This window comes from Acinetobacter sp. 25-47-122 (assembly GCF_056779695.1).
The window spans coordinates 1-56357 of sequence record NZ_JBWYIJ010000017.1 but is presented as its reverse complement, the minus strand read 5'-3'; the positions used below and the strand labels follow the sequence as shown (position 1 = coordinate 56357).

Sequence of the window (56357 nt, the reverse complement as noted above, 5' to 3'; positions counted from 1 at the left end):
GATGGTAGTGTGGGGTTACCCATGTGAGAGTAAGTCATCGCCAGCTCATTATTCTAAACACCCCCTTCAATAGAAGGGGGTGTTTTTTTATATCAAAAAATTGAATTTCAAAATAATTAAATGCTTTTAATTAAATAAGAGGCTCCATTCAGTTAATTTATGCCAAAAGATTGATGATTCTTGCAATTAAAAAAACAACAATAAATGTCAGTATGCCTATGAGGATTTAAATAATTTCAGGGACATAGTTGATGCAATACAATCCGATTTATTACAAAGATGAACATTTTGCATTTGCAGATGCAGTAAAAAAATTTGTAGAAAAAGAAATTATTCCCTATGTAAATGAGTGGGATGAAGCTGAGACTTTTCCACGGGAACTCTACAAAAAAGCTGCAGAAGTTGGATTGATGGCATCAGGTTTTGATGAAAAATACGGTGGTATCCCAGATACAGATGCATTCTATACTTTATTAGGTTGTGTGGAGTTGGCAAAGGCGGCATCAGGTGGGTTAATCGCTTCATTACTTTCACATATGATCGGTGCACCACCAATTAATAGTTTTGCAAGTGAAGAAGTCAAAGCAGAGGTTTTGCCACAAATCTTATCAGGTGAGAAGATTTCTGCTTTAGCAATAACAGAACCGGGAGGAGGTTCTGATGTTGCAGCACTTAAAACAAAAGCAGTGAAAGAAGGCGATTACTATGTAGTCAGTGGTGAAAAAACATTTATTACTTCTGGTATTCGTGCTGATTACTATACTGTTGCCGTTCGAACTGATCCTGAAGGAAAAGGGCCCAATGGTATCTCAATGCTACTGATTGATGCCCATACGCCAGGTATTACAAAAACAAAGTTAGATAAAATGGGATGGTGGGCATCTGATACAGCTCATTTGCACTTCGATCAAGTTAAAGTGCCTGCAAAAAATTTGATTGGTCCTGAGAATATGGGCTTCTTTGTCATCATGAATAACTTCAATATGGAACGCTTCTTCTTGGCTGCGAGCAGTTATGGTTATGCAAAAGTTTGTTATGAAGAAGCTTTAGATTGGGCTCAACAGCGACGTACTTTTGGTAAGCGCTTGGTTGATCACCAAGTGGTTCGTCATAAATTGGTAGATATGGCAACACGTTTACAAACGACTCGTGCTTTACTTGAAGATACGGCATATAAAATGGGTCGTCCTGAACTTCAGGGGAATGAAATGATTGCACAAATTTGTATGCTCAAAAACGTAGCAACGCAAACTATGCAATTCTGTGCTGATGCAGCCGTTCAAACACTAGGTGGCATGGGCTTTATGCGTGGGATGAAATCTGAACGTATATATCGCGAAGTTAAAGTGAATATGATAGGCGGTGGAGCTGAGGAAATTATGAAAGATTTGGCAAGCCGACAGCTGGGCTTCTAAAAGAAATAAAAAGGTGGCTTAAGCCACCTTTTTTAATTGATCAGATATAAAGTTAAGCATTCATTGCCATATCCCAGACGATATTGGTTAACTCATCAAGTGACATTTTCCCTTCTGGATTGTACCAAGTTACGGTCCAAGCGATTGACCCACCAATCAGTCTTCGCCAGATAAAAGGATCGTGCTTAATTTTGCCTTTGTCATGTAATACCTTGATGACACTCAGCCATATCCCTTCATAATCATTTCTTAATTTTAATAGTTTCTTCTGATTTTCCTCAGAAAGTGAAAACCATTCATAGACCAATACAGCCATGGCGGAACCTGTATCCCCAGAGATCGCATCGAGTTCAGCTTTAATCAGAGCCTTGAGTTGTTGCTCTGGATGGTCTGAAGTGGATATGGCACTTTCAAGGCAAGCGTGATTGTAAATGATGGTTTGTTCCATCACATGCGCCAAAATATCGTCTTTGGTTTTGAAATGATGAAATAAACTTCCAGATTGGATACCAATAAACTGTGCGAGTTCACGAACAGTGGTTTTGGCATAACCTTGTTTATGGAATAAATAAGCTGCCCCCAAAAGTAAACGACCACGTGGTGTATCGTCAAAGCAGGCTATCGGTTGAATTTGGTCAATAGAGGTCGCGATCATCTTGTTATTTTATCCTATTTTGTTTTCTAAACGCGTTGCTTCCATGCAAATTTTAGCGCAATAAGCAGATTTGCAAATAATAATAACATTTTGCACTTTACAAACCAAGCGCTTGCTTGGTAGATTAAGCTTAAATTCTAAACAGAATAATGAGATGGTTATGACAAATATTCAGGATGAACAAAAAATTGTAAAAATTGGATGTGCTTCAGGTTTCTGGGGAGATACCAACACAGCTGCATTTCAATTAGTACATATGTCGGATATTAACTATTTAGTATTTGATTATCTTTCAGAAATCACCATGTCTATCATGGCAAAAGCCAAAATGAAAGATCCTTCTCATGGATATGCATTGGACTTTGTTAGTCGTGTCATGACACCACTCATCAAAAAAATTGCGGACAAGAAAATCAAAGTTGTAAGTAATGCTGGCGGTGTAAATCCATTGGCATGCCGTGATGCACTTCAACAAGTGATTGCCAATGCTGGATTAGATTTGAAAGTAGCGGTGGTACTTGGTGACGATTTAATGGATAAGCAAGGTGAATTGCAAAAGCAAGGCACCAAAGAAATGTTCACAGGTGAACCTTTGCCTGCACATGTTGCAAGTAGCAATGCTTATTTGGGTGCCGTAGGTATTCGTGATGCTTTAGATTTAGGTGCAGATATTGTAATTACAGGTCGTGTTGTGGATTCGGCTGTGGTGATTGGGCCTTTATTGCATGAATACAAATGGGATTTAAACGATTACGATAAATTGGCACAGGCGGCACTTGCAGGTCATGTGATTGAGTGTGGTGCACAATGTACTGGCGGTAACTTCACAGATTGGCGTTTGGTTGAAGGCTTTGACAATATGGGCTTCCCAATTGTTGAAGTGAAAGCAGATTCATCATTTGTGGTGACTAAGCCAAATGGCACAGGTGGTTTAGTTTCTACAGGTACTGTGGGCGAGCAAATTGTGTATGAAATTGGTCATCCACAAGCTTATTTATTGCCTGATGTAACTGCTGACTTTAGCCAAGTCAAACTTGAGCAAGTAGGCGAGCACCGTGTATTGGTGACAGGTGCAAAAGGTACAGCACCGACACAACATTACAAAGTAAGCACAACCTATCCTGATGGTAACCGTGTGTTAGTGAGTTTCTTACTTGCAGGCCAAGATGCAGAAGAAAAAGCTTATGCCGTTTCTAATGCAATTTTAAATAAAGTTGAGCGTGTGATGGCGCTTCGTTCGATTCCACCATTTACTGAAAAATCAATTGAGATTTTAGGTACAGAAACAACGTATGGCGCAAATCGTCGTGTGCAAAAACCTCGTGAAGTTGTGGTGAAAATTGCCGTTAAACATATGTTTAAAGAAGCATGTATGTTCTTTGCATCTGAGATTGCGCAAGCTTCAACAGGTATGGCACCTGCATTAACAGGGATTGTGGGTGGTCGTCCAAAACCATCTCCAGTGATTAAATTATTCTCGTTCTTGGTAGAGAAATCTCAACTCAATGTTGAAGTGGATATCAATGGTGAGCGTCATAAAGTTGATGTACAACAGGGTGAGCCGCTTGCAGAGATTCCAACGATTCCTACAGGTGAAGTGGCAACTTTAACAGGTAATGAAATCGAAGTGCCATTGGTTGAAGTTGCACATGCACGTAGTGGTGATAAAGGTAACTACAGCAACATCGGTGTACTTGCACGTAAACCAGAATTCTTACCTTGGATTCGTGCATCTTTAACTGAAGCCAATGTTGCTGAATATATGAAGCATGTATTTGAAGGCGGTGAGGGTGGCGAAGTTCTTCGCTATGAATTACCGGGTTTAAATGCCATGAACTTCTTATTGATTGATGCGCTTGGTGGTGGTGGTGTTGCGAGTTTACGTATTGACCCACAAGGTAAAGCCTTTGCACAACAATTGTTAGATATGCCAGTGAAAGTGCCTGCAAATTTATTGTAAGCACAGCTTTGGGCATCGCCATGATGCCCAATCCAGAAAAATTTACATCAAATAAAAATGGAAGTATGCGCAATGGGTTATCAATCAATTTTTAGAAATGATGCATTCGCTGGCAAAGTCGTGATTGTGACAGGTGGTGGTTCGGGGATTGGTCGTTGTACGGCACATGAGCTTGCATCACTTGGTGCGCAAGTGGTGATTACAGGTCGTAAGATCGAAAAACTTGAAAATGTGATTGCTGAAATCACTGAAGATGGTGGTCATGCACATGGCATCGTGTGTGATAACCGCGAAGAAGAACAAGTGAAAAACATGATTGCGGAGGTGATCGAAAAGTTCGGTCGCATCGATGGTTTAGTCAATAATGCAGGTGGTCAGTTCCCATCAACATTAGAAAGTATTTCTGCCAATGGTTTTGATGCGGTCATCCGTAATAACTTACATTCGACCTTCTATCTTATGCGTGAAGCCTATAACCAGTGGATGGCAAAAAATGGTGGTGCCATTGTCAATATGGCAGCAGATATGTGGGGCGGTATGCCGGGTATGGGGCACTCAGGTGCAGCACGTTCAGGTGTTGATAACCTGACCAAAACGGCTGCGGTGGAATGGGGTAAATCAGGTGTGCGGGTAAACTGTGTGGCACCGGGTTGGATTATCTCATCAGGTATGGATACCTATTCAGGCCCTGTCGCAGAATTCATTATCCCTAACCTTTCTAGCAATGTGCCTTTACAACGTATGGGAACAGAGTCGGAAGTATCTTCGGCGATTGTTTATCTATTATCTGATGCTGCTAACTTTGTTTCAGGGATGACAGTACGTATCGATGGTGCGGCTTCACAAGGTACACGCGTATTCCCATTATCATCTGCAGAAAATAGTGAGTCTTATAACGGCTTCCACCGTGCATTTATTCCAGATGTACTAAAGAAAAAAGACGAAAAGAATTAATCGAGATTATAAGGAACAAGGAGGAAACGGAATGGCAGTGATTCAGTCCGAAGTTGCAGTAGGAAGCGAAGTATTTGAACAGAATAAAGCGAAATTGCTCGAGCAAATTGAAGAGATTCGAGCGATTCAAAAAAGTGCACTAGATCGTTCTTATAAAGCTAAGCCTAAGTTTGATAAAAAAGGAAAGATTTTACCGCATGAGCGTGTACGTATGTTGCTCGATGCAGATTCTCCATTTGTAGAGTTGTGTGGTCTTGTGGGTTACAAGATGCATGATGATAAAGATGGTTCAGAAGCAGGTGGCGGGATCATTGCAGGGATTGGTTTTGTAAATGGTACACGTTGTATGGTGGCTGCCAATAACAGTGCTATCAAAGGCGGTACGATTGCCCCAATGGGTGTACACAAAAGCCTTCGTTTACACCAAATTGCGTTAGAGCAAAAATTACCAATCATTACTTTGGCAGAAAGTGGTGGTGCAAACTTAAACTACGCAGCAGAAGTATTTACTGCCGGTGGTACAACATTTGCCAACCAAGCACGTTTATCTGCGAAAGGGATTCCACAGGTTTCTGTGGTACATGGTAACGCAACTGCAGGTGGTGCATACCAACCGGGTTTATCTGATTATGTAATTACGGTACGTAAACAAACAGAAATGTTGCTTGCAGGGCCACCATTATTATTGGCTGCAACAGGTGAAGTCGCAACTGCTGAAGAATTGGGCGGTGCAGAAATGCATGCCCAAGTGGCAGGCACAGCAGAATACTTGGCAGAAAATGATGCGGATGGTATCCGTATCGCACGTGAAATCTTTAAGCATTTAAACTGGAAAGAACAAGTTAAGCTTGAAACGCCAGAATATAAAGAGCCACGTTACTCGGCAGAAGAATTACTTGGCATCATTCCTTCAGATCCAAAACAACCTTTGGATATGAAAGAAATCATTGCCCGTATTGTTGATGATTCTGATTTCTTCGAATTCAAAAATGAATATGACTCACATACAGTGTGTGGTTGGTCAAAAGTGGGTGGCTTGCATTTAGGCATCATCACCAATAATGGCCCAATTACCCCACAAGGTGCAGCAAAAGCAGCGCAGTTTATTCAGTTATGTGAACAAACACGTCGCCCAATTTTATTCTTGCATAACACCACAGGCTTTATGGTGGGTACAGATGCAGAACAAAACGGCATCATCAAACATGGTTCTAAATTAATTCAAGCGGTAGCGAATTGCACAGTGCCGAAGATTTCGATCATTGCACATGGTTCATATGGTGCAGGTAACTATGCGATGTGTGGTCGTCCACTTGGCCCACAATTTATTTTCTCATGGCCGAACTCTCGTGTTGCGGTGATGGGTGGTGCGCAAGCAGGTAAGGTACTTCGTATTGTTGCGGAAGCGAAACAACGTGAATCTGGCATGGAGCCAAATGAGCAAATGTTGGACTTCTTAGAGCAATCGACAGCAATGAAATTAGAGTCGCAATCGACTGCATTATTCAACACAGCGATGTTGCATGATGATGGCATTATCGACCCACGTGATACACGTAAATTGCTGATTTTCTTATTGCAAACCATTAATGAATCACAAGCACGTGAATTGAATCCAACACGTTTTGGTGTACCAAGATTCTAACTTTTATTACCTCACCCTAACCCTCTCCTAAGAGGAGAGGAAATAGCTTTCTTAAATGAAGTGAGAAAGCTCCTCCCTTTTTCAAAGGAAGGTTAGGAAGGATTAAAGATTAAAAACAAATATTGAAATTTTAAGGAAGACAAAAATGAAATTTACTGAAGAACATGAAGCGCTACGCCGTACAACACGTCAATTTGTAGAAAATGAAATCAACCCATATACAGCAGAATGGGAAAAAGCGGGTCGATTCCCAATCCATGAAGTATTCAAAAAAATGGGTGATTTGGGTTTATTAGGTATTTGTAAACCTGAAGAAAACGGTGGTTTAGCACTCGATTATTCTTATAACTTGGTGGTTGCAGAAGAGCTAGGTCGTATTAATGTCGGTGGTGTTGCACTGGCGATGGGTGTACAAACGGATATGGCAACACCTGCGATTGCTCGTTTTGGTTCTAAAGAATTACGTGATGAGTTTTTAACACCAGCAGTTGCAGGTGAAAAAGTTGCAGCGATTGCAGTATCTGAAGTTCAAGCAGGATCTGACGTTGCAGCACTTAAAACGACAGCAGTAAAAGATGGTGATGACTATATTATTAATGGTCATAAAATGTGGATTACGAACTCGCTTCAAGCAGACTTCTTCTGTTTGTTAGCGAATACTTCTGATGGTAAACCACACTTTAATAAGTCAATGATTGTGGTTCCTGCCAATACACCGGGGATTACTTTCTCTGAACCATTAGACAAATTAGGTATGCGTTCTAGTACCACTGCACAAGTGTTCTTTGACAACGTACGTGTGCCACAACGCAACTTAGTGGGTCAAGAAGGCATGGGCTTTATGATGCAAATGCTTCAGTTCCAAGAAGAACGTATGTGGGGTGCTGCAAACGCAATGGGCGGTATGTTGCAATGTATCGAAAAAACAATTCAATACACCAAAGAGCGTACCACGTTTGGCCAGCCGTTAATTGACAACCAATATATCCATTTCCGTTTTGCTGAGTTAATGACTGAGATCGAAGCGCTTAAAGCATTAACCTATCGTGCTTGTGAACTTCATATCGAAGGCGAAAACGTAACGCAAATGGCATCTATGGCAAAACTAAAAGCAGGTCGTTTAACGCGTGAAGTTGCAGATAGCTGCTTACAGTTCTGGGGTGGTAATGGCTTTATGGCAGACAACCCAGCCGCACAATTCTACCGTGATGGTCGTTTAGTTTCGATTGGCGGTGGTGCGGATGAAATCATGCTTGGCATTATCTGTAAGATGATGGACATCCTTCCTGGTAAGAAAAAATAAGCAGGAGATCTGATATGACATTATCAAGTTCAATTGCCAATTTAGAAGTTGATGGCAGCATCATCCTAGAGCAAGACGGTGGTATTTTAACTTTATGGTTAAACCATCCTGAAAGCCGTAATGCGATGAGCCTAAAAATGGTGCAATCGATGCAAGCAGTATTTGCTGCAATCAAAGATGATGTATCTGTACGTGCTGTGATTCTGCGTGGTAAAGGCGGTCACTTCTGTGCAGGTGGAAACATCAAAGATATGGCAGCGATCCGTGCTAAAGCAATGGAAGTGGGCAACAACACACCATATACCGACTTTAACCGTACGTTTGGTGCTCTGATTGAGCAAGTGGATCAAGCACCACAAACGGTTGTGGCTGTACTTGAAGGTGCTGTACTTGGTGGTGGTTTTGGTTTGGCATGTGTGTCTGATGTGGCAATTGCGCATGCAGAAGCACAATTTGGCTTACCTGAAACTGGTCTAGGGATTTTACCTGCACAAATTGCACCATTTGTAGTGACACGTGTGGGCTTAACGCAAGCACGTCGCTTAGCCTTATTAGGTATGCGCTTTAAAGGTCAAACCGCTTTAGAGGTGGGGATTGTGCATCAAGTGGTTGAAGATGAAGTGGAACTTGCATCAGCACTTGAAGAAACCATTACCCAAATTAAACGCTGTGCGCCATTGGCATCGCGTGCAACCAAAGCATTATTACATCGTACCACCAAGGAAGAATTGGGGCCGTTACTTGATGATGCAGCACGCCAATTTGCAGATGCAGTGGCAAGCGCAGAAGGGATGGAAGGCACAATGGCGTTTATTCAAAAACGCCAACCAAGCTGGGCAGAATAAACCACATTCCAACGCCTGTATGAATGTGAATTAAAAAGGATACGCTCCTCAAAACAAGAGGAGCCTAAAAAATTGGTGGAACTATGGCGTTTACAAAAGTATTAGTTGCAAACCGTGGTGAAATTGCTGCTCGTGTAATGCGTACAGCAAAAGCCTTAGGTTACGAAACCGTTGCTGTGTACTCTGATGCCGACAAAAATGCGCGTCATGTACAAGTGGCTGATGAAGCGGTTTATATTGGTCCTTCTAAAGTATCAGAATCTTATTTATCGATTCCAAATATCATCGAAGCATGTAAGAAAACTGGCGCAGATGCCGTGCATCCGGGTTATGGTTTCTTATCAGAAAATACAGATTTTGCCGCAGCATGTGCAGAAAATGGCATTACCTTTATTGGTCCACCAGCAGGTGCGATTGAGCTCATGGGTAGTAAGCGTTTGTCTAAAATCGCCATGATTGAAGCAGGCGTACCATGTGTACCGGGTTATGAAGGCGACCAACAAGACATCGACTTTTTAGCAGATCAAGCGAAAAAAGTAGGTTTCCCATTAATGGTAAAAGCATCGGCAGGTGGTGGTGGACGTGGTATGCGTCTAGTACATCAAGAAGCTGAATTATTAGAAGCCTTAAAAACAGCACGTTCTGAAGCAGAAAATGCTTTTGGTTCGGGCGAGTTAATTATTGAAAAAGCCGTCATTGCACCCCGCCACGTGGAAATCCAAGTCTTTGGTGATACACATGGAAACTATGTGTATTTATTTGAACGTGATTGCTCGATTCAACGTCGTCACCAAAAAGTGGTTGAAGAAGCACCATGTCCAGTATTGACACAAGAAACACGTCAAGCCATGGGGGATGCAGCAGTTGCCGCAGCTAAAGCATGTAACTACGTGGGTGCAGGTACAGTTGAATTCTTGCTAGATCAATCAGGTGAATTCTATTTCTTAGAAATGAACACACGTCTACAAGTAGAGCATCCTGTAACTGAGATGATTACAGGTCTTGATCTTGTTGAATGGCAGCTTCGTGTCGCAAACGGTGAAACATTACCGCTTAAGCAAGAAGAATTGACCATGAATGGTCATGCCATTGAAGTGCGTTTATATGCAGAAGATCCACGCCAAGATTTCTTACCACAAACAGGTAAAGTATTGCGCTGGCAACCTGCAGATTTAGAAGGCGTGCGTATCGACCACGGTATGATGCCAACTGATGAAGTGAGCCCATTCTATGATCCAATGGTGGCTAAAATCATCGTACATGGTAAAACACGTACCGATGCGATCCGTTTACTGGCACGTGCTGTAAATGATTCTGTACTGTTAGGTGTAAACAGTAATAAGGAGTTTTTAGTTAACTTATTACGTCATCCACTTGTGGTGGAAGGTGATGTTAATACTGGTTTTATTCAACAGCATTTCCAAAGTGATGTGAGTTTGAATAAGCAGAGTCTAAATTTAGAAAGCTTAGCATTGGTTGCAGCGTTGTTGACAAATGCATCTGCGCAAACAGATTGGAATACAGGGGTTTCTTCAGCATTGCCACTGAAACTTCGATATGATGATCAAAAGTTAGATCTCATTGTGCATCGTGATGGTCGTTCAGTGAGTGTTGAAACCTGTGGTGAAAGCCAGTCAATTGAGGTTGTAGCGCAAAATACACAGCAATTGATTTATAGCATTAATGGAATTCGACGTCGAATCGACTATGTTCTTGATGGTAATTTCGTTTATTTAGATCGCGCGAATGGCAACGTCATGGTGGAAAATATTACCTATTTACCACCTGAGACTGCCGATGTGGCAGGGGATGGTAAAATTCGTGCCCCAATGGATGGTGCAATTATAAATGTCATTGCTCAACCTGGAGAGCGTGTAACTAAAGGGCAAACATTATTGATTCTTGAAGCGATGAAAATCCAACAGCAAATTAAGTCAGATGTGGACGGTGTTGTGGGTGAAATCGTAGGACAAGTTGGCCAGCAAGTGAAAAAACGTCAAATCTTGATGAATATTGAGGTTGATGCTGAATAAGCAATAAAAAAAAAGCCATCGTTAGATGGCTTTTTTTATCACAGGATTTATGCAAATACTGTTTGTAGGGCACAGTAAAGCACCCAAAGAATTGCAATCGCAACTACAGGTTCTAAAACTTTTGCCCAAGTTGGTGTAGCCACTACTTCTGGCTCAGCAACATCGTGGTGATCATGTTGAACTTGATTGACCATATCATGAAACTCCTTCATCGTTTGGTCTAATGATATATCTTCTTGAATGACAGGTTGAGAACCAATCAACTCATTTAGGTTATTTGTTAGCCAAACCCAATCTTTTGCTTTACCAGAGAGATGTTCAACTTGACCCTGAAGTAATTCATTCATGCCTTGTAGTTGATAATGACCTGTTACATCAAGTTGTTTAAGTTCATTAAGCTGTAAGGTCAAAATCTCTGATGTCGCAGTTTCAAGTTCTTGATGAGACAGCGTAGACTGATTATGTTGAGATGTCGTCAAATGCCGTGCGACTTCTTGAATATAAAGTTGGTCAGCGGCATGAATTTCTTGGTATATTTTTTTTTTGTCTTTACGCCATAGGCTGATGAGTTTGCCTAAAGCTAAGATATTTAATTCATTGAGATATTCATGCCGTTGTTCAGCTGGATACTGTTTCAACAGCTGAGGCTTTTGAATTTTGGTCTGCTCAACAAAATATTGTACTAAATCAAAAGCCATTCAACTCTCCTGTAAGTTTTTAATCCAAAATTCTTAAACTTGGTTTTTTCTTTGGTGCTTCATTTTCTTGATTTTGTTGCTGTTTAGATTCTATCGGATTTTCATCCGTTTGTGCATTGGCATATTCATCAGGATCAAAGAATAATCCTTGACCATTTTCTTTTGCATATAACCCGAGTACAGCATTGATTGGCACATAAATATCTTTGGAGACACCACCAAAACGTGCAGAAAAAGTAATCGCTTCATTGCTCATGTGTAGTTGATGTACAGCATGTGGCACGATATTTAAAACAATCTGACCGTCTTGAACGAACTGTGTAGGTACATCGGTATAAGGTTGTGTGGCATCTACCAGTAGATATGGGGTGAGATTGTTATCGCAAATCCATTCATAAATCGCACGTGCTAAATACGGGCGAGTTGGACTTAATTTGATTTCTTGATCAGACATGTGACTCACTCTTTTGCTTTTTTAAGCGGATTTTAATTCAGGACTATAACGATTTTTTTCCTGAACCGTCATGGACTTAAGGAAGGCTGGACGACTGAAAACACGCTGGCAATATAAATAAAACGGGCGGCATTGTTGCTTTGGAAGCTCAATACCCATCGTTCTTAACCGTATAAAAATCGGTGCCAACATGCAATCTAAAATTGTAAATTGTTCAGACATGAAATAAGGATAGTGCTGAAACAAAGGTGTCAGCGAGATAAGAGTATCTTTTAACTTTTTTTGAGCTGCCTTTTGTGCGTCAACATCAAGGGTGTCTGGGTGGCGCAACATATCATCTGCAAGTTTTAACCAGTCATTTTCAAAACGCCATATATATTGGCGTTGTTCTGCACGTGGAGCAGGAGCATCTGCATATAATTTATTCTGACGATAGCGATCATCTAAATATTCAGAAATGATGGATGTATTGAAAAGTTTTAACTCATTTTCAACCATCATTGGGAGTTGATTGTATGGGTTTAAACTCGCAAGATCCTCGTTGTCTTCGTCGACAATAAATAAATTGTGTTTAATTTGTTTTTCTGCCAGTAAGAAGCGAATCCAATGCGATCGAAAGTCATCTGCATGACTATAAACGGTGATGCCTTGTAATGGGGTGGTTTCGACTGACATATTCCAATCAAAGTATTAATGAATAGATAAGGATACTAAAAATGCACGCTAAAATCATCGTTTAATGAGCGATGCATATTAAAACACTTGGATTTTATATTGATTCGTATTTATGTCTGGAACGTTTTTTATTAAATTCTATCCTTGCATTGTTGAAATTCAATCTTTAACTTTTTTATCCAAAGCGATGTAAAAAGCCGATCTTTGAATCGGCCTTGTGTACTAATGTATGATTCCACTCCACCATTGACGGACGTCGCGATTGTTAGTTAATGCACTTGTGTCGCCTGGTCTAAGTTTATAGCCACACTTGTAAACCACTGAGAATTTTTGACCTAAAGATCGATGTACCAGACTGTTATTTTGTACAGGGTATCCATCTGAGCATCCAACTAACTCTAATGCTTTATTTATGTTTTCATATGAAGACATTAATCTTTGTATGGGTCCATCACAAACATGCTTACCCGTATTGGATTGCCAGCACACGGCTAAAGCATCTATTGATTGTGAGTTATTTGCTTGTGCAATATTGGATGTACCTAATATTGTAGCGGCTACGGCGAATGATAAACATATTTCCCTATTTAACATTTTTATCCCCTTAATTTAAAAAACTGCATGAAAGTATTTTTTAATGAAGTTGTAAAAAGTTAACAATCCTCAAATTGGGATAGATGATTAAGCATATGTTTGTTTAAGTCAGTCAAAATAGAGCAATAAAAACTAGCGTCTTTTTATTGATATCAGCGTTTAATATTCATTTTAAAGCATCGTGTACGACTGATTTTCATGAGTAAGGGAAAATATAAAGATGAAAAAAAACCTTGGCATAAGCCAAGGTTTTTTTGTCCGAATTCGGAAAACGAATTAACGTTTAGAGAATTGTGGACGTTTACGAGCTTTACGTAAACCAAGTTTCTTACGTTCAACTTCACGAGCATCACGAGTAACGAAACCAGCTTGACGAAGAGCAGGTTTTAAAGTTTCGTCAGCAGCGATCAATGCACGAGTAATACCGTGACGGATTGCGCCAGCTTGACCACCGATACCACCACCAGCAACAGTGATGTAAAGGTCATATTTCTCAGTAGCATCTAAAAGCTCAAGTGGTTGACGTACAACCATACGAGCAGTTTCACGACCGAAGTATTGTTCTAAAGAACGGTTGTTAATAACGAGTTTACCAGTACCAGCAGATAGGAAAACACGTGCAGTTGCGGTCTTACGGCGACCTGTACCATAGTTAGTAGCCATGTGCTGTATCCCTTAGATGTCCAAAACTTGTGGCTGTTGAGCTGTGTGAGGATGCTCAGCACCAGCATACACTTTCATTTTCTTGATCATAGCATAACCAAGAGGACCTTTTGGCAACATGCCTTTTACAGCGCGTTGGAAGATTTCTTCTGGCTTGTGAGCAACTAATTTTTCAAAGTTAGTTTCACGGATACCACCAGGGAAACCAGTGTGGCGATAGTATTTCTTATCAAGTGACTTGTTACCAGTTACTTGAACTTGCTCAGCATTGATAATTACGATGTAATCACCAGTGTCAACGTGAGGAGTATAAGAAGTTTTGTGCTTACCGCGTAAACGACGTGCGATTTCAGTCGCAAGACGACCTAAAGTTTTGCCAGAAGCATCAACAACGTACCAGTCGTGTTGAACTTCAGCTGGCTTAGCGCTGAGAGTTTTCATTAACCACTACCTATTATAGTTGGTTTGGACGGTGGAATCTGTCCAAACAAAAAGGAGAGCGAATTCTAGCGGAAAAACACTAGAACCACAATCAAAATATTAAGATTTCGAGGGGCATATTCTATTTAATTTAGATTGAAAAGTATAGCGGTTTATTTAATCAATTTCTTTTAGAATGAGGAAATAATCATAATAATAGCTCGGAGTTTTGATGAGTTCACAAAATAATAATGATCGTTTCTCTCCTCCTGTTCATCATTCAGATTTATCTTCACGCCATGATCAAATCAAAGTGAGCAAGGTGACGAAATTTTTGACCGGATTTTTATTTATTTTTCTCGGAATATATTTAGCGTTAGGTGTGGTGTTTGGCGCTATTTATGGAATCGATGTTTTGAGTGTCATTCTTATATATTCAATGTATGCACATTTTATGATTTTCCCTTGGGTTATTTATTCAATCGGTGGCTTTGGTTTCTTGTGCATTAAAGATTCAGCGTTTTATTCAATGCGTTCAACGATTGGACGGATTCTTTTGTTGGGTTTGCTCCTCGTCATCGTGATTGTATGTGTATCCGAAGTCGCTCATGCTGTTGGTCTATTAGATACAAGATTTCGTATGGATTGGCGCTAAAAGACTCAAAAGAACGATTAAAAAATCAGAGGGCTAAGATTTTACCATTTTGGGATTGTTGAACATCGTACATTCGATCTGTATTAAAATAATAAAAATCCTTGAATGATGATCGTTATGCTTCCTTTGTATGTCACCAGCGGTGAGCCTGCTGGAATTGGTCCTGATATCTGTTTAAGCCTTGCGCAACGTTTGGATGAGCGTCCACTCGTCGTGCTTGCTGATATACAAATGCTCAAGCAACGTGCAGAAACACTTCATCTTGAAGTTGAAGTGATTGAGTATCAAGGGCAACAAACATCATCAAAAGTGGATCAGCTTTATGTGGAACATATTCCTTTAAATGAAAGTGTAGTACTGGGTGAGTTAAATGCTCAAAATGCGAGTTATGTCTTAGAGCAACTCCGCCGTTCTGCAGACTATGCGATGTCAGGTAAAAGCGTTGGCGTGGCGACAGCACCTGTACAAAAGTCAGTGATCAATGAGGCAGGTATTCATTTCAGTGGTCACACTGAGTTTTACCAAGAATTTGCTGGTGTATTACGCGTGGTCATGATGCTGGCAACCAAAACCTTACGTGTTGCACTTGCAACCACGCATTTACCCCTTCGTGCGGTTGCGGATGCGATTACAGCTGAGCGCTTGCATCAGGTCATCGACATTCTGATTCATGATTTAAAATCTAAATTTAAAATCGAATCTCCCAAAATTTTGGTGTGCGGTTTAAATCCTCATGCAGGTGAAGATGGTTATTTAGGGGTGGAGGAGATCGAAGTGATTAATCCTGTACTTGAACGCTATCGTGCGCAAGGGATAGACATGAGCTTATGTCTGCCTGCAGATACTTTATTTACGCCAGAAAATTTAAAAGATGCCGATGCAGTTTTAGCCATGTATCACGATCAGGGATTACCTGTGTTAAAATCTCAAGGATTTGGTGAAGCCATTAATATTACTTTGGGCTTGCCGTTTATTCGCACCTCTGTCGATCATGGCACAGCACTCTCCCTCGCAGGTACTGGACTTGCGAAAAGCTCGAGCTTACATGTGGCTGTGGACTTAGCGCTCGATTTAGCGCGTCAGTGATCTTGTCTTAATTACACGTTGGAAATCTTTATGTATCAGATTAATGCCTTAAACCCGAAAGATGAAGGGCATCACACGCGTAAGCGTTTTGGTCAAAACTTCTTACATGACCAACGTGTCATTGCCAAAATTGTACGTTCGGTGAACCCGCGTACTGGTGACAATATTGTTGAAATTGGTCCAGGTCTTGCTGCTTTAACATCCCCTTTAATTGGTGAATGTGATGCTTTGACTGTCATTGAATTAGACCGTGATTTAGCAGCTGGATTACCCGGCCGTGTACCGCATCCTGAACGTTTAACTATTGTGGAAACTGATGCTTTACGCTACGACTTCACTGAATTGTTTGATGGTCGTCCGTTGCGTGTTGTCGGTAACTTACCTTATAACATTTCTACACCTTTGTTATTTCATCTCTTAGAGTTTGGTGACAAAGTCAAAGACATGCACTTCATGTTGCAAAAAGAAGTGGTCGATCGTATTACGGCATCACCAAATACCAAAGAATATGGTCGTTTATCAGTCATGATTCAGTACTACTGTAAACCGACATTCTTGTTTGAAGTGCCACCAGGTTCGTTCAACCCACCACCCAAAGTAACTTCTGCGGTATTTCGCTTAGAGCCGTATGATGTAAAACCAATAGTGGCGAAGAATGAAAAAGCCTTGGCACGTTTAGTCTCCCATGTATTTACACAACGCCGCAAGACACTTCGCAACAGTTTAAAAGGCATGTTGCAAGAGGAAGGATTTGAAAAAGCTGGTGTTGATCCAATGGCTCGTCCAGAAACATTAACACTTGCTCAATTTGTTGCACTTGCAGATCAAATGGTAGATGCATAAATGTCTGGTGAAAACATTCGATATAATTACGTGATTGGTGATGTTCAGGGCTGTTTTGAAGCTTTGAAAATGTTACTTAAGGAAATCAAATTTGATCCTGATCAGGATTTTTTATGGTTTGTGGGTGATTTAGTCGCACGTGGTGAGAACTCGATTGGCGCTTTACGTTTTATCAAGAAACTGGTCGATCGTGGCGTTGCTGCGACAGTCTTGGGTAATCATGATCTGACCTTGTTAGCGGGCGCACGGGGCATTAAAGAGATTAAAGAGAAAGACAATACTCGTGATGTGATTGATGCGATTGACAGTGATGATTTAATCGACTGGTTACGCAAACAACCTTTATGTTTATGTCCAAATGAAAATATTGTCATTACACATGCGGGTATTCCACATATTTGGACAGTAGAGCAAGTGAAACAGTTTGCTCAAGAGGTTGAAGCGGTTATTGCACATGATGATTTTGATGTTCTGGATGCATTTTTGAAAGAAATGTATGGTAAAGAACCTACATTATGGTCAGATGATTTAACAGGATATGAGCGCTTACGATGTATCGTGAATTATCTAACCCGTATGCGTTTGACTGATCCAGAGGGTCGACTTGAATTTAGTTTTAAAGACGCTTTAGATGAGCCGATGCCAGCTGGCTATCAGCCATGGTTTGAATATAAGTCAAAAGCTGCTCAAACTCATCAAGTCATTTTTGGACATTGGGCTGCCTTACAGGGCAAAACAATATCTGCGCATATCCAGAATGTTGACGGTGGTTGTGTCTGGGGTAATCAATTAATGGCGTATCGTCTTGAAGATCAGCAAATGTTTGCTGTCGATAATCCTATGTTTGCATAGAATCTACTTTAGATCATTTCGTCTAATAAAAAAGCCACTCATCAGTGGCTTTTTTATTTTCAGTCGTGGGTATATCAAGAGGTCGCTTTTAAAAAGTGAATAAAAGTGGGAAGCCAAACGGCTGTAAACGTTGCATTTACCGCCATACCAAATGCAGCATAACGACCAGCTACACTACCTCGTTGCCAAGCTTGAGCTGTCCCAATCGCATGAGCCGCTAAGCCGAGTGCTAAGCCTGAGGCACGCTCATCATTAATATGACGTAGTATGAGTGGTGAAAAAGCTGCGCCGATAACACCAGATAAAATGACGATTAAAATGGCTAAGCTAATTGGTGCATGGAGTAAGGTCGCAATATTAATTGCGATTGGTGTCGTCACTGCACGTGTAGCGAAAGCCATAATGGTCGAATCCGCCATATGCAGTAAATAGGCTAAGCCCATAGGCAATGCGACTGCACTGACACTGGCAAACACTAATATTCCTAAAATGCCTTTTAGTGGTAAATCGTCATAACGCATTGCTGCAAGTGGGATCGCGAGAGCCACCGTGACGTATCCTAATAAATGATCAAAAATCGGATTGACATCTTTCATATAGTGATCATAAGGAATACCAACAATCAGTAAGATGACGATCACAAAGAACATCCCGAATACAATGACAGGAATCTGTGGTACGACACGGTTACAGGGTTTTGAAATTAAATAGGCGAATAACGTAATAGCAAAGCCGATTAAAATTGCGAGCATATTTCTCTCCTATAACCAGCGTTTTGCCATTTTGGCGTAAACCCAAAGTGGAATAAGTGTACTTAACGTGAGTACGAGTAAAAAAAGAGGAATTTCTTTACCCATATGAACCAACATAACCAATGCCCCAGCACTAATTGGTAAAAATGCGAAAGCACTTTCTTTCATGATTTTATTATTTACATCGACAACTCTGGTTGGAAGAGTGCCAAATCTACGCCAAGCAAACAGTACAAGTAGTAAGGAAAGCAACCCGACAAGATTGCCCAGTTCGGGATGATTCAATTGAGTCGTAAGCCAAACTGAACCTTCTCGGAAGCCAATAATAAGCACTAGGGTGCCAATCCATGCTGGCCAATCTATCGTTTTCATCCACTGCATCATGATTATACTTTTAACATTATTTATCACGTTTTAACTGATTTATGATTTGATTTCAAACTCTTCTAAAGGTCTTTTAAATTGTTGCGCCTTATCACCAAGAATTTGATCAATTGGTAAATGTGCTTGTTTTATAAGTTGCTCTAATTTATGTGGCGCAATTTGAATATTTAAAATCAAATGACCTAGATCATCATAATGTTCAGACTGAATCACATTTAATTCATACAGTTGATTGCGTAATTTGCCATATTCAGGTCTGAGTGTGAGTTCAAATTGTTGAATTTGCCCCATTAAACATTCTTGAACGGCTTGTCGCAGTAAATCTAAACCTTGATTTGAATGTGCTGAAACATAGACTCGATCGGGCAAATTGGGAGAAGCATAAATGATTTTAGGTTCTTCACCCGTTTGATCAATTTTATTGTATACGCGTAATATTGGCACTTGAGCCCCAATTTCTTTCAGGACTTTTTCAACAGCATCAATTTGCTCAAGCTTTTCTGGACTATTTGAATCGATAACATGCAAAAGCAAAGTCGCCTCAAGTGTTTCTTCAAGGGTTGCTTTGAATGACTCTACTAAGGAGTGTGCAAGATTGCGAACGAATCCCACTGTGTCAGCCAAGACCAATGTTCCAATGCCATCCCAATTTAATCTTCTTAAAGTTGGGTCAAGAGTTGCGAACAATTGATCTGCTGCATACACATCACTTTCGGCAAGAATATTAAATAGGGTAGATTTACCTGCGTTGGTATAACCCACTAGAGACACTGTTGGAATAGACGCTTTTTGACGCGCTGCACGACCTTGAATTCGTGTTTGGCGGACTTTTTCAAGTTTGTCTTTGAGCTGGGTTATGCGGAGGCGAAGTAAACGACGGTCTGTTTCTAATTGTGTTTCACCTGGACCACGTAAACCAATACCACCTTTTTGACCATCTAAGCCCATGCGACCACCCACTAAACGTGAAGCGAGATGGTCTAACTGAGCCAATTCAACTTGTAGTTTACCTTCATGTGTTCGTGCGCGTTGTGCAAAAATATCTAAGATAAGGCGAGTACGATCGATGACACGACATTGAATAACACGCTCGAGATTACGTTCTTGAGATGGTGTGAGGGAATGATCGAAAATGACAATATCAGCTTCTACCGCTGCAACAAATTCGGCGATTTCTTCAGCTTTACCCGAACCAATAAAAAATTTAGGATCCGGTTTAATACGTTGAGCTTGTATATGTTCAAGAATCTCTGCACCAGCAGATTTGGCCAATAAACGAAATTCTTCTTGATCAAGATCTTCTAATATTTGGACATTAACACTCACCAAGACCGCACGTTCATTTGCTTGATTTTGTCCAGTAACTTCCACTCAGCTAATACTCCACATCAAAACTCTAGTGTAGAGGAAATTGAACAATTGAGGGAAATAGATTTAAATTAACCTAAAGCAGTTTTGAACATAAGTATAAACGCCAGCATAAATAAAAAGACGCCACCGACAATTGATGCCAATGAGAAGAGTGCCGACCAGATGGGAATGACTTGATTTGATGGTGATTGAGTTGTAGTTTGCATAATTTTTCAATCTATAAATTCGATTTAAAAATTATATTTTATTGGGTGTTTGAATTGAAATTGAATTTTCAAATATGTGTATACGGTTTTTATAATCAATGCATCTCTGGTGAGCTCAGTATAGAATGGAGCTATAGTGGATAACGCCTGTTATTATTTAGTGAAATAATTTATGACAAAATTAACGCCTAAAAAACTCAATTTATTTTCAAAAACAGCGCTATATAGCCAAAAAATCATCTCAGGTACTGCTGCTGTCACTGAAGGGTTTTATTTAATTTTTAGGCATCAAATGTATAAAAATCCGAATAATCCAAACAATACTCGCTATGTACAACATTTTTGCCGTCGCTTATGCAAAGTTTTTAATATCGATTTACAAGTACATGGCAACATTCCTCGTGAACCCGCATTATGGGTGAGCAATCATATCTCTTGGTTAGATATTCCTGTATTAGGTTCGAGTGCGCGTGTATTTTTCTTAGCAAAAGCAGAAATTGAAAATTGGCCGATTTTTGGGAAACTTGCCAAGGGTGGTGGAACACTGTTCATTAAACGAGGTTCAGGAGATTCGGTCCGTATTAAAGAGCAAATCACAGAATTTTTGAAGCAAAATATTCCTGTCTTATTTTTTCCAGAAGCAACCACGACTGATGGAACTAAAGTCAAAAAAGTGCATGGAAGACTTTTAGCTGCAGCTATCGAGGCTCAAAAACCAGTGCAAGTTTGTTTAATCTGTTATGTCAATCAAGAGGGGGAGTTAGATCAGGTTGCTCCCTTTATTGGAAATATTGGATTTACAGCGCATCTCAAAGCAGTATTGGAAATGCCTCAAGTCGTTGCACATTTAACAGCTTTGCCCACGATTGATGTTACTGGACATACAGTTGAAAGCTTAACGAGAGAAGTGCAACTCAGAATGCAGGAAGGATTGGAAGTATTACATCAAAAAGTGCTCAAAGCTTAATCAGTAGAAGCAAAGCAGGGATCATGATGATCCCTGCTTTTTACATGAATCCTTCTATTGGCAACCACGAGATAACTTTCAAGCTTGCTTTTTGCCACCATTTCATTTTTGGTTCTTTGGTATAGATTTTAATACCTTCAGGTGTCGCTTGTTTCCAATTAATATTATTTTGTGAATCTAGAACTAATTTATAGGCATATTTTTTTAGGTTCTGATCCATGGTTTTATGCACAGCTTGCGCTAGGGGCTGGCTGTTTAAAATGACGCCAATTTCAGTATTTAAATTGGCTGAACGTGGATCAAAATTAAATGATCCGATAAATACTTGCTTATCATCCAAAGCCATCATTTTTGCATGCAGGCTTGAGCGACTCAGCCCTTTAAGGCTCACTTTGGACTGCTTAGAAATTTCAATATTATTTTTATTTTGGAATTCTTCTGGCAAAGCAGGGAGGAACTCATATAACTCTACGCCGTTTTGCAGTAAATCCTGACGATATTTCGCATAAAATGCATGTACAAGCGCAACATCATTGGCTTTAAAAGAGTTGGTCAGTACGCGAACTTTAACGCCATCTTGTGCGATCGCACTTAAGCGTTGCTCACCCTTGCGTTCAGGAACGAAGTAAGCGGAAATGATATCGACACTTTTTTCTGGTTTCTCTAAGCGTTCAACCAGTTGAAAGTTGAGATGTTCTTCTTTCTTAGCTTTCGCTTTGATTTTTTCAGGAGAATCTTTGATGACTTCTGCTTTCACCCAATCCAGCTTAATTTCTTGATTGAGCCAACGATCAAAATCATGAGATTCACGAGTAATTTCAACATAACTACGTACAGCACCATCATCAAAGTGCTCTTGCAGTTGCTGTTTTAAACCTTCATAGCGCAATGTATATTGTTGATGATTGACAATATTTTTAACTGGATAGGCATATTCATGATTCCAGTACTCATCAAACGAGTGTGTAATATCACTTACTGCATGACCGACAAGCATGACATCAACATCTGAAAATTGATATCGGTCACTGACATTGTAGTATTGATTACTCATATTTCGGCCGCCAATCAGGGTAATTTGATTGTCAGCTGTAAACGTTTTGTTGTGCATCCGTCGATTGATACGTTTCAGATCCAAAATCATATCAACGGGTCTAAGGCGTCGGAATTTATAAGGATTGAATAACTTTACGTCAATGTTTTGATGTTGATCCAGCGCGAGATAAATACTTTCCATCGTCTTAGCGTTGTTGTCATCCATTAACAATCTGACTTTTACACCACGATCAGCAGCTTGAATGATTTTATAAAGAGCCAATGCACCTACACGGTCGTTATCCCAAATGTAATATTGAAGGTCGAGTGTTTTCTCAGCTTTCTCAATTAATTGAAAACGTGCAGCTATCGCTTCGATTGGATCATATAAAACATGAAAACCTGTTAATTCAGGATTCTTAATTTTCAAAGGTTCGACAATTTGCGCCAATGAAGTGCCATGAGTGTCGATGTCGTACGCATATTGAGGTGCAATAGCTTGTTGAGTGGGTAAAGTTGAGCATGCGGGTAAAGCAAGAATCAAACATGAACTCATGATGAAGCGCATTTTAAAAGATGTTTTCTTTTGGCGATTCAATTGTTGAGATTGATTCTTTTCCATGTGATTTGCTTGCATAATCTATTCTTTGAACTCAATGTGCTAAAGTATAAAGAGCACCATTTAAAAGATAAATGAACCACTCAGATTATTCGTCTGATTTAATGAAAGAGATTGAATATGTGGACAACAAATAACATCCTTGCTGCGTTCTATATTATTTTCTCGCTCTTCGCTATTTGGGGAGTCACGCAAGCATGGATGAGCCAATCTCGAACTGAAACCATACATCCATTTAAAGCCTTTGTTCATCTCTTGGCATTTTATCTTTCTTATTTACTTGTTCCGTTGTGGTTTTTTAGTATTTTTGCTACTTGGCAAGGTATATTTTCATTGCATGAAGGTGTGTTTATTTTCTTGTTGAGCAGTGTATTGATTTATGCACGTTTCATTGAGCCACATCGTGTAGTAGTGAATAACCTGAGTTACAAGTTAAGTTCGGCGCAACCCTTTAAACATCCGATTAAAGTGGCATTAATTGCAGACTTACATATTGGATTGTTTTCTGGGCATGAAAGACAACTGAAAATTATCGTGAATAAGATTAATCAAGCTCAACCAGATTTAGTGGTTGTGGCAGGTGATTGGACCTATGAACCAGAAAATAAGCTGGCAGAAGAGCTCCGAGTATTAAGAGAAATTCAAGCGCCTGTCTATTCTGTGAATGGTAATCATGATGAGCAATATCCAGGTCCACCGATTCAGGCATTATTAAAAGATGCGCTAGCTTCAAATCAGGTGATGGATATTGAAGGTAAGATTGTTGAGTTTGATGAGTTTAGATTGATTGGTGTGGGGGATTTGTGGGCAGGTAAGGCTGACATGCGGGATATGCCTGATTTACCACAAGATAAGCCGTGGTTAATTCTGTCACATAATCCGGATACGGTGGATATGGTGCCAAAATTGCCAACTCATCCGTTGATGTTGTCAGGGCATACTCATGGGGGACAAGTGGAGCTTCCGTGGTTGACAGATTACATCATGAAAAAAGTGTCTATCTTGGGTCATAAACGTGGTCTATATAAGCATGAACATGCCAATGTTTATGTGTCCGTAGGTACTGGGATGGTAGGTGTCCCATTCAGATTCAGAGTACCACCGATGATTGATATCATTGAACTCAGCTAATAAAAAAACCGGCTAAAGCCGGTTTTTTAGATGAAAACATCAAATTTGATTATTCACATCATCATGTTTCGTTTCGCGAATCATGAGGAAAGCAATCAGTGAAAGGATTGATGCAGCCGTCAAATAATAGCCTACTGCAGACAAACCATATTCAGTTGCTAATTTCGTTGCAATCAAAGGTGCGAAAGATGCACCAAAAATACCAGCAAGGTTAAATGTTAACGCCGAACCAGTATAACGCACCGATGTCGGAAAGATTTCTGAAAGTACCGTACCAATTGGACCATAGGTTAAGCCCATAATCGCAAGACCAATACATAAGAATAAGAACACAATCAGTGTGCTTCCTGACTCCAACATATCCGCAAAGAAAATACCAAAAATAGCAGAAATTACACACACCGCGATCGAAGTGGTTTTACGACCGAACTTTTCCGCAAAAATTGCAGAAAGGGGAATAAATGCTGCAAAACAAAGCGTTGCAACCAACTGAAGTTGTAGGAACTCTTCACGAGAGTAACCTAATTGTTTTGTACCCCATTGCAATGCAAATACAGTGGTTAAGTAAAAAACTACGAAAGTACAAATGGCTGCAATCGTTCCGAGTACAAGCATTTTTGAATGCTTTTTAAAAACTTGTACAAAAGGAACATTCACTTCTTTTTGTTTATCAAGCACGTTTTGGAATGCTGGCGTTTCATGCAACTTTAAGCGAATCCACAAGCCTACAATCACCAATAAGGCACTTGAAATAAATGGAATACGCCATCCCCAGGACATGAATGCTTCTTCACTCATGAATGCCCCAAGCGTAAGGAAAGAGCCTGTGGCAAGGATGAAGCCGATAGGTGCACCAAGTTGAGGGAACATACCGTACCAAGCACGTTTGCCTTCTGGTGCATTCTCAGTTGCGAGTAGAACTGCACCTGACCATTCGCCACCTAAACCTAAGCCCTGACCTAATCGGCACAAAGCTAAAAGTAAGGGTGCCACAATGCCAATTTGCGCATAGGTTGGAAGTAAACCAATCGCAACGGTAGAAAGTCCCATGGTTAGCAAGGCTGCCACTAAGGTTGCTTTACGACCGATTCGATCTCCCAAATGACCGAATAGTGCGGCGCCGATAGGACGTGCGATGAATGCGATTGCAAAAGTTGCTAATGATTGAATCGTTGCTGTCATAGGATCTGTACTTGTTGGAAAGAACAAGTAGGGGAAAATAATGACTGCAGCTGTTGCGTAAATATAAAAATCGAAGAACTCGATGGTTGTACCAACGAGACTTGCAGTTAATACCCGAGTTTTAGAGTTTGCGGGTTGAGCTTGTTGTGATGCTGTATTAGACGCCATGAGAGACCTTACACTTACTAAAAATAAAAAACTTAGATTTAATAGCGTAATCTTTTTAAAAAAGGCGTAATTTCTTAAAAAAATACGAAATACCAACTCGCTCTACGGTGTTAGGGTTGCTAGACGATGTAGTTAAAGTGGTTATAGCACGTAAAGATAAATAGACAAGAAATGTGATCCTGCACCTATCAATACAAAAATATGCCAGATAGCGTGAGTGTATCTTACCTTTTTTAAAGCATAAAACAATGCGCCTATGGTGTAAGCAAGGCCACCAATTATAAGTAAGCTTAAACTTTGATCAGATAAATATGTACGCATATCATCGATCACAAGTAATGCTAACCATCCCATTGCAAGATAGGCAAAAAGCGATATTTTTTGAAAATGGTGAATAAATACTAATTTGAACAAAGTGCCAATCGCCGCAATTACCCAAAGCGCAATTAATAAATAGTGAGCTTTTTGCGTTGGTAAAGCTATAGATAGAAAAGGAGTGTATGTTCCTGCGATGAGATAATAAATAGCCGTGTGGTCCAATTTTTTAAACCAACCCCGACGGTCAGGTGTTTCCGCAAAATGATAAAGACTAGACGCCGTAAAGAGTAGAACTAAACTAAGTCCATAGACCCAAAGCCCGATCCATTGTGCCAAAGGATAAGCAGTACCTTTTATAATCAATAAAATGGCACCGATGACGGCCAAGACAGCACCAATGGCATGACTGATGAAATTAATTTTTTCTTCTAATGGATCATACGAAGCAGGAGATGCTTTCATTGTTCACTTACACATTTAATTATACATCTGTATCGTAATTGAATTTTGCTTTTCGCGTAAGACGCATTAAAATTTAATAGCATTTCTTTTTTTGGCACTGTTTATGACCGTTTCGGCATCTTCCACCCCGCAAGAGCAACAATTTCTTGAAGCATTTCATCAAGCATTAGCTTCTCAGCGTTTTGATCGTATGATTCTGAGTCAATATCAGGGCGAGATAGAAGCTTTAGAGAAGATGACTTTACGCATGATTCGATTACAAGATGAATGGATGCTGAATGTTCTGTATCGCTTTAAAACTCAAGATGTGACCAAAAATTTTCCAATTGATGAAGCTGATCCGTTGGTGAGTAAATTGGTCAGTGAATGCAAACAAGCCAATCTTTTTACATTGGACAGCGAGTTACAGCTCAAGAAAAATAAGAAAAAAGCGATCTTAACTCAAAGTAAAAAGGCTTCAGTCTCCAAGATCATTGAAAAATCACATGACCGTCAAAAACACCGTTTTGTTGAGCAAGAAAGTTATTTTCTTCAACCGTTGGGTATTACGGATCAAAAAGAACAAATTATTCCAAGCATGGCGCGTAAGTGGAAACAGATTAATAAATTTGTTGAGATTTGCTCAGGCGCATTAAACCAAATTCAAGTTGATCAGCAGCTCAACGTTGTCGATTTTGGCTCAGGTAAAGGTTATCTCACCTTTGCACTGTATGATTACTTACAAAAAAATGATTACAATCCTTATGTTACAGGTGTGGAACTGAACGAGAAAATGGTTCAATTCTGTCAAGATGTTGCCCGTAAATCAGATTTTAAGCATTTAGATTTTTTCCAAGGAGATGTACGAACTTACTCGCCTGAAAAACTCGATGTCATGATTGCGTTGCATGCCTGTGATGTAGCGACTGATTTTGCGATTCATACCGGTATTCGATTGAATGCGCAAATGATTATGTGCGCGCCGTGCTGCCACAAAGAGTTAAGACCTCAAATGCAAAGTCCCTCTGTACTAAAGCCAATGTTGCAGTTTGGTATTCATGAGGGGCAACAAGCTGAAATGCTGACAGATACAATTCGAGCGCTATTGTTAAAAGCCTATGGTTACGAGACAAAAGTTTTTGAATTTGTGGCTTTAGAGCATACCAGCAAAAATAAAATGATTTTAGCCACCAAGCGAAAAGATTTTAACGCACCAGATCAGCAAGTGTTAGATCAAATCATTGCATTAAAAAATATGTATGGCATTCAAAAGCACTCATTAGAGTTGCTTCTAAAAGGTGAGTGGGAGCAACAAAATATTGGTGAAAAGTGCTAACACCCCTTTGGGAATTAACACATGAGTAATGTCTTCGATGTTCAAGTAGGTTCATGGTCGCAATTAAAGTGCTACGCGATGCAGATACGAGAGCAAATATTTATTCTGGAACAACAAATTTCACCTGAAGACGAATGGGATATGGAAGATGAGACATCGATTCATTTCGTTGTTTTCCATAAAGGTGAGGCAATCGCCACGGCTCGACTACTTCAAAACCATAGTATTGGAAGGGTAGCAGTCATAAAGGCTTATCGAGGAAAAGGTGTTGGGTTTGAGCTCATGAAATTTATAATTGAGTCCGCTCAAAGGGAAAAGCGACCAACCTTGAATCTTTCTGCTCAAGTTCATGCATTACCATTTTATCAACGTTTAGGGTTTGAGCCCCAAGGTAAGGAATACTTAGATTGTGGTATTCCTCATGTTTATATGACGATGCAGCTTGAATAAAAAAACGGAGCCAATGCTCCGTTTTTTCATAACAAATATCAATGACTATGTGAACCTGATTCACCATCATGTTTATGACTGTGTTCGCCCATTGCTGCGTGTTCTTCTTCAGTCATATTGTGTTCAGTTGCACTAGCTTGAGCAGCTTTGTTGGCTTCGATTTTTGCTGCTGCTTCTTCAGACATCACAGGTGATGCTTTGAATGCATGATGTTCACTGGTTTCTGTTCGTTGTTTACTTGGCATATAGTCAGGTTCATTTTCAATGGCTACATAGAAAATCACCATAAATATAATACTTAAAATGATCGCGATAATTAGCGCTTTCCAACCCCAAGGAGATTTTTCTGGTGAAGAATGATCAGTCATAATGCTATACCAAGTTGGGTAAAATGAATCTGAGAATATGTTACTTTATAACACAGAATAGAAGTATAGAAATGTTCACAACAAAATATTGTTGTATTTATAAGCATATTTTAATGATCACTATGTAAAAGCTGAAATGTTCGAATAGATCAGGCTTAGTGATATAAATGCCATAATTGATGCTAATAATTTCATAATGATATCCATTTTTCTTTGAGAACATAAATATTTCATAATGATGATAGCCAAAGAAATATACAGTCCTCCAATCAAAACTAAGACGAACATTGTCGCGACATATACACTAAAGATCTGCTCTAAACTGAACATGGTATTGGAGGAAAGAAATGGGGGTAATAGTGCAATGTAAAACGTCATCGTTTTAGGATTGCTCATTGTGACAAGTAGGCCTTGTCCATAGGAGGTTTTGTAAATTTTTTTATTTGTCGGTGAAAAGTTGAAATGATTTTGTTTCATTTCACGGACATTGGATGCCCAAATTTGTATTGCTATGTATAGTAAATAAAATGCACCAATGATGATAATGATCTGAATAATTTTAGGATTTATAAATTGGTGAAGAAATTTAATAAAGATAAGAGATAAGGTTAAATATAAGAAATCACCTGTGATTAATCCAAATAGAGTAAACCAGCCATGCATTTTGGTATTTTTAATTGTATTAATCAGAATTGTGATCATACCTGGCCCGGGTACAGCGGCAGCAATAGTCAGAGCTAAAACATAAGTGCAAAAGTTTTGTTCTACAAACATGGATATCTTGTTATTTGTGAAGGTAAGAACATTTTCAATTAAATACAAAGCACAAAGTGATCGTTTTCGTTTGTCTTTTCTACTGATTGAGGTATATCCTTTCTATAAATAAAATAAAAAAGGTTAAAATTTTCATTATGAACTTAGATAGATTTGACAAAAAAATTTTAAGACTACTTCAGCAAGATTCAAGAGTGACCAATCAAATACTGGCGGAACAAGTCGGTATTTCTCCATCACCATGTTGGCGTCGTGTTAAACGATTAGAAGACGAAAAAATTATCAAAGGATATGGTGTTAACCTTGATAGAAGAAAAATTAATTTGGGTGTAATGGTCTTTATACGAGTGTCAATTGATAGACATAGTGAAGTTGAAGCCAAAAAATTTGAAGAAAAGGTTCTAGAGTTAGATAACGTAGTCGCTTGTTATAGTATTGGCGGAGATGCAGATTTTTTGCTTCAAGTTGTGTCTCGAGATCTCGATACTTATGCAGATTTTGCTATGAAAACAATTAGAAGACTCCCTGGTATCAAGGAAATGCAGAGCATGTTTACGCTCAAAGAGATTAAGACTTTTAAGGGATTTCCAGTTACTTTAGATTGAAAAAACCTCTCCGAAGAGAGGTTTTTAATTTATATCAATCAGATTGATTGACCAGACTGAACTTTGTCCTTAAGGAGTTGAGGTGCTTTAAAACGCTCACCATACTTCGCTTCAAGCTGATTCGCGCGCTCAAGCGCTTGTGCGAGTCCATATTGATTGAGGAACTGTAAAGCACCGCCAGTCCAAGGGGCGAATCCTATGCCAAAAATAGAACCGATATTTCCATCAATGACAGACTCTAAAACTCCCTCCTCCAAACAGCGCAGCGTATCCAAGGATTGAACAAATAGGAAGCGATCAATCATTTCTTGTTCAGAAATATCTGTTTCTTTCGTCCAATGGTTTAAACCATCCCAAAGGTATTTTTTACCACTTTCTGGATATTCATAAAAACCAGCACCAGCAGCTTTGCCTTTACGCCCAAATTCATGGATCATTTGCTTTAAGACATCTTCAGCAGGGGAGTGTGGTAAATCTTTGCCTTCAGCCTGAAGCGCTTTACGCGTTTCATTGGTCACATGCTCAGACAAGGTTAATGCGACTTCATCTTGGATTGCTAATGGACCGACTGGCATACCTGCTTTTAAAGCAGCCATTTCAATTTTGGCTGGATGTACTCCTTCAGCCAGTAGACGTAAACCTTCGTTGACAAAAGTACCAAATACGCGGCTCGTGAAGAAACCACGACTATCATTCACAACGATAGGTGTTTTTCCAATTTGTTGAACATAATCATAGGCTTTAGCTAGTGTCTCAGCTGAAGTCTCTTTACCTTTAATAATTTCAACCAACTGCATTTTATCAACAGGGCTAAAGAAATGCAGTCCAATAAAGTTTTTCGCATCTTTACTTGCTGTTGCGAGACCTGTGATCGGTAAGGTTGACGTATTAGAAGCCATCACACCGCCGTCAACCAAATATTGCTCAGCTTCTTGAGTTACTTTGGCTTTGAGTTCTTGATTTTCGAATACAGCTTCAATGATTAAATCACAGCCTTGTAAATCGGCTGCATTCGCTGTAGGGGTAATGAGAGATAAAATTTGTTCGCGCTTTTCAGCAGTCATTCGACCTTGTGAAACACGTTTATCTAACAGTTTTTGACTATATGCCTTACCTTTTTCCGCATTTTCAATCGATACATCTTTAAGGACGACTTGAATCCCCTTAATCGCTGTCGAGTAGGCAATGCCAGCCCCCATCATTCCAGCGCCTAAAACGCCTACTTTGGTCGCTTGCCACTTTGTAGGCTCTTTAGGGCGGCTTTCACCTGATTTGATTGCATTCAGTCCATGCCAGAAAGTTCCAATCATGTTTTTCGCAACTTGACCAGTTGCCAGATACGTAAAATAGCGAGACTCAATAGTTAATGCAGTATCAACATCTACCTGAGCACCTTCAACGGCAGCAGCCATAATGGCTTCAGGGGCTGGATAGCAACCTTTTGTTTTATCACGCAGCATCGCTGGTGCAATTGCAAGGACTTGAGCCACTTGAGGTGATGATGGCGTACCACCTGGAATTTTGTATCCTTTAACATCAAATGGTTGTTGAGATTTTGGATTTGCTTTAATCCAAGCAATCGCTTTATCCATGAGCTCTTGTTCAGAATCAGCCGTATCTTGAATTAAGCCTAGAGATTTTGCTTTTTCTACACCAAATTGTTTACCTTCCATCAGGAAAGGAAAAGCATTCTGTAAGCCGAGCAGTCGTACCATACGCACGATACCACCGCCACCTGGTAACAAACCTAAGGTAACTTCAGGCAGACCAAATTTCGCTTTAGGATCATTCAATGCAATACGAGCATGACAGCCTAATGCGATTTCCCAACCGCCACCGAGAGCTGTTCCATTTAATGCAGCGACAACAGGTACACCCAAGGTTTCAATATAGCGGAATTCCGCTTTCATTTTTTGGATCATGCCAAAGAATTCAGTGGCGTGTTCTGGCTGAGCTTGAATCAACTCATCCAAATCACCGCCTGCAAAAAAGGTTTTCTTTGCAGATTTAAAAATGATACCTGTAATGCCAGATTCGGCTTTCAGTTTTGCTACAGTCTCTTCCAAAGCAACTCGGAAATCTGCATTCATGGTATTGGCAGACTGATTAGGTGAGTCTAAGGTGAGAATAACAATGCCATCAGCATTTTTTTCAAATTGAATTGCACTCATTATTCTTCTCCTTATACCAATTCAATGATCGTTGCGATACCCATACCACCACCTACACACAGTGTAGCCAAGCCACGTTTTTTACCTTGACGCTCAAGTTCATCGAGCAACGTACCTAAAATCATGGCACCTGTCGCACCGAGTGGATGACCCATTGCAATTGCACCACCATTTACATTGACTTTTGCAGGATCGACATTCAGTTCATTAATAAAGCGCATTACTACAGCCGCAAACGCCTCGTTCACTTCAAATAAATCGATATCATCAATGGTTAAGCCAGCTTTTTCCAAAGCTTTGCGTGCCGCAGGTGCTGGACCAGTTAACATGATTGTTGGATCAGTTCCGACAAGCGCAGTTGCTAATACTTTGGCACGTGGTTTTAAGCCTTGTTCTTGAACCGCTTTTTCAGATGCAAGTAGAACAACAGCAGCGCCGTCTACAATGCCTGAAGAGTTTCCTGCATGGTGAACGTGATTAATCTTCTGAGCTTCTGGATATTTTTGTAATGCGACTGCATCAAATCCCATACCGCCCATCATTTCAAAGCTTGGATTTAATTTGGCTAAGCCTTCAACGGTAGTCGTTGGTTTGATGAATTCATCTTTATCTAAAACGACAACACCAGCTTTATCTTTTACTGGTACAACTGATTTATTGAAGTAACCATTCGCTTGAGCCGCTGCTGCTTTCTTTTGTGAATCTGCAGCAAAAGCATCTACATCAGCACGAGAGTATCCATCTAAAGTTGCGATTAAATCAGCACCAATCCCTTGTGGAACAAAGGTAGATTTCAGGTTTGTTTCTGGATCGAGTGCCCATGGCCCACCATCGGAGCCCATTGGAATACGCGACATTGACTCTACACCACCTGCAACGACAACATCTTCCCAGCCTGAACGAACTTTCTGTGCAGCAAGATTGACAGCTTCTAGTCCTGAAGCACAAAAACGGTTGATTTGAACGCCTGCTACATCATCATTCCAGCCTGCTGCAATTGCAGCAGTTTTAGCGATATCACCGCCTTGATCACCAATTGGAGTTACACAACCCAGTACGATGTCATCGACTTTAGAAGTATCGAGTTGATGGCGAGTTTGAAGTTCATTTAACAGCGTTGTGAGTAATGTGATTGGTTTTACTTCATGTAAAGAACCATCTTTTTTTCCTTTTCCGCGTGGTGTGCGAATGGCATCGATGATGTAAGCCTCGCTCATAATAGTTCCTTTTTTATAGGTTGAAATTGTTATGGTGTTTTGAGTGTAGATGATCTATGTGATTGTGCAATGACGAGAACGGATGAGTCGTTTGATATTTTTGGTCACTGAAAAATTAAATGTTTTAGATTGTGAAATGAAAGTTTTTGACGAATTAAAAAACAAATTTGTATTGCGAATGCTTTGATTATAATTTTGCTATATCAAATCTTTGGCGTTTGATATGGCAAGCTTTACACCATAAGAACCTTCATCATCTTCATCAACATACCAACCACCGTTAATTACAGCGGGCACTTTTTTATTGATAATCTGCCCTTTCAGTTTTTCAGCTTCTAATTTTCTTAAATAGGCAACTGTTAATCCGTTGATTTCAACTTTGATCGCATTTGAATCGTATTGGTTAAATGGTTCTGACAGAACATGAGCAGTACATTCATGAAATTTAGATACAGCTTTTTTTTGACCAGCTATTTTGAGTAAGTTTTATTGATATGCATTTTCTCCGACAATATTATAAGTGTACCGTATATCAACTTTAGGTCCATAACTGTGTGATTTTACACTTTAAAAATAAATTGTTATTCCAATCAAAATTGATTTCAGGATTGCAGTAAGTGTCATCTTATTATTCCTTTAAATATTCCGAATAGTTTAATTTCAACTTGAATATTTTTGCAAAATCAATAAGCACTTAAATCCATATGTAAAAAAAAGCCTGAACAATGTCAGACTTTTTTATGTTTGACTAAATTAATGATAACCATGTAATTGACGGTATAAGCCTGGTGTGACACCTGTCCACTTTTTAAATGCTCGGTGGAAGGTACTGGTTTCACTAAAGCCGACTTGTTGTGCCACATCTTCTAAAGTTAAAGATGGGTTTAACAGTAAGTGAATTGCGGCGTCTCGACGCAAAGCATCTTTCACACCTTGATAGCTCTTACCTTCAGCAGCTAAGCGACGGCGAAGCGTCTGTGGTGATAAATAAAGCATGGCTGCAACATCATTTAATGTTGGCATTTCTTCACCAATTTGGCTCTTCAATACTTCACGAATACGTGATGTGAGCGAATTGGTATTTTTGAATTTCACCAACAGTTTCGCTGGAGCACCTTTTAGAAATTCTTCCAAGGTGTTTTCATCTTGGCGAATTGGAAGATCTAAGTAGTCTGCAGCAAATGTGATTTCAGTACGAGCTGAATCAAATTGGATTACTGGCGCAAAAAATAACGCATCATATTCATCTGCATGTTGTGGGCGTGGATATGAAAAATGTACACGCTCTAAGGGGATGCGACGCTCAATGAGCCACGATGCCAAACCATGCCAGATCATGAGCATACTTTCAGTAATGAAATGGTCAGGATCCATTGTTTTTGGAATGAGTGGAACTAAGCGTGCTTCATGCTTATCGCGCTCTAAAGTCACAGACCACTCATCACCAAATAACTTGTAGAACTGTGATGATAACTCAAGCGCATCACCTAAAGTTTTGGCATGTATGATCAATTGACACATGATCGCAAAGGTCCCTAAGCGACGTGGCTGGATATCAAAACCAACGTGTTCATCTTGGGTGACCATCCACAGCATTTTAACAAAGCGTGTGTACTGCTCAGGAGAAATACGTGCTTTAGGTTGGCGGAGTAGTTCAGCTTCAATGCCGACATGTGAAAGTAAAGTGTCAACATCCATCCCTAGACGTTTTACCCCAGTCAGGGCTGCATTCACAAAATGGATACTTATCGTATCGCGACTCATGTTAAATCCTTCAGTCTCTTTGATGTTCACTGCTACTTGACCTAAATGACACAAAAAATAATTTAATTGGCAATTATCACTAGAGTAATTGCTCTTTTACATCATAAATTGCCGAAATGATCAAGGTAAATGGCTGAACATGACATTGTTAATCTTGTTTTATATTTCTATTATGGGTGAAAAATCAACATATTCTTGGTGAAAATAACAATGACAGCTGCATTAAAGGGATTGAAAGTTTTAGATTTTTCCACATTATTACCCGGACCTTTTGCGACTTTGTACTTAGCAGATCTAGGGGCAGAGGTAGTCCATATAGAGTCACCAAATCGACCAGACCTTGTCAGATTGTTGCCACCTTATGCAAATGGTCAAGCCACAGCGCACAGTTATTTGAATCGCAACAAGCAGTCGATTGCCCTAGATTTAAAAGATAGTCAGAGTATTGAACTCATTAAATCAAAAATTTCAGAATACGATATCGTCATTGAGCAGTTCCGTCCTGAAGTGATGCGACGTTTAGGACTCGACTATCAAACTTTATCTGAAATAAACCCACGTCTGATTTATTGTTCAATAACAGGATATGGGCAAACAGGTCCTTATAAAGATAAAGCGGGACATGACATTAATTATGTATCGCTCTCAGGGATTGCTGGGCATTCAGGTCGGCAGAAAAGTGGACCACCACCGATGGGGATTCAAATTGCTGATGTCGCAGGAGGTTCTTTACACGCAGTGATTGGCATTTTAACAGCCGTGATTGAAAGGCAACGGAGTGGTTTAGGTCAATATATTGATATCTCTATGACGGATTGTGCGGTGACCTTAAACAATATGGCTGCGGCAGCTGTACTTGCAGGTGGACAGAATCAGTACCCTGAAAATGAACATCTGAACGGGGGGACATTTTATGACTACTATCAAACGCAAGACGGGCGCTATATCTCAATTGGGAGTCTAGAGCCTCAATTTATGACAGGTCTGGCAACTATATTAGAACTGCCTATCTTATTGGAAAAAGGAACTTCATTTGATGTTGAAGATCGAAAAGCAGTCAAGGCTGCGATCGCTGATAAAATCAAGGAAAAAAGTTTTGATGTATGGCGTAAAACATTTTCTGAATTAGACGTATGTGTAGAACCTGTGTTAAATCTAGATGAAGCTCTGACGTCAGATTTGGCTCAACAACGTGCTTGGACAGTAGATGTACCTCTAAGGAAAGATGCAAATGAGGTAGAAAAACAGTTGGCTTGTCCAATTAAATTTTCAAGATCCAAGGCACAGTATCATTATATCGGCCAAACACTGGGTGAAGGGAACTGGTAGTCAAAGTATTGAATATATGAGAAAAAAGAACCGATCTTTATCGGTTCTTTAATTTATGCTGTCACACAGTAAATGAAATACTTTAGACTAAAGTCTATAATTGTCATGGAATGAAATTAGGCTGAGTCCCAATGGATTTAATTCAAGTAAATGGTCAACCGCGCTATGGGCGTTTTACAGAATTGCCAAGTGCAATTTCTGTTTCAAAATATATTTATAAAACGCCATATGGCAAAGTGCTCAAAGGGTGGAGAAAAAAACTTAAATATAAGAAATTTAAGTTTTGTAGTATCCAACATGAGCATTACAGCATTGGGATGGCTATCGTCGATATCGCTTGGGCGGGACATGGTTTCATCTATATTTATGACCATAACACCGGACAAGTCGTCGAGTGGAATGCGATTAATGTATTGGCACACAGTACGGTTCTAGATGAACAGCCACTATTTAATCATAGCCATTTTCAACATGGAAAAATCCAACTCGATATTCAACACGCCAATGGTGTTCGTTATATCAAAGTGATCAAACATGGTGAAGAAAAACTGTCTGCACGAATCTTTTGTGCTGGAACAGATCCTTTGTCGATGTGCAGTCCTACTGGGATTAATGGTTGGACCTATACTCAGAAACTAACTACATTGGCCGTTGAGGGGTATTTCATTAATAAACAAAAAGAAAGAATCGAATTTAACTCACGAACTTTTGCTTCGCTTGATGATACTTGCGGTTTTCTAAGACCTGAAACGGCTTGGTTTTGGCTATCTTCAAATTTTTGGGATGCGCAAGGAAACCGTGTGGGTTTGAATCTTGCCTCTGGTGTGAATGAAAGTTTTGGGAATGAAAATTGTTTGTGGATTAATGGGCGCCTTTATGCGTTGACGGATGTTCTTTTTGAAATGCAAAATGATCAGATGTGGACCATACGATCTATGGATGACAAATTACAATTGACCATTGAAACAGGTTGGCGCCGTTATGAAAATCTTAATCTTAGAATGGTAGGCAGCCAGTTCAGTCAGTGGCAATCTAAAATTACGGGTTTTATTATTTCAGATGATGGTCAGCATATTGAGCTTAATCAAGAGTATGGACTATTAGAGCAACATTACGCTAAATGGTAATGGCGTCATAACAACAAAAAAGTCCGATTGATCGGACTTTTTTTTACATTCTTTTTTATATCGCAGCTTGCCAAAAAGCTTCACCTGCTTGAATTGGATCTTGAGTTTCAGCGAGCGTATCAACCCAAACTTGGTATTGATGAATAATAGGGTGTTGGTTTGGGTGGAAATCAGGTTTAAACCAGTCTAAATATTCTCGTTTTTTTGCCGTTAAAATGCCATCTTTTCCAAGCAACCATTTCAAGCCTTGAGCAAACATTTTTAACCTTTCAATTCGAGTAAAGCCATCTTGTTTGAGAAGTCCATGTGTTCTTTGCATGGTAAATCCAAACATCATAAGCGTAACTAAAACCAAGGCGGTATAACGTGTAAGGTTTGAAGTCTGCGCTACCTCGATCATGACATCATAAGCTACATCGCGATGTTCCATTTCTTCAATACTATGCCATGCAAATAAACCACGGACAAAAGGATGTGCATGGGCCATCGTACTTTTATGACTGAAAAAGGTCGTTGCCATTAAAGCGGTTAAGTGTTCGCATGAAGCGGTGATCGCAATATTAAAACGATCAGGATACCTTTTTAACGCATGTTTGAAACGTTGATTGACTTGATGAATATATTTTTCAATTGGCATACCTTGCTCAATTAAAATTTTATTCATTTTGTCATGGGCAATACCGTGTTGCGCTTCTTGTTGAATAAAGTCTTTCGCACGTTTGGCTAAGACAGGATCTTGAATATGCGGTTGAAATAGTCGGACACACTGTATGAAATATCGTTCTCCATCTGGAAATGTCAAACTCAAAGCATCAAATACACGTGTTTTAAAAGGATCGTTGTTAAACCAAAATCGTGGTACTTCGTTAAGTCGGAAATCAAGGTGCTTACGAATCACTGGATGGTATGTGGTAATTGCATTCATTTTATTTTTATCACTTATGCAGAAAGAACAAGTATGTAAAAAAATCACATTGAGGTCATTATCTCTACAGGACAAAAGAAGAGAGAAGGAGATTAAAACTGTAAGTAATGTCGGCTAAATCATCCGAATAAAAATGATTTAGCCGGCGATAGGAATATTATCGAGCTGCTTGCCAGAATGCTTCACCAGCTTGAATTGGATCATTGGTCTCGGCTAATGTTTTTACCCAGACATCATATTGGGCAATCACAGGATGTTGGCTTGGATGAAAGTCTTTTTTAAACCAATCTAAGTATGGACCTTTCATTCTCGTTAACATGCCATTTCGACCGATAAACCATGGAAGTCCTTTGACGGTCATTTTGAAACGGTCTAAACGACTAAATCCGTCATACTTCAACATGATATTGGCACGATAAGTTGTAAATCCAAGCATCATAAAAGTTGTAAATGCCAAAGCAAATTGTCGAGTAAGTTCTGGAACATCACCGACTTGTTTCATGACATCAAAAGCCACATCACGATGCTCCATCTCTTCGATAGCATGCCATGCTAAAAGCGCGCGCACATAGGGGTGAGCATCTTCAAGGGTTGCTTTTTGACTATAAAAAGTATCAGCCATTAATGCAGTTAAGTGTTCGGCTGCAGCAGTCATGGCAATATTGTATTGAGGTGAACGACGTGTCAGTTCGAATTTAAAAATTTTGTTAAGAACCTTAATAAATTGATCGACAGGCATACCTTGATCTTTCATGACCTTATTCATCTTGTCATGCGCAATTCCATGCTGTGCTTCTTGTCGAATAAAATCTGCGACGCGTTTTTGTAATTCAGGGTCTTTGATTTTATCTCTAAATAATCGAACTGATTCAATGAAGTAGCGCTCTCCGTCTGGGAAAGTTAGACTCAATGCATCAAACATACGGGTTTTGAATGGATCTCCACCAAACCAAAAACGAGGAATTTCTGAGAGCTTGAAATTGAGATTCATGCGTACGACAGGATCGACCTGATATTTTACCAATGCGTTCATCTTATTTTCATTCATCCGCTTTAGATCGTTTAAGTATGTATGGCATTGGTCTGATTGTTTTGACAGTACTTGCCATTTTTTATACATTTTACGACAAATGAAAATGAATAAAGTCAAATTTGCCTAAAGGAATAGTGCATCGTGAAAGATATTCAAATACCCAATGGATATTTCCATTTATGGCAAACATTTATTCAAGTGAAACAGCTCGATAAAGAGATAAAGACTGCGTTAAATCAGGATGTTGATACGCTGAATAAGATTTTGGCAGCACCGATTGCCATGCAATCATCTTATTCTTTTTTCTTAAAACTTAACTCTCTCACACAGGTTTATTTGAATCGCGCCAATTATATTTTTGAAATGGCTCAATATGTGAAACCTGAGCATTTTGGTGTGCTTGGATATATGGCGACACGAAGTGAGACGGTGGCGGAAGCACTGAACTATATTTTAAGATTTAGCCGCTTGGTGATTGATGGTGAAGAGATTACTCCCATGCAGATTCACCAGAACGGTGAAATACTGATTTTAAGCTGGCCGTTTATTTGTGATGACTATAATTTTATCAATGAGTTGACGAATGCCATGATGGTTTCATTGGCAAAGCAAATATTAGTGCATGATACCTTTCCACTGTATAAAGTGATCATGGCGCATGAAGCTATCGCACCATTGTATGAATATCAAAAGTTCTATGGTTGTCAGGTAGAGTTCAGCCAAGTTGAATATCAGTTTCAAATTCGCACGCAGGGGTTGCAGCTAAAACCCCAACAAGCAGATCCTTCACTTATGCAATTGTTGGTTCAACAAGCGGAAGAGGCGATTGCATCAAAACCCGTGCAATCGAGTCTTGATCGGCAACTCCACTTAATTATTGCTGAGTATTTGCGTATTCGTCACGAAGCGCCAAAGATTGAAGATATTGCGACAGAATTATGTTTGTCGGTGAGGACTTTGCAACGACAATTAAAAGATCGTGGAACATCATTTAAACGCATACTTGAGCAAGAGCGGATGTCACAATGTGAGCGCCTATTAAATCAGGGGCTAGAGTTAACGGATATCGCAGTGCAACTCGGTTACTCAGATCAGTCTGCGCTTGCTAGAGCATTTAAAATGTATAATGGAATAACGCTGTTGCAGTTTAAAAAACAACTTAAACAACGTCCAATTCATCGTCATAATCTAAGTTAGAACATGAAAAATAAAAAAGGTAAGCATCTAGCTTACCTTTAAAGACTCTATTTTTATGCTAGTCTAAATTTGATTCATCTGTATTTTGGGATATCTAAAAGCAATGGAGAGTATAGCAATCACCGCTAAGATCCAACAGTAATAAACGTTTTGGATCATTTCCATTGGCGATAATTTTGCAATTGAACACGCCAATAATAATTGTGCGCCAAACGGAATTAAGCCTTGAACAACACAAGAAAAAATATCCAACAAAGCAGCCGAGCGTTTTGGGTCAACACCATATTCTTTAGCAACTTCACGTGCCATATCGCCAGATAGAATAATGGCAACAGTATTATTCGCCACAAAGAAATTAGACAAGATCACCAGAAGGCAAATTCCGATTTCACCAGCTCTTTGCGTCCCCACTTTGAATAAACGCGTAAGTTGATAAATGCGTTGTATTAGCCACTCTAAGCCACCTTCTTTTCGCATAAGGGCAGAAATACCACCGAGTAACATTGAAAGCAATGCGACTTCAAACATGCCCAAAAAGCCATCGTAAATCGCATTATTTAATTTAAGTAGGTTAAAGTCAGGGGCTTGAATCAGACCGACGAGTCCAGACATAACAATGCCCAGCATAAGTACAGCCAACACATGTAATCGGCTAAAAGCCAAAGCAAATACGGCTAAATAAGGCAAGATCAGCCAAAAATTATAGTCATTGAAAGAAATTTGTTGCGTATCACGACTCATCACAAAATAAATCAAAATCGTGAAAAGTGCTGCTGGTACTGCAATCCATACATTGACTTTAAATTTATCTTTTAGTTCTACACGTTGGCTACGAGTTGCGGCGATAGTGGTATCTGAAATCATCGACAAGTTATCACCAAACATGGCTCCTCCAACCACAGCGCCAATCGCAACAACAGGATTTATATCAGTGACTTGAGTGAAGCCAAATGCGATCGGCGCACAAGCAGCGATAGTACCCATCGAGGTGCCCATCGCAGTAGCAATAAACGCTGAAATAACAAAGAGCATTGGCAGGACAAAAGCCGAAGGAATGAGAGATAAACCTAATTGTACTGTTGCATCAACACTACCAATGGCACTACTAATACTGGCAAAAGCACCTGCCAGCATAAAGACCATAAACATTAAAATAAGATTAGGATGGCTTGCCCCACGGAGAAACTCATCTATACCTGTATTTAATTTGCCACGATAAAGTAATACCGCAAGAATGAGGGCAGGGATAGCAGCAATGGGTGCTTTAATTTGGTAGAAGGCAAACTCAGTGCCAATCAGAGTGTGATAAATACCGCTGCCCAAAAAAATGGCTAAAAACACAATAAGCGGTAGAAGGGCAAGCGCTCGCGAAGAAGCTTTGCCTGGGGAGATTGTGGTCATAACATAAGAAATAAAAGAGTAAGCATGTATAGTATAGAACAGCTTTGGCTAATTCAGAAAAGTTAAAATGTAAGTGCTAAGCTATTTGTTTTTAAACATTTTTAATCAATAAACATAAGTTCATATAAATATTCATGATTTAGAAAAAACAGAAAAAATCGAGCTTTTTGATCATTGTTAAAAAAATCAAAACATTGATAAATATGCACTTGGAATACTTAACTGAAAAGAGTGTTTGGTGCTTTTCATCACACTCTGTTCAATGAGTAAAAAATAGCGTTACAATGGGCCGTCTTGTATTTTACAAAACCAACTCCTCAATTCTATACAATTCAAGGAAAGTACATCCCTATGTCACGTTTAGCCACACGATTTGCACAGCTTAAATCTCAACAGCGTAAGGCTCTAGTTTCTTATGTCATGGCAGGTGACCCTCATCCACACGTAACGGTTCCTTTGTTACATCAAATGGTGGAAGCAGGTGTGGATGTAATTGAACTTGGCTTACCATTTTCAGATCCAATGGCCGATGGTCCAGTGATTGCACTTGCGGCTGAGCGTGCATTGGCAGCCGGTACAAATACATTGGATGCATTGGAAATGGTCAAGCAATTCCGTGAAAAGGACACAGATACACCAGTGGTGTTGATGGGTTATTTGAATCCTGTAGAAGTCATTGGATATGAAAAATTTGTATCAACTGCTCATGACTGTGGTGTGGACGGTATTCTTTTGGTGGACTTACCACCTGAAGAAGCACAAGCGCTCGATGTTGTCTTGAAAAAGTTTGATATGGATCAGATCTTCTTGTTGGCGCCAACATCTACAGATCAACGTATTCAACATGTCGCTAATCAAGCGAGTGGTTTTATTTACTACGTGTCTTTGAAGGGTGTAACAGGTGCAGCGACTTTAGATGTGAATGAAGCTGCTCAACGCATCGAAAAAATCAAGTCGATGACGGATGTACCTGTTGGTGTAGGTTTTGGTATTAGTGATGCAGCCTCTGCAAAAGCAATCGGAAGCGCAGCGGATGCGGTCATTGTTGGTAGTGCTTTTGTTAAACCATTTGCACAGACAACTCCTGATCAAGCAGTTGAACAGGCGGTCAATAAAGTCAAGGAGCTTCGAGCAGCGCTCGATGAGTTAGTATGAATCAAGAAGTTAAATCAGGGAAAACTTTAGCACCTGCAACACCTTGGACAGATCGTTCAGTACCAGGTATTCAAATCCCTGATCAACAGCAATCGTTAAAAGCGACGTTTACTGAGCCTACGATTGAATGTCCAGAATGTCATGCTCTGGTGACTCGTACGGCGATGTCTTTCAATGCTTATGTTTGTCCTCAATGTGATGAGCATTTAAAAATGAAAGCACGTGACCGCTTAAATTGGTTCTTTGATCAAACCGCAAAAGAATTAGGTCAAGAGTTTGTTGCAAAAGACCCACTCAAGTTTGTCGATAGCAAAGCTTATCCTGTGCGTATGAAAGAAGCACAAGAGAAAACTGGCGAAACTGAAGCACTCGTGGTGATGGAAGGGCAAATCAAAGGTTTATCATTAATCGCTTGTGCATTTGAATTTGATTTCATGGGCGGTTCAATGGGTACGGTAGTTGGTGATCGATTTGTACAAGCAGCAGAGCGTGCGATTGAAACCAAACAGCCAATGATTTGTTTTGCTGCCTCTGGTGGTGCTCGTATGCAAGAAGGAATGCTTTCTTTAATGCAAATGGCACGTACATCAGCTGCGATTCAAAAAATGAAAGATGCTCGTATTCCGTACATTGTTGTATTAACTCATCCAGTATATGGTGGTGTGACCGCATCTTTAGCCATGTTGGGTGATGTGCATATTGCTGAGCCTAAAGCAATGATTGGTTTTGCTGGTAAACGTGTCATTGAACAGACTGTACGCGAAAAGTTAGAAGAGCCGTTTCAACGTGCTGAATTCTTGCTTGATCATGGTGTAGTCGATCAAATTGTTCATCGTCATGCATTACGTGATACAGTTTATCGTATCGTAGCGAAATTGATGAATTTGCCTTGAACCTCACTGCTCCACTCAGTACAGATAGTTTACAAACATGGCTCGATTATTGGAGCCATGTTCACGTTACAGGAATTGATTTAGGGCTTGAACGCGTCATTCCTGTGGCTGAAAAATTGGGCGTTACACACCCGCAAGTGAAAGTCATTACTGTCGCTGGTACGAATGGTAAGGGTTCAACAACCACAACCTTAGCTTCTATTCTGAATGCTCAAGGATATCAAGTCGGTCTCTATCAATCTCCGCATATCTATCGTTTCAATGAGCGTGTAAAACTCGCAGGTCAGGAAGTTTCAGATGAGCTTCTGATCGAAGCATTCGTTCAAGTTGATCAAGCACGACGTGAATGTGATTTAAGTTTATCTTTCTTTGAAGCAACAACCCTCGCAGCTTTTGTCATCTTCAAACAACAGAAATGTGATGTTTGGGTGTTGGAAGTTGGACTTGGGGGACGTTTGGATGTTGTGAATGTCGTTAATCCAAATGTTGCTGTCATTACCAATATTGGATTGGATCACACAGATTGGCTGGGTGACACCATTGAAAAAATTGCTTTTGAGAAAGCGGGTATTATTCGTCCAGATATTCCAGTCATTTTTGGTGGGCAACAAATACTTCCAACATCAATTCAGGATAAAGTGATTGCATGTAATGCGACGCTGTCATGTCTAAATCAGGATTATTTTTATCAAGCAAATGGTGATGGTAAAACTTGGACATTTTCAAGTTCAGCACTGACCTTAAAATTACCATGTGGTCAGTTGGCCCTAGATAATGTTTCTACTGCCGTGGCTGCATTATTGGTTAGTGGATTGAAAATTTCTCAAACTGCACTAGAGCAGGGCATTATTCAAGCACATTTACCAGGTCGATTTGAAATAAGGGAAATCGCAGGAAAAACAGTGATTTTCGATGCGGGACATAATCCGCATGGTGTAGAATTTTTGTTAAAGCAATTGCGAAATTATTTAGAATACAATAAACAGTACACAGAAGTTATCGCTGTGTTTTCGATGTTAGCGGATAAAGATATAGATTCAGTCGTTAATTTATTGAAAAACACGGTATTTATGTGGAAAATTGCGCCGATGGATGTGCCTCGTGCAGCACCATTAAAACAATTAGAGTCAGCGCTTCAAGGTGAGACAGTACAACAGTATTCAAATGTACAGGTCGCATTTAAATCAGCACTTGAAGAAACAAAAAATAATCAGCTGATTTTGGTGTGTGGTTCGTTTCATACCTTAGAAGCGGTCTGGGAGTATTTAGAGAATGTCAATGAATAACAAACAACGCTGGATGGGTGGTGTTGTTTTATTGGGTGGTGGTGTTTTATTGGCAGCATTACTTCTAAAAGGCAAAGAAGAGATCCACCAAAATAATGTTGAACAACCGGTTGAAGCTGTTCAACAAAAAAAGAATGAACCTGAAGCAGTACAACTTCAACCTCTCACAGTTGATGTGGAAACTGAAAAGCGTTTACTTGAAGAGCAACGACGTGCTCGTGAGAAAGCTGTGGCAGAGCAAGAGGCTCGTGCTGCTGAATATTTAAGAATGCAACAAGAGGCCGAAGCTGAAGCCGCACGTCGCGCTGCTGAAGAATATGCTGCAATGAATGCTCGTCGAAACGCTGCTCAGCAAAGTTCAGACAATATTCCTCCTGAATTGGTTGAGGATGAAGCTGAAAAGCAAAAGCGTTTGGCTGAAGAAAAACGCATAGCTGAACAGAAGCGTTTAGCTGAGCAAAAAGAACAACAGGCGAAATCCTCAGAAGAACAAAAGCGTAAAGCCGAAGCAGAAAAACGTGCAGCTGAAAAGAAAGCAGCAGAGCAAAAAGCTGCTGAGGAAAAACGTAAAGCAGAAGAAGCGAAGAAGAAAGCTGAAGCTGATAAAAAAGCTGCAGAAGAGAAAAAACGCAAAGCTGCTGAAGAAGCGAAGAAAAAAGCTGAGGCAGAAAAAGCTCGTGATCTGCTGGAAAATGGAGATCGTCAATGGATGGTTCAAGTGGCATTGGCTGCGAATGAGGCGAATGCAGATGCGCTTGCGGCTAAGCTTCGTGCTAAAGGATATAAGGTAACGAAGAGTCCGACGTCGAAAGGTATTCGAATTATGGTTGGTCCATCTAAAGATCGTGATTCGGCAGATGCGTTACGTAAGAAAATTAACAGTGATGCAAGTTTAAATATGAAATCAGCATGGGTGATTGATTGGGTACCACTGGATAAGCGTCAATAGTTTCTTGCTTTGTTTTAGAAAAAAGGATTCAAACTATAATTTGAATCCTTTTTTAAATCAATATGTTAAAGAATATAAGCCATAATCAAAAAAAAGCCTATCTGAGGATAGGCTGAACGCTGAAACTTGATGGCTCGTCAAAATTAATCAAGATCAGGTTGAGGTGTTAAACGTAGATAAGGTGTCACTGCCTTGTACCCTTTAGGGAAGCGTTGTTGAATTTCATTTTCGTCTTTAATAGAGGGAACAATCACAACATCTTCACCATGCTGCCAGTTTGCAGGGGTTGCCACTTTATAGTTATCTGTTAACTGTAATGAATCTATAACACGTAAAATTTCATGGAAATTGCGACCAGTTGACGCTGGATACGTAATAATCAAGCGTACTTTTTTATTTGGATCAATGATCACAAGAGATCGGACAGTTAGGGTCTCGCTGGCATTGGGATGGATGAAATCATATAAAGTCGAAACTTTACGATCCTGATCAGCAATGATTGGGAAGTTTACAGTGGTAGACTGAGTTTCATTGATATCTTTAATCCAACCATGATGTGATTCAACATCATCTACAGAGAGAGCAATCGCTTTAACATTACGTTTTTCAAACTCGTCTTTTAGCTTTGCTGTAAAACCTAATTCCGTCGTACATACGGGAGTGTAGTCGGCAGGGTGTGAAAATAAAACTCCCCAATTATCTCCTAGAAAATCATAAAAATTAATTACTCCTTCACTTGATTGCTGTTCAAAGTCTGGAGCGGTGTCACCTAAACGTAATGCCATATATACCTCTATTCTTATCAAAACCTTAATGTGCTGAAATTAATATGGCGGAAACTCTTTATAATTAAAAATAGTGTTTTTTTATTTAGTTATGAAAAAAACAGATTTATTTGAATGTCTGAAGGCAAATAAACGTTCATAAATTTGAATTTGAACGATATATATTTCTGATCAAATTTGCTACATTAACTCGCCGTTGCTCATGCGTCATGGAAAATAATCCAGAAATTTTTTGATTGCATTTGTTTAAAACCCTTGTACTTCAAATTTCTAGCACCATAATAACGTTTGAGAAAAATCATTTTGATAAGTAAGTTTTAGAGAGTCTATATGTTGGCAAGTCTGATCGGAGGAATCTTCGGTACTAAAAACGAGCGCGAATTGAAGCGTATGCGCAAAATTGTCGAGAAGATCAATGCGCTCGAGCCGACGATATCTGTGTTAAGTGATGCAGACTTATCTGCAAAAACAGAAGAATTCAAACAACGTTATAAAAACGGCGAAAGTCTTGATCGCTTGTTACCAGAAGCTTTCGCAGTATGTCGTGAAGCTGGTAAGCGTATTATGGGTATGCGTCATTATGACGTACAGTTGATTGGTGGTATTACCCTACATGAAGGTAAAATTGCAGAAATGCGTACAGGTGAAGGTAAAACCCTAATGGGTACTTTGGCTGTATATTTAAATGCAATTAGTGAACAAGGTGTTCACGTTATTACTGTCAATGATTATCTGGCGCAACGTGATGCTGAGTTAAACCGTCCACTTTATGAATTTTTGGGATTATCTGTTGGGGTGATCTACTCCATGCAGAATCCTGTCGAAAAAGCAGAAGCTTATCGAGCAGACATTACCTACGGTACAAACAACGAATTTGGTTTCGACTATCTTCGTGACAATATGGTGTTCTCGTTAGCCGAGAAAAAACAACGTGGTCTTGCCTATGCGATTATCGATGAGGTTGACTCAATCTTAATTGACGAAGCACGTACTCCACTTATTATTTCGGGTCAAAGCGAAGATTCCTCACAACTTTACGCGGCAATGAATGCGATTCCGCCAAAGTTACATGCTCAAAAAGAAGAAAAAGTTGCAGATGGTGGGCACTTCTGGATCGATGAAAAGCAACGTTCAGTCGAAATCACAGAAGCTGGTTTTGAAGCCATTGAAAGTGAACTTATTGCGATGGGATTATTGGCAGAAGGTGAGAGTCTATATTCTGCAGCCAACTTAAATCTTGTTCATCATGTGACAGCTTCTATTCGCGCACATTACTTGTATCAACGTAACGTGCATTATATTGTCCATGACGGTGAAGTGATTATTGTCGACGAAAATACAGGTCGTACGATGCCTGGTCGTCGTTGGTCTGAAGGTTTACATCAAGCGGTAGAAGCGAAAGAAGGTTTAGAGATTCAACCTGAAAACCAAACGCTTGCAACGACCACATTCCAAAACTATTTCCGTTTATACCGTAAACTTTCAGGTATGACAGGTACAGCAGATACTGAAGCTGCTGAAATGAAAGAAATTTATGGCTTAGATGTGGTGTTGATTCCAACCCATCGTCCAATGATTCGTAAAGATCTGAATGACTTAATTTATTTGAATCGTAATGGTAAATACAATGCGATTATTGAAGAAATTAAGAAAATTCATGAAGCTGGTGTTGCACCGATTTTGATTGGTACGGCAACAATTGAAGCTTCTGAAATCTTATCGGATAAACTGAAAGAAGCGGGTATCGCACACGAAGTACTAAATGCCAAACAGCATGAGCGTGAAGCGGATATTATTGCGCAAGCCGGCTCTCCACGTGCGGTGACCATCGCGACCAACATGGCAGGGCGTGGTACGGATATCTTGCTCGGTGGTAACTGGAAAGCGAAACTGGCAAAAATTGAAAATCCAACTCCTGAAGATGAAGCACGTTTAAAAGCAGAATGGGAACAAAATAACCAACTGGTGCTGAATTCTGGTGGTTTACACATCATTGGTTCTGAACGTCATGAATCTCGTCGTATTGATAACCAATTACGTGGTCGTTCAGGTCGTCAAGGTGATCCAGGTGTTTCGCGTTTCTTCTTGTCGTTAGAAGATGATTTGATGCGTATCTTTGCGGGTGATCGTGTCGTCGCAATGATGCGTGCAATGGGTCTGCAAGAAAATGAAGCCATTGAACATAAAATGGTATCTCGTTCGATTGAAAACGCGCAACGTAAAGTTGAAGCGCGTAACTTCGATATTCGTAAGAACCTGTTGAAGTATGATGATGTAAATAACGAACAACGTAAAATTATTTACTCACAGCGTGATGAAATTCTGGCAGAAAGTACTTTGCAAGAATACATCGAGTCAATGCATGAAGAAGTGATGAAAGGGGTGATTGAAACGTATATCCCACCTGAATCAATTCATGATCAGTGGGATGTCCCAGGTCTTGAATCTGCATTACGCTCAGACTTTAATATTGATCTTCCTGTGCAGCAATGGTTGGATCAAGATCGTCGATTAGATGAAGAAGCATTAGCACGTCGTATCACTGATGAGGTTTTACAACGCTATCGTGCGCGTCGTGAACAAATGGGTGCTGAATCTGCAGCAGTGTTAGAACGAAACTTTATGTTAAGTTCTTTAGATCGCCACTGGAAAGATCATTTAGCAGCGATGGATTATTTACGTCAAGGTATTCATTTACGCGGTTATGCGCAAAAGAATCCTGAGCAGGAATATAAGAAAGAAGCATTCAATCTGTTTGTAAATATGTTAGCTGTCATTAAGTCTGATGTTGTGACAGATCTTTCATTGGTACGTTTACCAACGCCTGAAGAGCTGGCAGAAATGGAAGCACAGCAGCAAGCTCAAGCTGAAGCGATGCAACTTTCACTTTCTCATGCTGAAGTTGATGGTTTAACAGGTGAGCAAACAGTTAATACTCAAGAATTGGATCAGAATGAAGTTGAGATTACGCCACCTCAAAGCCGTAATGCACCTTGTCCATGTGGTTCTGGTTTAAAATACAAGCAGTGTCACGGTAAAATCTAAATTTCATGAAGCAGAACTTAGGTTCTGCTTTTTTTATTTTATTATAGTGCTTGGTCAGTTCATGTGAATAAGCATTGCCAATTTTCTCAGTTAATGCTATTTAATTTTGCATGATTGAATATATGGAAGCGACAATGAAAAAAATACTAAAACCGGCTTTATTTGCAGTTTTTGCTTTACCAGCTTTTGCATTTGCCAATACTGATACAAAAACTGTACCTCTAGCGAAAGTTCAAGCAGCTGCGGGTGTTACTCAAGCACAAACTGAAGTTAAAAATGACTCCACAACGGTGATAAGTCCACGCACTGGTATTCGTTATACACTTGGTAATACGGCTGGTCGACCAATTATTCTTCAAACAGCTGCAATTGCACCAGCAACTCCAGCTACAGCAAATCGTATTGTTGCATCAAATCCAGCTCTTTCAAGTTCAAGTCAAGAAAAAGCAAAACAAGCTTTATTAGAACAAACTGTCTCTAATTAATTTTAGAATTCGTACACAAGCCAGTCTTTGACTGGCTTTATTGTTTTTAGGGATCAATATTTATTTCAAATCATTCATTTCAATCAACCCTAATGCCTTATTCACTCGATTTTTTTTCTAATTTCTAATAAGCTTAGCCATCATTTTTTTTAATTCGGACAATCAAAAATGGCGGTGGGTGACGTATCAATGCCACAAATGCATGTGGTAAAGGGTGTGAAAATTGGCTCAGCAGAAGCGTATATACGTTACCCAAATCGACGTGACTTGGTTGTATTTGAATTCGCACAAGGCACTCAAGTTGCAGGTGTATTTACCCAAAATGCTTTTTGCGCAGCGCCAGTACATATTTCAAAACTGCATTTGTCTCAAACAAATCCACGTTACCTTGTAATTAATACAGGCAATGCGAATGCAGGTACTGGTCCTACAGGTATGAAAAATGCAAAGGACACTTGTGCTGAATTTGCCAAAATTGCTAGTGTAAATGAGAACGAGGTTTTGCCATTCTCAACAGGCGTAATTGGTGAACAATTACCAATGGAGCGTTTGATTGCTGGGTTAAAACCAGCATTTGAGAGTCTTGAAGATGATGTATGGCCTCAGGCAGCTTTAGGTATTATGACGACCGATACTTTGCCTAAGGGCGCTTCTGAACAATTTGAAATTGACGGGGTTGTGTATGCAATGACGGGTATTTCAAAAGGTGCAGGAATGATCCGTCCTAATATGGCAACAATGTTGTCTTTCGTAGCGACAGATGCGCCTATTGCTCGTGAATTGGTTCAAAAACTATTAAAAACCACGGTCGAACAATCATTTAATCGCATCACGATTGATGGTGATACATCTACTAATGACTCTTGTATTTTTGCAGCAACTGGTCAAGCAGGTGGTGCTGAAATTACATCTGAAGAAGATGCTCGTTATTCTATTGTTTTAGATGTACTTACACGTGTTATGAAGCGCTTAGCTCAGTTGATCGTTCGAGATGGTGAAGGTGCAACCAAATTTATAACTGTTTCAGTTGAAGGTGGTGCAAATACGCAAGAGTGTTGTGATATCGCTTACAGCATTGCACATTCACCTTTGGTAAAAACAGCGTTCTTTGCTTCTGATCCTAACTGGGGGCGTATCTTGGCTGCAATTGGTTATGCTGGTGTCCAAGATTTAAATGTCGACAAAATCCAAGTATGGTTAGATGATGTCCAGATCTGCAAAGATGGTGGTGCAGCGGCAGATTACACAGAAGAGGCTGGTGCTAAAGTAATGAATCAATCAGAAATTACAATTCGCGTTGATTTGGGTCGTGGTTCTGCCAAAGATACGGTTTACACCTGTGATTTGTCATATGATTATGTCAAGATCAATGCAGATTATCGTTCTTAAATAAATAAAGCCTCCCTGTTGAGGCTTTTTATTTATCAAATTTTAATGATTGGTCAAATCCAATCGGTGTGTAATTGCTTATATTGATAAGCGCTATGGATAGAGATGCAAATAATGAATGATGCAACCAATTTAATTGCAAATGATGCGAAAGCAATTGTTCAAGCTCATTTAGACCTGATTGGTGAATCTAGCAATCAAGATTTAACACCAGAGTTAAAGCAGCAAAAATTTGCTGAGATCCAAGCTGAATTGGAAAAGCGTAATGCGGTATTGGTTGCTCATTATTATTGTGATCCAGTCGTACAGGAGCTTGCGGAGCTTACTGGTGGTTGTGTTTCAGATTCACTTGAAATGGCACGTTTTGGGCGTGACAATGATGCGACAACACTCGTTGTGGCTGGTGTGAAGTTTATGGGTGAAACTTCTAAAATTTTATCACCTAACAAAACCATTTTAATGCCTACTTTAGAGGCAACTTGTTCACTCGATCTAGGTTGTCCTGTAGATGAGTTTACCAAGTTCTGTGATGCTCATCCTGATCATACTGTTGTGGTTTATGCAAATACCTCAGCTGCGGTAAAAGCACGTGCAGATTGGGTGGTAACATCTAGTTGTGCTGTCGAAATTATTGAGCATTTAGATAGTTTAGGTGAAAAAATTATTTGGGCACCTGATCAGCATTTAGGACGTTACATTCAAAAGAAAACTGGAGCGGATATGTTGCTCTGGGATGGTTCTTGTATCGTACATGAAGAATTTAGAGCACGTGGCATCGCTCAGATGAAAGCCATCTATCCTGATGCTGCAGTTTTAGTCCATCCTGAATCACCAGAATCAGTGATTGATGTTGCTGATGCAGTAGGAAGTACTTCGCAATTGATTAAGGCTGCAAAAGAACTACCGCATGAAACAATGATTGTTGCGACCGATCGCGGTATTTTTTATAAGATGCAGCAAATGGTGCCGAATAAGACTTTGATTGAGGCTCCTACGGCAGGTGAGGGAGCGACTTGTCGTTCTTGTGCACACTGTCCATGGATGGCAATGAATGAATTGGATGGCATTTTGCATGTTTTACGACATGGTGATCAGGAAGTGCATGTTGATCCCGCTTTAGCAGAGCGCGCTAAATTACCATTAGATCGAATGTTAAACTTTAGTGCGTCATTAAAGCGTTAATATTAGTCAAAATGCTTGATAAATATACATTTGAAGTGTTTTTTTGATTTTTTTTGAAGATAGGTGTTGACGTTGTCCAGCGTCACGCCTAGAATGCACACCGTACCGAACGATACATCAAACGATAAGTTGAACGGTACAAAAGCTGAGATGAATCGGAGTATAGCACAGCCTGGTAGTGCACCTGGTTTGGGACCAGGGGGTCGTAGGTTCGAATCCTACTGCTCCGACCAATTCTTCAAGGCAAAGGTTTTCCAATGATCTCGCAATCATGGGTAATGCGCCTGTAGCTCAGTTGGATAGAGCATCCGCCTTCTAAGCGGATGGTCACAGGTTCGAATCCTGTCAGGCGCGCCATTGGTCGCTTGATTTTATAGAACCAAATTTTGTGATGGTGGATGTAGCTCAGTTGGTAGAGCCCCGGATTGTGATTCCGGTTGTCGCGGGTTCGAATCCCGTCATTCACCCCAACACAAACCTATGTAATCGGAGTATAGCACAGCCTGGTAGTGCACCTGGTTTGGGACCAGGGGGTCGTAGGTTCGAATCCTACTGCTCCGACCATTTATTTAATTATAAATGGTCAGATAAAAGATACCGCGTTAAGCGGTTTTTTTATGTCTGATTTTTGCTGTTAAAAAAAGATCCTATCAGGATCTTTTTTTGTTGAATGTTTAAGGCACGATAATAACAGCAACGCGTCTATTTTCTGCATGGGCAGCGTCAGTATTTGCAGTATTAATAGGTTGGGTTGAACCGCGACCAATGGTTTGGATATGAGCAGGGTTAAAACCCTCTTCAATAAAAATAGTGCTTACGCTTCGAGCACGGCTTTCAGAAAGTTTAAAATTATAATCTGGATTGCCAATAAGATCGGTATGACCGACGATACGGACTTTCTTTAAATTGTATTTTTTTAGTTGTGCTGCGAGATGTTGAATCTGTTCACGATTTTTTTGAGAGATTTCAGCCTGATCGAAATCGAAAAGAAGTCGTTCGGGTAGTCCTAAACTCCAACCTTCCTCTGTGAGAACGAAACCTTGTTGTTTTAACATTTTTACTTGTTTATAGCTTAAAGATCCCATACCCAAGCATGCACTTAATCCTATACAAAGAATGCTCATGATAAAAAGTTTGAAACTACGGTTGAGCATAGGTATTAATCCTCAGTAAAAATTCTATTGTTGAAATATGTGCCAATGATGTTTTAGATTCTTCGCTTTGTACATCGCTTGGTCTGCTTGAGAAATTAAGTCCTCTGGGTTATGAGCTTCTTTAGCCAAAGCAATACCAAGACTAAAACTAAAATGAATTGATTGTCCGTTATATTTTAATGGCTCATCAGAACATTTTATAAGATTTTCGGCGATCGAAATTAAGTGATCAACCTGACTGACAGGACTTAATATAATTGCAAATTCATCCCCGCTTAATCTTGCGACAAAATCATTTTGACGAGTGTTTTGTTTTAATCGGTTTGCCATCTCTTTCAACACTTCATCCCCCACTAAATGACCATATTGATCGTTAATAGACTTAAATTTATTGTTATCTATAAAAATCAAAACAGTATTTTCACGTTTATCAGGCTGATCGAAAAGGTTACACAAAACTTTATAAAAGTAATGTCGGTTTGGTAAATGTGTTAATTCATCATGTTGTACTTGATAATTAAGCTGCGTATTTTCAGACTGTAATTGGTTGTGCCAAGATTGAATTTCTTCTAACAGTTGATTAAATACTGAGTTTAGATGATGAAATTCTTGAATATCATTTTTTGGAAAGCGGAGATTGTATGCTTTTTGTTGACTCACTAATTGTGCTGTATGAATAATTGGTGATATAGAATTCATAATATGACGATAGGTTGCATTAACCGACCACCATAAGGCGAAAATCATAAAAAGCATACCTAAGATCAAGGCTAAGCAAATCTTGATAATGAATAAAATGATATCTTGAGAACTGCCGAATAGATGAAGTTCTCCGACCAATTGTCCATTGTGAGTAATGTCAATTTGAATTGGCTTAGAGAAAAATAATCCATCAAACCAAGTTTGAAGTTCTGAGTGGCGATCTCTCAGTTTGCTGCTTTCAGTGATTTTAACTTTATTGCTATCCAATACTTGGATAAGGCGAATTGAGTGTTGTTGTGTGTACTCGTGTAAAATATTGTCTAAAGTGTATTTATCTTGGAAAACAAGAGCAGGTTGAATGCGTTCCGCAATTGTGCGACTCACTAAGGTTAAGTTTTGATTGGCGTATGATTTCACCGTAAAAATTGAAATCGTTGTAAAAATTAAAGTGCAGATCAAAAAAGTAATCGCAAAAATTAAAAATTGTGATCTTCTAAATAGTGATTGGAGTGAAGTTAATCCAAAAAATTTATCAATCATCTGAATTACTCCATGTTCTGTGCAAGAAGTAATACACGAGGATCAACGTGGATTTTAGTTTTTGCAAGACTGTCTAAATTGACTTTAAATTTTGTAATACCTGCTTTATTGCTATAGAGACAGAAAACACTTCCAACCTCGCAATCTTCATTATTTGTTGAAAATGAGAGAATTGATTTGTTTAGGGATTCTCCGATGAGCTTTTGTTCGACTGTTGGAGAAGATTTAGAGAAAAATATAACATCACAATTGGTCTTGTTTAATTCGTAATCATGAATATTTTGTGCTTTGATCTTTGAATTTTGCTTTAGAATTATTTGATTAAACTCTGCTAATGCCACAGTGTTATCAATTAGACATAAATCTGGTTGTGGAGATGAAATTTTGGCATAGCTCAAAATAGATAGGGTCATTTGATAAATGTTCTGGTTGGAATTGGCATGGCTAAAGCTGCACATCAAAAGCAGTAGGGAGATCAATACGGCTTTTTTGATTTTAAATATAGCCATTTAGTAACATAGTTCTAGTCAGTTAAATAATAGAGACTATTCTAATCTAATTTTAATAAAGTTAAAGTGTTCGATTTTTTATCAATATCATACTGAATGATGTGAATTTGATTATTAAATACCCACTCAATACTCATAATTTTAAAAAATACTAAAATATTAAAAAAAGTAGTTGCATTGGGGGAGGAATGCTGTAGAATGCACATCCATCGGCGGTGATGTTGATTAAAACTTGTTGAAAAACAAAGGTTTAGCTGAATAG

At 39.5% G+C, this 56357-nt stretch carries 52 protein-coding genes and 4 tRNA genes; 31 read left to right on the top strand and 25 right to left on the bottom strand.

Going from position 1 to position 56357, the window contains the following annotated elements; all coding sequences use genetic code 11:
* Nucleotides 1-251: 251 nt before the first annotated feature.
* Nucleotides 252-1415, top strand: a complete 1164-nt coding sequence (locus AC1M9P_RS13960; protein ID WP_481588013.1) for an acyl-CoA dehydrogenase family protein — start codon at nucleotides 252-254, stop codon at nucleotides 1413-1415.
* A gap of 52 nt (nucleotides 1416-1467) precedes the next feature.
* On the opposite strand, the gene AC1M9P_RS13955 is transcribed toward AC1M9P_RS13960, so the two are convergent.
* The gene (locus tag AC1M9P_RS13955) at nucleotides 1468-2070 is read right to left on the bottom strand and encodes a TetR/AcrR family transcriptional regulator (RefSeq protein WP_035269534.1); all 603 of its coding nucleotides are present in this window, start codon (nucleotides 2068-2070) and stop codon (nucleotides 1468-1470) included.
* 160 nt (nucleotides 2071-2230) lie between these two features.
* On the opposite strand from AC1M9P_RS13955, the gene AC1M9P_RS13950 reads away from it, so the two are divergent.
* The 6 genes from AC1M9P_RS13950 (at nucleotide 2231) to AC1M9P_RS13925 (ending at nucleotide 10810) form a co-directional block, all read left to right on the top strand.
* A complete protein-coding gene (locus AC1M9P_RS13950) occupies nucleotides 2231-4030 on the top strand; it encodes an acyclic terpene utilization AtuA family protein (protein ID WP_481588012.1) in 1800 nt (599 codons plus the stop codon).
* Between the two features lie 72 nt (nucleotides 4031-4102).
* On the top strand, nucleotides 4103-4984 hold the full coding sequence (locus tag AC1M9P_RS13945) for an SDR family oxidoreductase (protein ID WP_481588011.1): 882 nt from the start codon (nucleotides 4103-4105) through the stop codon (nucleotides 4982-4984).
* A gap of 31 nt (nucleotides 4985-5015) precedes the next feature.
* The gene (locus tag AC1M9P_RS13940; RefSeq protein ID WP_481588010.1) at nucleotides 5016-6629 is read left to right on the top strand and encodes an acyl-CoA carboxylase subunit beta; all 1614 of its coding nucleotides are present in this window, start codon (nucleotides 5016-5018) and stop codon (nucleotides 6627-6629) included.
* A gap of 145 nt (nucleotides 6630-6774) precedes the next feature.
* A complete protein-coding gene (locus AC1M9P_RS13935) occupies nucleotides 6775-7932 on the top strand; it encodes an acyl-CoA dehydrogenase family protein (RefSeq protein ID WP_481588009.1) in 1158 nt (385 codons plus the stop codon).
* A gap of 14 nt (nucleotides 7933-7946) precedes the next feature.
* On the top strand, nucleotides 7947-8777 hold the full coding sequence (locus AC1M9P_RS13930; protein ID WP_481588008.1) for an enoyl-CoA hydratase/isomerase family protein: 831 nt from the start codon (nucleotides 7947-7949) through the stop codon (nucleotides 8775-8777).
* Between the two features lie 83 nt (nucleotides 8778-8860).
* Nucleotides 8861-10810: an acetyl/propionyl/methylcrotonyl-CoA carboxylase subunit alpha gene (locus AC1M9P_RS13925; protein WP_481588007.1), complete on the top strand. Its 1950-nt coding sequence runs from the start codon at nucleotides 8861-8863 to the stop codon at nucleotides 10808-10810.
* 47 nt (nucleotides 10811-10857) lie between these two features.
* Here the strand turns inward: AC1M9P_RS13925 and AC1M9P_RS13920 are convergent, their stop codons facing one another.
* The 5 genes from AC1M9P_RS13920 to rplM all read right to left on the bottom strand — a co-directional run bounded on the left by AC1M9P_RS13920 (nucleotide 10858) and on the right by rplM (nucleotide 14335).
* Nucleotides 10858-11508: a hypothetical protein gene (locus AC1M9P_RS13920; protein WP_481588006.1), complete on the bottom strand. Its 651-nt coding sequence runs from the start codon at nucleotides 11506-11508 to the stop codon at nucleotides 10858-10860.
* A gap of 19 nt (nucleotides 11509-11527) precedes the next feature.
* Nucleotides 11528-11962, bottom strand: a complete 435-nt coding sequence (locus AC1M9P_RS13915; RefSeq protein WP_035269488.1) for a ClpXP protease specificity-enhancing factor — start codon at nucleotides 11960-11962, stop codon at nucleotides 11528-11530.
* Between the two features lie 21 nt (nucleotides 11963-11983).
* Nucleotides 11984-12637: a glutathione S-transferase N-terminal domain-containing protein gene (locus AC1M9P_RS13910; protein ID WP_481588005.1), complete on the bottom strand. Its 654-nt coding sequence runs from the start codon at nucleotides 12635-12637 to the stop codon at nucleotides 11984-11986.
* A gap of 870 nt (nucleotides 12638-13507) precedes the next feature.
* Nucleotides 13508-13894 (bottom strand): 30S ribosomal protein S9, encoded by a 387-nt coding sequence (rpsI, locus tag AC1M9P_RS13905; protein ID WP_035270019.1) that lies wholly within the window; start codon nucleotides 13892-13894, stop codon nucleotides 13508-13510.
* Nucleotides 13895-13906: 12 nt separating this feature from the next.
* Entirely contained in the window at nucleotides 13907-14335 is a 429-nt protein-coding gene (rplM, locus tag AC1M9P_RS13900) for a 50S ribosomal protein L13 (protein ID WP_035270016.1), read from the bottom strand.
* Nucleotides 14336-14546: 211 nt separating this feature from the next.
* On the opposite strand from rplM, the gene AC1M9P_RS13895 reads away from it, so the two are divergent.
* The 4 genes from AC1M9P_RS13895 to AC1M9P_RS13880 all read left to right on the top strand — a co-directional run bounded on the left by AC1M9P_RS13895 (nucleotide 14547) and on the right by AC1M9P_RS13880 (nucleotide 17750).
* The gene (locus tag AC1M9P_RS13895; RefSeq protein ID WP_481588004.1) at nucleotides 14547-14969 is read left to right on the top strand and encodes a hypothetical protein; all 423 of its coding nucleotides are present in this window, start codon (nucleotides 14547-14549) and stop codon (nucleotides 14967-14969) included.
* Nucleotides 14970-15074: 105 nt separating this feature from the next.
* Complete coding sequence (gene pdxA, locus AC1M9P_RS13890) at nucleotides 15075-16055, top strand: 4-hydroxythreonine-4-phosphate dehydrogenase PdxA (protein WP_481588003.1); 981 nt, start codon at nucleotides 15075-15077, stop codon at nucleotides 16053-16055.
* A gap of 30 nt (nucleotides 16056-16085) precedes the next feature.
* Nucleotides 16086-16898: a 16S rRNA (adenine(1518)-N(6)/adenine(1519)-N(6))-dimethyltransferase RsmA gene (gene rsmA / locus AC1M9P_RS13885; protein ID WP_035270009.1), complete on the top strand. Its 813-nt coding sequence runs from the start codon at nucleotides 16086-16088 to the stop codon at nucleotides 16896-16898.
* On the top strand, nucleotides 16899-17750 hold the full coding sequence (locus AC1M9P_RS13880) for a symmetrical bis(5'-nucleosyl)-tetraphosphatase (RefSeq protein WP_481588002.1): 852 nt from the start codon (nucleotides 16899-16901) through the stop codon (nucleotides 17748-17750).
* A 74-nt stretch (nucleotides 17751-17824) separates the two neighbouring features.
* Here the strand turns inward: AC1M9P_RS13880 and AC1M9P_RS13875 are convergent, their stop codons facing one another.
* From AC1M9P_RS13875 to hflX, 3 genes are read right to left on the bottom strand one after another with little or no spacing between them, the layout of a single operon-like run.
* A complete protein-coding gene (locus tag AC1M9P_RS13875; protein ID WP_481588001.1) occupies nucleotides 17825-18502 on the bottom strand; it encodes an LrgB family protein in 678 nt (225 codons plus the stop codon).
* A gap of 9 nt (nucleotides 18503-18511) precedes the next feature.
* Nucleotides 18512-18883 (bottom strand): hypothetical protein, encoded by a 372-nt coding sequence (locus AC1M9P_RS13870; RefSeq protein WP_481588016.1) that lies wholly within the window; start codon nucleotides 18881-18883, stop codon nucleotides 18512-18514.
* Nucleotides 18884-18925: 42 nt separating this feature from the next.
* On the bottom strand, nucleotides 18926-20257 hold the full coding sequence (gene hflX / locus AC1M9P_RS13865) for a ribosome rescue GTPase HflX (protein ID WP_481588000.1): 1332 nt from the start codon (nucleotides 20255-20257) through the stop codon (nucleotides 18926-18928).
* A gap of 378 nt (nucleotides 20258-20635) precedes the next feature.
* Between hflX and AC1M9P_RS13860 the strand changes: the two genes are divergently transcribed.
* Nucleotides 20636-21430: a lysophospholipid acyltransferase family protein gene (locus AC1M9P_RS13860; protein ID WP_481587999.1), complete on the top strand. Its 795-nt coding sequence runs from the start codon at nucleotides 20636-20638 to the stop codon at nucleotides 21428-21430.
* A 40-nt stretch (nucleotides 21431-21470) separates the two neighbouring features.
* On the opposite strand, the gene AC1M9P_RS13855 is transcribed toward AC1M9P_RS13860, so the two are convergent.
* On the bottom strand, nucleotides 21471-23033 hold the full coding sequence (locus AC1M9P_RS13855; RefSeq protein ID WP_481588015.1) for a phospholipase D family protein: 1563 nt from the start codon (nucleotides 23031-23033) through the stop codon (nucleotides 21471-21473).
* A gap of 171 nt (nucleotides 23034-23204) precedes the next feature.
* Here AC1M9P_RS13855 and AC1M9P_RS13850 point away from each other — a divergent pair, with 171 nt between their 5' ends.
* Nucleotides 23205-24215, top strand: coding sequence for a metallophosphoesterase (locus AC1M9P_RS13850; protein WP_035270000.1), 1011 nt, complete (start codon nucleotides 23205-23207; stop codon nucleotides 24213-24215).
* Nucleotides 24216-24254: 39 nt separating this feature from the next.
* Here AC1M9P_RS13850 and AC1M9P_RS13845 read toward each other — a convergent pair whose 3' ends face one another.
* Together AC1M9P_RS13845 and trhA are read right to left on the bottom strand one after the other, a co-directional pair.
* Nucleotides 24255-25565: an MFS transporter gene (locus AC1M9P_RS13845; RefSeq protein ID WP_035267948.1), complete on the bottom strand. Its 1311-nt coding sequence runs from the start codon at nucleotides 25563-25565 to the stop codon at nucleotides 24255-24257.
* A 141-nt stretch (nucleotides 25566-25706) separates the two neighbouring features.
* Nucleotides 25707-26345, bottom strand: coding sequence for a PAQR family membrane homeostasis protein TrhA (trhA, locus tag AC1M9P_RS13840; protein WP_481587998.1), 639 nt, complete (start codon nucleotides 26343-26345; stop codon nucleotides 25707-25709).
* A 103-nt stretch (nucleotides 26346-26448) separates the two neighbouring features.
* Here trhA and AC1M9P_RS13835 point away from each other — a divergent pair, with 103 nt between their 5' ends.
* Together AC1M9P_RS13835 and AC1M9P_RS13830 are read left to right on the top strand one after the other, a co-directional pair.
* On the top strand, nucleotides 26449-27660 hold the full coding sequence (locus AC1M9P_RS13835; protein ID WP_481587997.1) for a class I SAM-dependent methyltransferase: 1212 nt from the start codon (nucleotides 26449-26451) through the stop codon (nucleotides 27658-27660).
* A gap of 21 nt (nucleotides 27661-27681) precedes the next feature.
* Nucleotides 27682-28110 (top strand): GNAT family N-acetyltransferase, encoded by a 429-nt coding sequence (locus AC1M9P_RS13830; RefSeq protein ID WP_481587996.1) that lies wholly within the window; start codon nucleotides 27682-27684, stop codon nucleotides 28108-28110.
* A 38-nt stretch (nucleotides 28111-28148) separates the two neighbouring features.
* On the opposite strand, the gene AC1M9P_RS13825 is transcribed toward AC1M9P_RS13830, so the two are convergent.
* Nucleotides 28149-28478 carry a hypothetical protein gene (locus AC1M9P_RS13825; RefSeq protein WP_481587995.1) on the bottom strand — a complete coding sequence of 110 codons (330 nt, stop codon included), beginning with the start codon at nucleotides 28476-28478 and terminating at the stop codon, nucleotides 28149-28151.
* Nucleotides 28479-28598: 120 nt separating this feature from the next.
* Entirely contained in the window at nucleotides 28599-29252 is a 654-nt protein-coding gene (locus AC1M9P_RS13820) for a LysE family translocator (protein ID WP_481587994.1), read from the bottom strand.
* Nucleotides 29253-29389: 137 nt separating this feature from the next.
* Between AC1M9P_RS13820 and AC1M9P_RS13815 the strand changes: the two genes are divergently transcribed.
* On the top strand, nucleotides 29390-29857 hold the full coding sequence (locus tag AC1M9P_RS13815) for an Lrp/AsnC family transcriptional regulator (protein ID WP_481587993.1): 468 nt from the start codon (nucleotides 29390-29392) through the stop codon (nucleotides 29855-29857).
* 38 nt (nucleotides 29858-29895) lie between these two features.
* Here the strand turns inward: AC1M9P_RS13815 and AC1M9P_RS13810 are convergent, their stop codons facing one another.
* The 3 genes from AC1M9P_RS13810 to AC1M9P_RS13800 form a co-directional block, all read right to left on the bottom strand.
* The gene (locus tag AC1M9P_RS13810) at nucleotides 29896-32028 is read right to left on the bottom strand and encodes a 3-hydroxyacyl-CoA dehydrogenase NAD-binding domain-containing protein (RefSeq protein ID WP_481587992.1); all 2133 of its coding nucleotides are present in this window, start codon (nucleotides 32026-32028) and stop codon (nucleotides 29896-29898) included.
* An 11-nt stretch (nucleotides 32029-32039) separates the two neighbouring features.
* Entirely contained in the window at nucleotides 32040-33245 is a 1206-nt protein-coding gene (locus AC1M9P_RS13805) for an acetyl-CoA C-acetyltransferase (protein ID WP_035267939.1), read from the bottom strand.
* A 753-nt stretch (nucleotides 33246-33998) separates the two neighbouring features.
* Nucleotides 33999-35009, bottom strand: coding sequence for an AraC family transcriptional regulator (locus AC1M9P_RS13800; protein ID WP_092768523.1), 1011 nt, complete (start codon nucleotides 35007-35009; stop codon nucleotides 33999-34001).
* Nucleotides 35010-35219: 210 nt separating this feature from the next.
* Here AC1M9P_RS13800 and AC1M9P_RS13795 point away from each other — a divergent pair, with 210 nt between their 5' ends.
* A complete protein-coding gene (locus tag AC1M9P_RS13795) occupies nucleotides 35220-36338 on the top strand; it encodes a CaiB/BaiF CoA transferase family protein (protein ID WP_481587991.1) in 1119 nt (372 codons plus the stop codon).
* Between the two features lie 131 nt (nucleotides 36339-36469).
* Nucleotides 36470-37465: a DUF2804 domain-containing protein gene (locus tag AC1M9P_RS13790; RefSeq protein WP_481587990.1), complete on the top strand. Its 996-nt coding sequence runs from the start codon at nucleotides 36470-36472 to the stop codon at nucleotides 37463-37465.
* A gap of 55 nt (nucleotides 37466-37520) precedes the next feature.
* Here the strand turns inward: AC1M9P_RS13790 and AC1M9P_RS13785 are convergent, their stop codons facing one another.
* Together AC1M9P_RS13785 and AC1M9P_RS13780 are read right to left on the bottom strand one after the other, a co-directional pair.
* A complete protein-coding gene (locus AC1M9P_RS13785; protein ID WP_481587989.1) occupies nucleotides 37521-38390 on the bottom strand; it encodes a metal-dependent hydrolase in 870 nt (289 codons plus the stop codon).
* Between the two features lie 157 nt (nucleotides 38391-38547).
* Nucleotides 38548-39423: a metal-dependent hydrolase gene (locus AC1M9P_RS13780; RefSeq protein ID WP_481587988.1), complete on the bottom strand. Its 876-nt coding sequence runs from the start codon at nucleotides 39421-39423 to the stop codon at nucleotides 38548-38550.
* Between the two features lie 141 nt (nucleotides 39424-39564).
* Between AC1M9P_RS13780 and AC1M9P_RS13775 the strand changes: the two genes are divergently transcribed.
* Nucleotides 39565-40620, top strand: coding sequence for an AraC family transcriptional regulator (locus AC1M9P_RS13775; protein ID WP_481587987.1), 1056 nt, complete (start codon nucleotides 39565-39567; stop codon nucleotides 40618-40620).
* A 63-nt stretch (nucleotides 40621-40683) separates the two neighbouring features.
* On the opposite strand, the gene AC1M9P_RS13770 is transcribed toward AC1M9P_RS13775, so the two are convergent.
* Nucleotides 40684-42021, bottom strand: a complete 1338-nt coding sequence (locus AC1M9P_RS13770; protein WP_481587986.1) for a Na+/H+ antiporter NhaC family protein — start codon at nucleotides 42019-42021, stop codon at nucleotides 40684-40686.
* A gap of 351 nt (nucleotides 42022-42372) precedes the next feature.
* On the opposite strand from AC1M9P_RS13770, the gene trpA reads away from it, so the two are divergent.
* Genes trpA through AC1M9P_RS13750 form a run of 4 tightly spaced genes read left to right on the top strand, consistent with a single transcriptional unit; the run spans nucleotide 42373 to nucleotide 46304 of the window.
* Nucleotides 42373-43176 carry a tryptophan synthase subunit alpha gene (gene trpA / locus AC1M9P_RS13765; protein WP_035267926.1) on the top strand — a complete coding sequence of 268 codons (804 nt, stop codon included), beginning with the start codon at nucleotides 42373-42375 and terminating at the stop codon, nucleotides 43174-43176.
* Complete coding sequence (gene accD / locus AC1M9P_RS13760) at nucleotides 43173-44069, top strand: acetyl-CoA carboxylase, carboxyltransferase subunit beta (protein WP_035267924.1); 897 nt, start codon at nucleotides 43173-43175, stop codon at nucleotides 44067-44069. The genes trpA and accD overlap by 4 nt, the downstream gene beginning before the upstream one ends.
* A complete protein-coding gene (gene folC, locus AC1M9P_RS13755) occupies nucleotides 44066-45355 on the top strand; it encodes a bifunctional tetrahydrofolate synthase/dihydrofolate synthase (protein WP_481587985.1) in 1290 nt (429 codons plus the stop codon). The genes accD and folC overlap by 4 nt, the downstream gene beginning before the upstream one ends.
* The gene (locus AC1M9P_RS13750; RefSeq protein ID WP_481587984.1) at nucleotides 45342-46304 is read left to right on the top strand and encodes an SPOR domain-containing protein; all 963 of its coding nucleotides are present in this window, start codon (nucleotides 45342-45344) and stop codon (nucleotides 46302-46304) included. Before folC ends, AC1M9P_RS13750 begins: the two co-directional genes overlap by 14 nt.
* Before the next feature lie 143 nt (nucleotides 46305-46447).
* Here AC1M9P_RS13750 and AC1M9P_RS13745 read toward each other — a convergent pair whose 3' ends face one another.
* Nucleotides 46448-47089, bottom strand: a complete 642-nt coding sequence (locus AC1M9P_RS13745) for a peroxiredoxin (RefSeq protein ID WP_481587983.1) — start codon at nucleotides 47087-47089, stop codon at nucleotides 46448-46450.
* Nucleotides 47090-47419: 330 nt separating this feature from the next.
* Here AC1M9P_RS13745 and secA point away from each other — a divergent pair, with 330 nt between their 5' ends.
* The 8 genes from secA (at nucleotide 47420) to AC1M9P_RS13705 (ending at nucleotide 53754) form a co-directional block, all read left to right on the top strand.
* Complete coding sequence (gene secA / locus AC1M9P_RS13740) at nucleotides 47420-50134, top strand: preprotein translocase subunit SecA (protein WP_035267914.1); 2715 nt, start codon at nucleotides 47420-47422, stop codon at nucleotides 50132-50134.
* Between the two features lie 134 nt (nucleotides 50135-50268).
* Nucleotides 50269-50619: a hypothetical protein gene (locus AC1M9P_RS13735; protein WP_092768561.1), complete on the top strand. Its 351-nt coding sequence runs from the start codon at nucleotides 50269-50271 to the stop codon at nucleotides 50617-50619.
* Between the two features lie 168 nt (nucleotides 50620-50787).
* Entirely contained in the window at nucleotides 50788-52008 is a 1221-nt protein-coding gene (gene argJ, locus AC1M9P_RS13730; protein ID WP_481587982.1) for a bifunctional glutamate N-acetyltransferase/amino-acid acetyltransferase ArgJ, read from the top strand.
* Between the two features lie 114 nt (nucleotides 52009-52122).
* Nucleotides 52123-53190 (top strand): quinolinate synthase NadA, encoded by a 1068-nt coding sequence (nadA, locus tag AC1M9P_RS13725; RefSeq protein ID WP_481588014.1) that lies wholly within the window; start codon nucleotides 52123-52125, stop codon nucleotides 53188-53190.
* Nucleotides 53191-53346: 156 nt separating this feature from the next.
* Nucleotides 53347-53423: transfer RNA gene (locus tag AC1M9P_RS13720), tRNA-Pro, on the top strand.
* A gap of 47 nt (nucleotides 53424-53470) precedes the next feature.
* A tRNA-Arg gene (locus AC1M9P_RS13715) sits at nucleotides 53471-53547 on the top strand.
* 37 nt (nucleotides 53548-53584) lie between these two features.
* Nucleotides 53585-53660: transfer RNA gene (locus AC1M9P_RS13710), tRNA-His, on the top strand.
* A gap of 17 nt (nucleotides 53661-53677) precedes the next feature.
* Nucleotides 53678-53754: transfer RNA gene (locus AC1M9P_RS13705), tRNA-Pro, on the top strand.
* A 110-nt stretch (nucleotides 53755-53864) separates the two neighbouring features.
* On the opposite strand, the gene yfiB is transcribed toward AC1M9P_RS13705, so the two are convergent.
* From yfiB to AC1M9P_RS13685, 4 genes are all read right to left on the bottom strand, one after another.
* Nucleotides 53865-54344 (bottom strand): outer membrane lipoprotein YfiB, encoded by a 480-nt coding sequence (gene yfiB / locus AC1M9P_RS13700; protein ID WP_481587981.1) that lies wholly within the window; start codon nucleotides 54342-54344, stop codon nucleotides 53865-53867.
* Between the two features lie 24 nt (nucleotides 54345-54368).
* Nucleotides 54369-55586, bottom strand: a complete 1218-nt coding sequence (gene dgcN, locus AC1M9P_RS13695; RefSeq protein WP_481587980.1) for a diguanylate cyclase DgcN/YfiN — start codon at nucleotides 55584-55586, stop codon at nucleotides 54369-54371.
* A 5-nt stretch (nucleotides 55587-55591) separates the two neighbouring features.
* On the bottom strand, nucleotides 55592-56095 hold the full coding sequence (gene yfiR / locus AC1M9P_RS13690; RefSeq protein WP_481587979.1) for a regulatory sequestration protein YfiR: 504 nt from the start codon (nucleotides 56093-56095) through the stop codon (nucleotides 55592-55594).
* A 41-nt stretch (nucleotides 56096-56136) separates the two neighbouring features.
* Nucleotides 56137-56357 (bottom strand): hypothetical protein (locus AC1M9P_RS13685; protein ID WP_481587978.1); only part of this gene is annotated, 221 nt, incomplete at its 5' end.

Excerpts from the sequence above, each read along its gene's own strand:
- AC1M9P_RS13750 (WP_481587984.1), top strand. The coding sequence starts at position 45,342 with ATGTCAATGAATAACAAACAACGCTGGATGGGTGGTGTTGTTTTATTG.
- rplM (WP_035270016.1), bottom strand. The coding sequence starts at position 14,335 with ATGAAAACTCTCAGCGCTAAGCCAGCTGAAGTTCAACACGACTGGTAC.
- nadA (WP_481588014.1), top strand. The coding sequence starts at position 52,123 with ATGAATGATGCAACCAATTTAATTGCAAATGATGCGAAAGCAATTGTT.
- AC1M9P_RS13830 (WP_481587996.1), top strand. The coding sequence starts at position 27,682 with ATGAGTAATGTCTTCGATGTTCAAGTAGGTTCATGGTCGCAATTAAAG.
- yfiR (WP_481587979.1), bottom strand. The coding sequence starts at position 56,095 with ATGGCTATATTTAAAATCAAAAAAGCCGTATTGATCTCCCTACTGCTT.
- AC1M9P_RS13795 (WP_481587991.1), top strand. The coding sequence starts at position 35,220 with ATGACAGCTGCATTAAAGGGATTGAAAGTTTTAGATTTTTCCACATTA.
- AC1M9P_RS13960 (WP_481588013.1), top strand. The coding sequence starts at position 252 with ATGCAATACAATCCGATTTATTACAAAGATGAACATTTTGCATTTGCA.
- pdxA (WP_481588003.1), top strand. The coding sequence starts at position 15,075 with ATGATGATCGTTATGCTTCCTTTGTATGTCACCAGCGGTGAGCCTGCT.
- AC1M9P_RS13870 (WP_481588016.1), bottom strand. The coding sequence starts at position 18,883 with ATGCAGTGGATGAAAACGATAGATTGGCCAGCATGGATTGGCACCCTA.
- AC1M9P_RS13895 (WP_481588004.1), top strand. The coding sequence starts at position 14,547 with ATGAGTTCACAAAATAATAATGATCGTTTCTCTCCTCCTGTTCATCAT.
- argJ (WP_481587982.1), top strand. The coding sequence starts at position 50,788 with ATGGCGGTGGGTGACGTATCAATGCCACAAATGCATGTGGTAAAGGGT.
- AC1M9P_RS13850 (WP_035270000.1), top strand. The coding sequence starts at position 23,205 with ATGTGGACAACAAATAACATCCTTGCTGCGTTCTATATTATTTTCTCG.
- yfiB (WP_481587981.1), bottom strand. The coding sequence starts at position 54,344 with ATGCTCAACCGTAGTTTCAAACTTTTTATCATGAGCATTCTTTGTATA.
- AC1M9P_RS13815 (WP_481587993.1), top strand. The coding sequence starts at position 29,390 with ATGAACTTAGATAGATTTGACAAAAAAATTTTAAGACTACTTCAGCAA.
- rsmA (WP_035270009.1), top strand. The coding sequence starts at position 16,086 with ATGTATCAGATTAATGCCTTAAACCCGAAAGATGAAGGGCATCACACG.
- AC1M9P_RS13835 (WP_481587997.1), top strand. The coding sequence starts at position 26,449 with ATGACCGTTTCGGCATCTTCCACCCCGCAAGAGCAACAATTTCTTGAA.
- AC1M9P_RS13910 (WP_481588005.1), bottom strand. The coding sequence starts at position 12,637 with ATGTCAGTCGAAACCACCCCATTACAAGGCATCACCGTTTATAGTCAT.
- secA (WP_035267914.1), top strand. The coding sequence starts at position 47,420 with ATGTTGGCAAGTCTGATCGGAGGAATCTTCGGTACTAAAAACGAGCGC.
- trpA (WP_035267926.1), top strand. The coding sequence starts at position 42,373 with ATGTCACGTTTAGCCACACGATTTGCACAGCTTAAATCTCAACAGCGT.
- AC1M9P_RS13735 (WP_092768561.1), top strand. The coding sequence starts at position 50,269 with ATGAAAAAAATACTAAAACCGGCTTTATTTGCAGTTTTTGCTTTACCA.
- AC1M9P_RS13940 (WP_481588010.1), top strand. The coding sequence starts at position 5,016 with ATGGCAGTGATTCAGTCCGAAGTTGCAGTAGGAAGCGAAGTATTTGAA.
- AC1M9P_RS13945 (WP_481588011.1), top strand. The coding sequence starts at position 4,103 with ATGGGTTATCAATCAATTTTTAGAAATGATGCATTCGCTGGCAAAGTC.
- AC1M9P_RS13955 (WP_035269534.1), bottom strand. The coding sequence starts at position 2,070 with ATGATCGCGACCTCTATTGACCAAATTCAACCGATAGCCTGCTTTGAC.
- AC1M9P_RS13770 (WP_481587986.1), bottom strand. The coding sequence starts at position 42,021 with ATGACCACAATCTCCCCAGGCAAAGCTTCTTCGCGAGCGCTTGCCCTT.
- AC1M9P_RS13855 (WP_481588015.1), bottom strand. The coding sequence starts at position 23,033 with ATGCGCTTCATCATGAGTTCATGTTTGATTCTTGCTTTACCCGCATGC.
- AC1M9P_RS13800 (WP_092768523.1), bottom strand. The coding sequence starts at position 35,009 with ATGAGTCGCGATACGATAAGTATCCATTTTGTGAATGCAGCCCTGACT.
- AC1M9P_RS13825 (WP_481587995.1), bottom strand. The coding sequence starts at position 28,478 with ATGACTGATCATTCTTCACCAGAAAAATCTCCTTGGGGTTGGAAAGCG.
- AC1M9P_RS13820 (WP_481587994.1), bottom strand. The coding sequence starts at position 29,252 with ATGTTTGTAGAACAAAACTTTTGCACTTATGTTTTAGCTCTGACTATT.
- AC1M9P_RS13935 (WP_481588009.1), top strand. The coding sequence starts at position 6,775 with ATGAAATTTACTGAAGAACATGAAGCGCTACGCCGTACAACACGTCAA.
- AC1M9P_RS13845 (WP_035267948.1), bottom strand. The coding sequence starts at position 25,565 with ATGGCGTCTAATACAGCATCACAACAAGCTCAACCCGCAAACTCTAAA.
- dgcN (WP_481587980.1), bottom strand. The coding sequence starts at position 55,586 with ATGATTGATAAATTTTTTGGATTAACTTCACTCCAATCACTATTTAGA.
- AC1M9P_RS13880 (WP_481588002.1), top strand. The coding sequence starts at position 16,899 with ATGTCTGGTGAAAACATTCGATATAATTACGTGATTGGTGATGTTCAG.
- AC1M9P_RS13915 (WP_035269488.1), bottom strand. The coding sequence starts at position 11,962 with ATGTCTGATCAAGAAATCAAATTAAGTCCAACTCGCCCGTATTTAGCA.
- AC1M9P_RS13805 (WP_035267939.1), bottom strand. The coding sequence starts at position 33,245 with ATGAGCGAGGCTTACATCATCGATGCCATTCGCACACCACGCGGAAAA.
- AC1M9P_RS13930 (WP_481588008.1), top strand. The coding sequence starts at position 7,947 with ATGACATTATCAAGTTCAATTGCCAATTTAGAAGTTGATGGCAGCATC.
- AC1M9P_RS13920 (WP_481588006.1), bottom strand. The coding sequence starts at position 11,508 with ATGGCTTTTGATTTAGTACAATATTTTGTTGAGCAGACCAAAATTCAA.
- rpsI (WP_035270019.1), bottom strand. The coding sequence starts at position 13,894 with ATGGCTACTAACTATGGTACAGGTCGCCGTAAGACCGCAACTGCACGT.
- AC1M9P_RS13790 (WP_481587990.1), top strand. The coding sequence starts at position 36,470 with ATGGATTTAATTCAAGTAAATGGTCAACCGCGCTATGGGCGTTTTACA.
- AC1M9P_RS13950 (WP_481588012.1), top strand. The coding sequence starts at position 2,231 with ATGACAAATATTCAGGATGAACAAAAAATTGTAAAAATTGGATGTGCT.
- AC1M9P_RS13875 (WP_481588001.1), bottom strand. The coding sequence starts at position 18,502 with ATGCTCGCAATTTTAATCGGCTTTGCTATTACGTTATTCGCCTATTTA.
- AC1M9P_RS13745 (WP_481587983.1), bottom strand. The coding sequence starts at position 47,089 with ATGGCATTACGTTTAGGTGACACCGCTCCAGACTTTGAACAGCAATCA.
- AC1M9P_RS13780 (WP_481587988.1), bottom strand. The coding sequence starts at position 39,423 with ATGAACGCATTGGTAAAATATCAGGTCGATCCTGTCGTACGCATGAAT.
- AC1M9P_RS13810 (WP_481587992.1), bottom strand. The coding sequence starts at position 32,028 with ATGAGTGCAATTCAATTTGAAAAAAATGCTGATGGCATTGTTATTCTC.
- trhA (WP_481587998.1), bottom strand. The coding sequence starts at position 26,345 with ATGAAAGCATCTCCTGCTTCGTATGATCCATTAGAAGAAAAAATTAAT.
- accD (WP_035267924.1), top strand. The coding sequence starts at position 43,173 with ATGAATCAAGAAGTTAAATCAGGGAAAACTTTAGCACCTGCAACACCT.
- AC1M9P_RS13925 (WP_481588007.1), top strand. The coding sequence starts at position 8,861 with ATGGCGTTTACAAAAGTATTAGTTGCAAACCGTGGTGAAATTGCTGCT.
- AC1M9P_RS13860 (WP_481587999.1), top strand. The coding sequence starts at position 20,636 with ATGACAAAATTAACGCCTAAAAAACTCAATTTATTTTCAAAAACAGCG.
- AC1M9P_RS13785 (WP_481587989.1), bottom strand. The coding sequence starts at position 38,390 with ATGAATGCAATTACCACATACCATCCAGTGATTCGTAAGCACCTTGAT.